The organism is Pseudomonas extremorientalis, assembly GCF_001870465.1.
GTDB lineage: Bacteria > Pseudomonadota > Gammaproteobacteria > Pseudomonadales > Pseudomonadaceae > Aquipseudomonas > Aquipseudomonas extremorientalis.
The window spans coordinates 1-42,165 of record NZ_MDGK01000057.1 but is presented as its reverse complement, the minus strand read 5'-3'; the positions used below and the strand labels follow the sequence as shown (position 1 = coordinate 42,165).

At 61.5% G+C, this 42,165-nt stretch carries 36 protein-coding genes; 26 read left to right on the top strand and 10 right to left on the bottom strand.

Translation table 11 applies throughout. From position 1 onward, the window contains the following. Nucleotides 1–50: 50 nt before the first annotated feature. Nucleotides 51–1,186, bottom strand: a protein-coding gene (locus BFN10_RS23570) for an IS3 family transposase (RefSeq protein ID WP_428842196.1) whose coding sequence is annotated in 2 segments (ribosomal slippage) — nt 51–940 and nt 940–1,186 — 1,137 coding nt in all. Because the reading frame shifts where the segments join, the coding sequence is not laid out codon by codon here. 126 nt (nt 1,187–1,312) lie between these two features. On the opposite strand from BFN10_RS23570, the gene cytX reads away from it, so the two are divergent. After that, the gene (gene cytX, locus BFN10_RS23560) at nt 1,313–2,605 is read left to right on the top strand and encodes a putative hydroxymethylpyrimidine transporter CytX (protein WP_071491697.1); all 1,293 of its coding nucleotides are present in this window, start codon (nt 1,313–1,315) and stop codon (nt 2,603–2,605) included. Here the strand turns inward: cytX and BFN10_RS23555 are convergent. Beyond that, the gene (locus BFN10_RS23555; protein WP_071491696.1) at nt 2,571–3,308 is read right to left on the bottom strand and encodes an RsiV family protein; all 738 of its coding nucleotides are present in this window, start codon (nt 3,306–3,308) and stop codon (nt 2,571–2,573) included. The genes cytX and BFN10_RS23555 overlap by 35 nt on opposite strands. Nucleotides 3,309–3,501: 193 nt before the next feature. Between BFN10_RS23555 and BFN10_RS23550 the strand changes: the two genes are divergently transcribed. The 8 genes from BFN10_RS23550 (at nt 3,502) to BFN10_RS23515 (ending at nt 12,437) form a co-directional block, all read left to right on the top strand. After that, nucleotides 3,502–4,119 (top strand): NUDIX domain-containing protein, encoded by a 618-nt coding sequence (locus tag BFN10_RS23550; RefSeq protein ID WP_058423483.1) that lies wholly within the window; start codon nt 3,502–3,504, stop codon nt 4,117–4,119. Continuing rightward, on the top strand, nt 4,110–4,559 hold the full coding sequence (locus BFN10_RS23545; protein ID WP_012721893.1) for a DUF1249 domain-containing protein: 450 nt from the start codon (nt 4,110–4,112) through the stop codon (nt 4,557–4,559). The genes BFN10_RS23550 and BFN10_RS23545 overlap by 10 nt, the downstream gene beginning before the upstream one ends. Before the next feature lie 97 nt (nt 4,560–4,656). After that, nucleotides 4,657–5,472: a 3',5'-cyclic-AMP phosphodiesterase gene (gene cpdA / locus BFN10_RS23540; protein ID WP_071491695.1), complete on the top strand. Its 816-nt coding sequence runs from the start codon at nt 4,657–4,659 to the stop codon at nt 5,470–5,472. A 184-nt stretch (nt 5,473–5,656) separates the two neighbouring features. Then, complete coding sequence (locus BFN10_RS23535) at nt 5,657–6,265, top strand: YqiA/YcfP family alpha/beta fold hydrolase (protein WP_071491694.1); 609 nt, start codon at nt 5,657–5,659, stop codon at nt 6,263–6,265. 44 nt (nt 6,266–6,309) lie between these two features. Further along, nucleotides 6,310–8,217, top strand: coding sequence for a DNA topoisomerase IV subunit B (gene parE, locus BFN10_RS23530; RefSeq protein ID WP_071491693.1), 1,908 nt, complete (start codon nt 6,310–6,312; stop codon nt 8,215–8,217). Further along, nucleotides 8,217–9,212 carry an esterase-like activity of phytase family protein gene (locus BFN10_RS23525; protein ID WP_071491692.1) on the top strand — a complete coding sequence of 332 codons (996 nt, stop codon included), beginning with the start codon at nt 8,217–8,219 and terminating at the stop codon, nt 9,210–9,212. Before parE ends, BFN10_RS23525 begins: the two co-directional genes overlap by 1 nt. 73 nt (nt 9,213–9,285) lie before the next feature. Then, nucleotides 9,286–11,550 carry a DNA topoisomerase IV subunit A gene (gene parC / locus BFN10_RS23520; protein WP_058423478.1) on the top strand — a complete coding sequence of 755 codons (2,265 nt, stop codon included), beginning with the start codon at nt 9,286–9,288 and terminating at the stop codon, nt 11,548–11,550. Between the two features lie 176 nt (nt 11,551–11,726). After that, nucleotides 11,727–12,437, top strand: a complete 711-nt coding sequence (locus BFN10_RS23515) for a PqiC family protein (RefSeq protein ID WP_071491691.1) — start codon at nt 11,727–11,729, stop codon at nt 12,435–12,437. A gap of 187 nt (nt 12,438–12,624) precedes the next feature. On the opposite strand, the gene BFN10_RS23510 is transcribed toward BFN10_RS23515, so the two are convergent. Continuing rightward, nucleotides 12,625–14,112, bottom strand: coding sequence for an AhpA/YtjB family protein (locus BFN10_RS23510; RefSeq protein ID WP_071491690.1), 1,488 nt, complete (start codon nt 14,110–14,112; stop codon nt 12,625–12,627). A 133-nt stretch (nt 14,113–14,245) separates the two neighbouring features. Here BFN10_RS23510 and serB point away from each other — a divergent pair, with 133 nt between their 5' ends. Beyond that, nucleotides 14,246–15,460: a phosphoserine phosphatase SerB gene (gene serB, locus BFN10_RS23505; protein WP_071491689.1), complete on the top strand. Its 1,215-nt coding sequence runs from the start codon at nt 14,246–14,248 to the stop codon at nt 15,458–15,460. Nucleotides 15,461–15,603: 143 nt separating this feature from the next. Here serB and asd read toward each other — a convergent pair whose 3' ends face one another. Genes asd through BFN10_RS23490 form a run of 3 tightly spaced genes read right to left on the bottom strand, consistent with a single transcriptional unit; the run spans nt 15,604 to nt 18,888 of the window. Beyond that, a complete protein-coding gene (gene asd, locus BFN10_RS23500; RefSeq protein ID WP_071491688.1) occupies nt 15,604–16,464 on the bottom strand; it encodes an archaetidylserine decarboxylase in 861 nt (286 codons plus the stop codon). 15 nt (nt 16,465–16,479) lie between these two features. Beyond that, complete coding sequence (locus BFN10_RS23495) at nt 16,480–17,295, bottom strand: rhodanese-like domain-containing protein (RefSeq protein ID WP_071491687.1); 816 nt, start codon at nt 17,293–17,295, stop codon at nt 16,480–16,482. A gap of 57 nt (nt 17,296–17,352) precedes the next feature. Continuing rightward, nucleotides 17,353–18,888, bottom strand: a complete 1,536-nt coding sequence (locus BFN10_RS23490; protein ID WP_071491686.1) for an HDOD domain-containing protein — start codon at nt 18,886–18,888, stop codon at nt 17,353–17,355. Between the two features lie 166 nt (nt 18,889–19,054). On the opposite strand from BFN10_RS23490, the gene motA reads away from it, so the two are divergent. Together motA and motB are read left to right on the top strand one after the other, a co-directional pair. Continuing rightward, nucleotides 19,055–19,906 carry a flagellar motor stator protein MotA gene (motA, locus tag BFN10_RS23485; protein ID WP_058423471.1) on the top strand — a complete coding sequence of 284 codons (852 nt, stop codon included), beginning with the start codon at nt 19,055–19,057 and terminating at the stop codon, nt 19,904–19,906. Between the two features lie 3 nt (nt 19,907–19,909). Beyond that, on the top strand, nt 19,910–20,929 hold the full coding sequence (gene motB / locus BFN10_RS23480) for a flagellar motor protein MotB (protein WP_071491685.1): 1,020 nt from the start codon (nt 19,910–19,912) through the stop codon (nt 20,927–20,929). Between the two features lie 396 nt (nt 20,930–21,325). On the opposite strand, the gene rsgA is transcribed toward motB, so the two are convergent. After that, nucleotides 21,326–22,357 carry a small ribosomal subunit biogenesis GTPase RsgA gene (gene rsgA / locus BFN10_RS23475; RefSeq protein WP_071491684.1) on the bottom strand — a complete coding sequence of 344 codons (1,032 nt, stop codon included), beginning with the start codon at nt 22,355–22,357 and terminating at the stop codon, nt 21,326–21,328. 108 nt (nt 22,358–22,465) lie between these two features. Here rsgA and orn point away from each other — a divergent pair, with 108 nt between their 5' ends. Both orn and BFN10_RS23465 read left to right on the top strand, forming a co-directional pair. Beyond that, complete coding sequence (gene orn / locus BFN10_RS23470) at nt 22,466–23,008, top strand: oligoribonuclease (RefSeq protein ID WP_071491683.1); 543 nt, start codon at nt 22,466–22,468, stop codon at nt 23,006–23,008. A gap of 179 nt (nt 23,009–23,187) precedes the next feature. After that, nucleotides 23,188–23,802: a trimeric intracellular cation channel family protein gene (locus tag BFN10_RS23465; RefSeq protein ID WP_058423469.1), complete on the top strand. Its 615-nt coding sequence runs from the start codon at nt 23,188–23,190 to the stop codon at nt 23,800–23,802. Here BFN10_RS23465 and queG read toward each other — a convergent pair. After that, the gene (queG, locus tag BFN10_RS23460) at nt 23,799–24,863 is read right to left on the bottom strand and encodes a tRNA epoxyqueuosine(34) reductase QueG (protein WP_071491682.1); all 1,065 of its coding nucleotides are present in this window, start codon (nt 24,861–24,863) and stop codon (nt 23,799–23,801) included. The genes BFN10_RS23465 and queG overlap by 4 nt on opposite strands. Before the next feature lie 63 nt (nt 24,864–24,926). Between queG and BFN10_RS23455 the strand changes: the two genes are divergently transcribed. The 12 genes from BFN10_RS23455 (at nt 24,927) to BFN10_RS23400 (ending at nt 39,274) form a co-directional block, all read left to right on the top strand. Beyond that, a complete protein-coding gene (locus tag BFN10_RS23455; RefSeq protein WP_071491681.1) occupies nt 24,927–25,787 on the top strand; it encodes an NAD(P)H-hydrate dehydratase in 861 nt (286 codons plus the stop codon). Then, complete coding sequence (tsaE, locus tag BFN10_RS23450; protein ID WP_071491680.1) at nt 25,775–26,245, top strand: tRNA (adenosine(37)-N6)-threonylcarbamoyltransferase complex ATPase subunit type 1 TsaE; 471 nt, start codon at nt 25,775–25,777, stop codon at nt 26,243–26,245. The genes BFN10_RS23455 and tsaE overlap by 13 nt, the downstream gene beginning before the upstream one ends. 15 nt (nt 26,246–26,260) lie before the next feature. After that, nucleotides 26,261–27,682, top strand: a complete 1,422-nt coding sequence (locus BFN10_RS23445) for an N-acetylmuramoyl-L-alanine amidase (RefSeq protein ID WP_025857370.1) — start codon at nt 26,261–26,263, stop codon at nt 27,680–27,682. Continuing rightward, the gene (gene mutL / locus BFN10_RS23440; protein WP_071491679.1) at nt 27,682–29,598 is read left to right on the top strand and encodes a DNA mismatch repair endonuclease MutL; all 1,917 of its coding nucleotides are present in this window, start codon (nt 27,682–27,684) and stop codon (nt 29,596–29,598) included. Before BFN10_RS23445 ends, mutL begins: the two co-directional genes overlap by 1 nt. Beyond that, nucleotides 29,598–30,569: a tRNA (adenosine(37)-N6)-dimethylallyltransferase MiaA gene (miaA, locus tag BFN10_RS23435; protein WP_071491678.1), complete on the top strand. Its 972-nt coding sequence runs from the start codon at nt 29,598–29,600 to the stop codon at nt 30,567–30,569. The genes mutL and miaA overlap by 1 nt, the downstream gene beginning before the upstream one ends. A gap of 93 nt (nt 30,570–30,662) precedes the next feature. Then, entirely contained in the window at nt 30,663–30,923 is a 261-nt protein-coding gene (gene hfq / locus BFN10_RS23430) for an RNA chaperone Hfq (protein WP_058423463.1), read from the top strand. A 12-nt stretch (nt 30,924–30,935) separates the two neighbouring features. Then, nucleotides 30,936–32,237 carry a ribosome rescue GTPase HflX gene (gene hflX, locus BFN10_RS23425; protein WP_071491677.1) on the top strand — a complete coding sequence of 434 codons (1,302 nt, stop codon included), beginning with the start codon at nt 30,936–30,938 and terminating at the stop codon, nt 32,235–32,237. 96 nt (nt 32,238–32,333) lie between these two features. Beyond that, complete coding sequence (gene hflK / locus BFN10_RS23420; RefSeq protein WP_028615515.1) at nt 32,334–33,509, top strand: FtsH protease activity modulator HflK; 1,176 nt, start codon at nt 32,334–32,336, stop codon at nt 33,507–33,509. Then, nucleotides 33,509–34,375, top strand: a complete 867-nt coding sequence (gene hflC, locus BFN10_RS23415) for a protease modulator HflC (protein WP_025857365.1) — start codon at nt 33,509–33,511, stop codon at nt 34,373–34,375. The genes hflK and hflC overlap by 1 nt, the downstream gene beginning before the upstream one ends. A 293-nt stretch (nt 34,376–34,668) precedes the next feature. Continuing rightward, complete coding sequence (locus BFN10_RS23410) at nt 34,669–35,856, top strand: ATP phosphoribosyltransferase regulatory subunit (protein WP_016972601.1); 1,188 nt, start codon at nt 34,669–34,671, stop codon at nt 35,854–35,856. Nucleotides 35,857–35,910: 54 nt separating this feature from the next. Then, a complete protein-coding gene (locus tag BFN10_RS23405) occupies nt 35,911–37,200 on the top strand; it encodes an adenylosuccinate synthase (RefSeq protein WP_071491676.1) in 1,290 nt (429 codons plus the stop codon). A gap of 139 nt (nt 37,201–37,339) precedes the next feature. Continuing rightward, the gene (locus tag BFN10_RS23400) at nt 37,340–39,274 is read left to right on the top strand and encodes a methyl-accepting chemotaxis protein (RefSeq protein ID WP_071491675.1); all 1,935 of its coding nucleotides are present in this window, start codon (nt 37,340–37,342) and stop codon (nt 39,272–39,274) included. 108 nt (nt 39,275–39,382) lie between these two features. Here BFN10_RS23400 and BFN10_RS23395 read toward each other — a convergent pair whose 3' ends face one another. After that, entirely contained in the window at nt 39,383–40,942 is a 1,560-nt protein-coding gene (locus BFN10_RS23395) for an ABC transporter permease (RefSeq protein WP_071491674.1), read from the bottom strand. Continuing rightward, nucleotides 40,942–41,967, bottom strand: coding sequence for an extracellular solute-binding protein (locus BFN10_RS23390; protein WP_071491673.1), 1,026 nt, complete (start codon nt 41,965–41,967; stop codon nt 40,942–40,944). Before BFN10_RS23390 ends, BFN10_RS23395 begins: the two co-directional genes overlap by 1 nt. Between the last annotated feature and the right edge of the window lie 198 nt (nt 41,968–42,165).

Below are 42,165 nucleotides of genomic sequence, written 5' to 3'. Positions count from 1 at the left end.
TGTGGGAGGGGGCTTGAACTGGTCAAGTAATCTTGGACACCGATTAAGGTTCATGCCGCCAACCTTTCCTTCGCGACCGGCGACCGGTAGTCGTTGTAGCTGTGAGGCCTGCTGATGTTGTAGCGCGAGACATAGCGCTGCACATCTGCCCGGGCCTCATGCTCCAGTTTGTAGCCCGTTTCAGGAACCCACTCGGATTTCAAACTACCAAAGAAACGCTCCATCGGGGCGTTGTCCCAGCACTCGCCTTTACGGCTCATACTTTGCCTAAACCCATGCTTCACAAGCGCGTTTCGGAATTTATGGCTGGTGTACTGGCAACCTTGGTCAGAGTGAAACAACACATCCTCGGGATGGCCGCGTAGCTCAACTGCCATGCGTAGTGCCTCGCAGGTCAGGTTGGCATCCGAAATCATCGAGAACGACCAGCCTACGATCCTGCGAGCGTACAGATCCAGAACGGCGGCGAAGTACATCCAACGCTTGCCGACCTTGATGTACGTTACGTCGCCACACCACACCTGATTAACCGCCGTCACATCAAATTTCCGCTTGAGCACATGCGGCGCCACCAAGGCCTCCACGCCCGGCGACTTGTACTTATGGCGCCTGCGCTGACGACTAGCGATGCCAGCCTCGCGCATCAAATTGCGAGCCATGTAACGTCCGACACGATGTCCTTTGGCTTGCAGCTCCTTGGACAAGGTACGTGCGCCCGCCGACTCTCTCGACGCCTTGTGGTGCCTGACCAGCGCGGCTTTGAGCTTTTCCCGCTCAGGATTTGCTCTGCCCTGGCGCTGGCGCCAGGCATAGAAGCTGCTGCGGTTAACCCCGAACGCCCGGCAACACCTTTTAACGCCGTACTGCTCGTCCAGCTCATCGATCAGCGTGAATGATCTTTGGCGTCCAAAAGCAGGAGAGCACTGGCCTTTTTTAAGATTTCAATGTCCAGGTCTTTCTCCCTGAGCAGGGCTTTGAGTCTCTGGATCTCTCGTTGATCAGCGGTAATTGCCTTGGCTCCCACCGGAGTCGAGCCCAAGCGTTCTTTTTGCACTTGATCGACCCAACGGCGCAGAGCAGTAGGACCAATATCCAGGCTGGCACAGACCTCGGTAACCGGCTGACCTTCATCCAGCACCATGCTGGCAGCCTTGAGCTTGAACTCACTCGAATAAGATTTACGCATATCCAAACACCTCAGATTTGGGCGCTATCATAGCGCCCGATTGAAGTGTCCAAAATCATTAGGCCAGTTCAGCTTGCCCCCGATAGCGATCCAGCAAACAACAAATGCCCCTCAGAGATAACCCCCTTGAGCATTCAACCGAGTACTTACTCCCCCGATATCGCAGTGCCGAGCGACAAAAGAGTCTTCGGCGCCCGCGACCTGTTCTCCCTGTGGTTCTCCCTCGGCATCGGCCTGATGGTTCTGCAGACCGGCGCCTTGCTGGCGCCGGGCCTGGGCTTGTCCGGTTCGTTGCTGGCGATTTTCCTCGGCACCCTGGTCGGCGTCCTGCTGCTGGCCGCCGTCGGCGTCATCGGCAGCGATACCGGCCTGTCCGCCATGGCCGCGCTCAAGCTCAGCCTGGGTGCCAAGGGCGCCAGCCTGCCGGCGTTGCTCAACCTGCTGCAACTGATCGGCTGGGGCTCGTTCGAAATCATCGTGATGCGTGACGCCGCGAGCCTGTTGGGCGCGCGGGCATTCAGCGACGGCAGCCTGTTGGCCAGCCCATTGCTGTGGACGCTGTTCTTCGGCGGTCTGGCGACCTTGCTGGCGGTCAGCGGTCCACTGACGTTTGTGCGTCAGATCCTGCGCAAATGGGGCATCTGGCTGCTGCTCGCCGCCTGCCTGTGGCTGACCTGGAACCTGTTCGCCAAAGCCGACCTCACCGCACTCTGGGCCAACGCCGGTGACAGTTCGATGCCGTTCGCGGTGGGCGTTGATATCGCGATTGCCATGCCGCTGTCATGGCTGCCGCTGATTGCCGATTACTCACGCTTCGGCAAGCGCGCCAAAAACGTGTTCGGCGGCACGGCGCTGGGTTTCTTTATCGGTAATTTCTGGCTGATGAGCCTGGGCGTGGCCTACACCCTGGCGTTTGCGCCGAGCGGTGAGGTGAATGCGCTGTTGCTGGCGCTGGCCGGGGCTGGCCTGGGGATTCCGCTGCTGCTGATCCTGCTGGATGAGTCGGAAAATGCCTTTGCCGATATTCACTCGGCGGCGGTTTCCAGCGGCATGCTGTTGCGTTTGAAGGTGGAGCACCTGGCGTTGGCCATCGGCATGATCTGCACGCTTATCGCCTGCTTTGCACCGTTGGCGCAATACCAGAACTTCCTGTTGCTGATCGGCTCGGTGTTCGCGCCGCTGTTCGGCGTGGTGCTGGTGGATCACTTTATCCTGCGTCGTCGTGGCCAGGGCGCTGTCGCCAACCTGCGTTGGCCGGCGCTGCTGGCTTGGCTGGGCGGCGTCGCGACGTATCACCTGTTGGCCAATCTGTATCCGGACATCGGCGCGACCCTGCCGGCGCTGGTGCTGGCAGGGCTGTTGCAGTTAATTCTGGCTAAAGCCTTCAGCGGCGTGCAGGCACCAGCTCAGGCTGGATGATGCCGTCCAGGCGTGAGTAGGGAATCTGCAATTCGACGTGGCCCAGGGCGTACGGCGCGATGGTGTTGGTAGGGTACTTGAGGATCACGCCCCCATAGGTCAGTGCCACGTTCGGGGTTTTCTGGAAGGGGTAGGTCTTCACATACTCCGGCTCCAGGCTCAGGCGGGTGCTGATCAGCCAGCTGTTGTGGGCCACCTGGGCGGCTTTCCAGAACGCATCTTCCTTGCCGGGCAGCAGCATGTCGGTCAGGGTCAGGGCCTTTTGCCGCTGGCGCGAATAGTTGATGAACGCGCGGCCGGGCTCGCCGTGGGTGGCGCCCTGGTCCAGGTAGCTGGACAATTCGATGATCACCAAGCCGTCATGCTGTTCACGTACCTTGGCCTGCAAGTACATGCTGTTGCGTGGAGCGGCGGTTTTCAGGAATTGCTCGCGATAGGTCTCCAGGCTCGTCGGCAGGGGATCGCTTTGGGTCATTTCCAGCAGGCGCTGTTCAATCAATGCGTCCAGCTTGGGTTCCTTGGCAAAGTGCACGGTGTCGATATTCACCAGCGGGCAATCGGCGCTGGCGCAGCCCGGCTTGCTTTGCTCGGTGGCGTCGCGGGTGGCTTCCACCGGGGCTTTGTAACTCGGCTGGAACAGGCTCTGGCACGCGCCGAGGGTCATTGCGATGCAGGCCACGGAGGCGATTTTTAAAAGCGACATGTAAGTCCTTCGTCTATCGATAAGAGCGAAATTTGTGGAGCTTCGACTGCCAGCACGGCAGTCAGTTCGCCACTAAGCTGATTAGAGTGTGTTTGACGCCCGCCGTCTATCCCAGCAACTGGAAAGGGGCTGCATCCAGAGGCATGAGCGCGTTAGGATGGCGCCAATTGCGCAGGCTCAACGAGGAAGGGATATGACGGATTTTGCAAAATCGACGCCGAGCACAATCGAGATTGTTCAGCGCGACAATGCCTACCAGGGCTTCTACAAGCTTGATCGCGTGCAACTGCGCCACGAGAAGTTCGATGGCGGCATGAGCCGGGTGATCAACCGCGAAGTCTTTGTTCGTCATGATGCCGTGTGCGTGCTGCCCTACGACCCGCAGCGTGATGAAGTGGTGCTGATCGAGCAGTTCCGCGTCGGCGCCATGGGGCGTACCGACAACCCGTGGCTGGTAGAGATGGTCGCCGGCCTGATCGACAAGGATGAAGAGCCGGAGGAGGTTGCACACCGCGAAGCCGAGGAGGAAGCTGGGCTGACATTCTCCGCGCTGTGGCCGATCACCAAATATTTCCCGTCGCCCGGTGGCAGTACCGAATTTGTCCACTTGTACCTGGGCCGTTGCGACAGCTCGGGTGCGGGGGGCGTCCATGGATTGGAAGAAGAAGCTGAAGATATCCGCGTCACCGTGTGGGCCTTCGAAGATGCCCTGCAAGCGGTGCGCGACGGCAAAATTTCCAACGCAGCCAGCATTATCGCCCTGCAGTGGCTTGCGCTTAATCGCGCGGAAGTGAGGGGGTTATGGCAGTAAAGGCACGGGAACGTTATCGAGTCGACCTGATCGGGCTGCAAGCCGCCTGCGAGGCCAACTATGCGCGGCTGATGCGCCTGCTCCCCGACATGCGCCACGCCCCCGAGGCGCGGCGTATCGGCGTGACCCATGGCGACCAGATGCTCGGCGTGCTGGCCTTGGAAGTGATCGTCAACTGCCCGTACACCACCACCCTGCGCGTGCGCCAGGAACACAGCCTGCCTTGGCTGCCGGTGCCGCAGCTGGAAGTGCAGGTGTACCACGACGCACGCATGGCCGAAGTGATCAGCGCCGAACATGCGCGGCGCTTTCGCAGCATCTATCCTTACCCCAACGTGTTCATGCACCAGCCCGACGAGAAAGCACAACTGAATGTGTTCCTCGGTGAATGGTTGAGTCACTGCCTGGCCCTGGGCCATGAGTTCGAAGCCGTTCGGTAGATGTGAACTGCGTCCGCTTCCTGGGTTTCCTCTTTGTGTCCTGCCCCAGCATAATCACGCCAAACGTCCATTCCTGTGATTGCCTTGGGAGAGCGCCTTGCCGAGCGTATCCACCGTGAGCCCCGATGCACCGGCCTTGCTGGTGCAACTGTCCGACAGCCACCTGTTTGCCGAGGCCGATGGCACGCTGTTGGGCATGAACACCCGTGACAGCCTGCAAAGGGTGATCGAGCTGGTGCGTGCGCAGCAGCCCCGGATCGACCTGTTATTGGCTACGGGGGATATTTCCCAGGACGGCACATTGGAGTCGTATCAGCAGTTTCGCGATATGACTGCGCTCATTGGCGCCCCGACGCGCTGGATTCCTGGCAATCACGACGAGCCGCAGATCATGGCCCACGCCGCCGTGCACAGCGACTTGCTGGAACCGGTGGTCGATATCGGCCATTGGCGTGTCACCCTGCTGGACTCCGCCGTACCCGGCTCTGTGCCCGGTTACTTGCAGGACAGCCAATTGCAACTGCTCGCCCAGGCCCTGAGCGAAGCGCCGAACCGTCACCATCTGGTGTGCTTCCACCATCATCCGGTGTCCATCGGTTGTGCCTGGATGGAACCCATTGGCCTGCGCAACCCGGAGGCCCTGTTTGCGGTGCTCGACCGTTTCCCGCAGGTGAGGGCGGTACTGTGGGGGCATGTGCACCAGGAAATCGACCACGAGCGCAACGGCGTGCGCCTGCTGGCGTCGCCGTCCACCTGCATCCAGTTCGCGCCGGATAGCGAGGATTTCAAGGTCAGTGAACAGGCACCGGGCTACCGCTGGCTGCGCCTGCACGCCGACGGACGGTTGGAGACCGGGGTGGAGCGTGTCCAGGGCTTCGAATTTACCGTGGACTACGGCAGCAACGGCTATTGACTGTGGGAGGGCGCTTGCCCCCGATGGCGGTGGATCAGTCACATCTAACAGTGCCTGACACTCCGCTATCGGGGGCAAGCCCCCTCCCACATTGTATCTTCGGTGTATTGAGGGCTGAGGTCATCACACACGGCTTCGATCCCTGTAAACTGCGCCTCTTTGGCTGAGTCATGGAGAGCCCGGCATGTCCGCTTCGATCCTGTATATCCACGGTTTCAACAGCGCGCCGGCGTCCAACAAGGCCAGCCAGCTGATCACCGTGATGGACAACCTTGGCCTGGCCGGGCAACTGCGTGTACCGGCCCTGCATCACCATCCCCGTCAGGCGATTCCTCAACTGGAAGCCGCGATTGCCGAACTGGGTCGGCCACTGCTGGTCGGCAGCTCACTCGGCGGCTACTATGCAACCCATCTTGCCGAACGCCATGGCCTCAAGGCATTGCTGGTGAACCCGGCGGTCAGCCCCCATCGGATGTTCGACGGTTACCTGGGCACCCAGAAGAACCTCTACACCGATGAAACCTGGGAGCTGACCCACGACCACGTGACGGCCCTGGCCGAACTGGAAGTGCCGGCGCCCCAGGACGCCGCGCGGTATCAGGTGTGGTTGCAGACCGGGGATGAAACCCTGGATTATCGCCTCGCCCAGCAGTATTACCGGGCCTGTGCCTTGCGCATCCAGGCCGGCGGCGACCATGGTTACCAGGGTTTCGCCCGGCAATTACCGGCGATCTTGAGCTTTGCCGGTATTGGCGCAGATCAGTATCAATCCTTCGACTTTGCTGCACTGTAAAGTCGCAGGTCATTTTTTAATCGAACGACTCACGACGAGACCCCATGGCCACTCCCAGCGCTAGCTCTTATAACGCCGACGCCATCGAAGTCCTCTCGGGCCTCGACCCGGTGCGCAAACGCCCCGGCATGTACACCGACACCAGTCGGCCGAACCACCTTGCCCAGGAAGTCATCGACAACAGCGTCGACGAAGCCTTGGCCGGGCACGCCAAGTCGGTGCATGTCATTCTCCACGCTGACCACTCCCTGGAAGTGTCCGACGATGGTCGCGGCATGCCGGTGGACATCCACCCGGAAGAGGGAGTGCCGGGCGTCGAGCTGATCCTCACCAAGCTCCACGCGGGTGGCAAGTTCTCCAACAAGAACTACCAGTTCTCCGGTGGCCTGCACGGTGTGGGTATTTCCGTGGTCAACGCCCTGTCCACGCTGGTGCGGGTCAAGGTCAAGCGCGACGGCAACGAGTACCAGATGACCTTTGCCGATGGCTACAAAGCCACCGACCTGGAAGTGATCGGCACCGTTGGCAAGCGCAACACCGGCACCAGCGTGTACTTCGCGCCGGACCCGAAATACTTCGATTCGCCGAAATTCTCCATCAGCCGCCTCAAGCATGTGCTCAAGGCCAAGGCCGTGCTGTGCCCGGGCCTGCTGGTGACCTTTGAAGACAAAGGCACCGGCGAGAAGGTCGAGTGGCATTACGAAGACGGCCTGCGTTCGTACCTGGAAGACTCCGTCAGCGACTTCGAGCGCCTGCCCAACGAGCCGTTCTGCGGCAGCCTGGCCGGTAATAAAGAAGCCGTGGACTGGGCGCTGTTGTGGTTGCCCGAGGGCGGCGATAGCGTGCAGGAAAGCTACGTCAACCTGATCCCCACGGCCCAGGGCGGCACTCACGTCAACGGCTTGCGCCAGGGCCTGCTCGATGCCATGCGCGAATTCTGCGAATACCGCAGCCTGCTGCCACGCGGGGTGAAGCTGGCGCCGGAAGACGTGTGGGAGCGCATTGCGTTCGTGCTGTCGATGAAGATGCAGGAGCCGCAATTCTCCGGCCAGACCAAAGAGCGCCTGTCGTCCCGTGAAGCGGCGGCGTTTGTCTCTGGGGTGGTCAAGGATGCGTTCAGCCTGTGGCTCAATGAGCACCCTGAACTGGGCCTGGCCCTGGCTGAGCTGGCAATCAACAACGCCGGCCGTCGCTTGAAGGCCAGCAAGAAGGTCGAGCGCAAACGCATCACCCAGGGCCCGGCATTGCCCGGCAAACTGGCCGATTGCGCCGGGCAGGACCCGATGCGCTCCGAGCTGTTCCTGGTGGAAGGTGACTCCGCCGGCGGTTCCGCCAAGCAAGCGCGGGACAAGGAGTTCCAGGCGATCCTGCCGTTGCGCGGCAAGATCCTCAACACCTGGGAAGTCGATGGCAGCGAAGTCCTGGCCAGCCAGGAAGTGCACAACATCGCCGTGGCCATTGGGGTAGACCCGGGCGCGGCGGACATGAGCCAGTTGCGCTACGGCAAGATCTGCATCCTCGCCGACGCCGACTCCGACGGCCTGCACATCGCCACGCTGTTGTGCGCGCTGTTCGTCCAGCACTTCCGCCCGCTGGTGGATGCCGGCCACGTCTACGTCGCCATGCCGCCGCTGTACCGCATCGACCTGGGCAAAGAGATTTACTATGCCCTGGATGAAGCCGAGCGCGATGGCATCCTCGACCGCCTGGTGGCCGAGAAGAAGCGCGGCAAGCCACAGGTCACGCGATTCAAAGGCCTGGGTGAAATGAACCCGCCGCAACTGCGCGAAACCACCATGGACCCGAACACCCGGCGCCTGGTGCAGTTGACGCTGGGCGACGATTTCGCCGCCACCTCGGAAATGATGGACATGCTGCTGGCGAAGAAACGCGCGCCGGACCGCAAGTCCTGGCTGGAATCCAAAGGCAACCTGGCCGAGGTTCTGGGCTGATGCGCACAGGTTTCGCCCTGGCGATCCTGATGTTGAGCAGTTTGGCGGCCGCCCAGGTGGCTGCCGCGCCTGCGGCCGAGCTAAAGCTGGTGTCCGAACACCCGGTAGACGGCATGCGCGGCGGCAACCTGTCGGGCCTGGCGTTGTGCGGTAACGAGTTGTGGACGGTTTCCGATCGTGATGACGACCAGATCTACCGCCTGGATACAAGCGAGACGACTTGGAAGGCCGAAACCGTGAATATCGACGTGCCGCCGGTGCCCGAGTCCGGCTTGCCCTGGGGGTTGCGTTCGCGCACCAAGGCAGCCTCGCTCATTCGCGGTGGTGACCTGGATTTTGAAGGTATCACCTGCGATGCCGCCGGTAACCGCTACATTGTCAGCGAAGCCCATGCGGCGGTGCTGCAAGTGCCGGTAACGGGGGCGCCGGACTGGTTGAGGATCGCGCCGGGCATGGTGCGTGAGGCCCGGGCCAGCGGCCTGTTGCTGCACTTCAATGCATTGTTTGAAGGCCTGGCGATCAACCCTGAAGGCAATCAGATCTGGCTGGCGGCTGAGCGTGAACGGCGTGGCCTGATTTCAATCAAGCGTCCGCAAAGCCTGTGGGACTGCGATGGCCCGTGCGTGTTATTGAGTGAGGCGGGCACCGAGATGCAGCCTGCCCAAGTGCCCAAGGCCAAGGCGGTCGCCAGGAATTTTTCGGATGTGGCGCTGTTTCAGGGCAAATTGTTCACGCTCGAAAGCAGCCAATACCAGCTGTGCCGCCGCGATGCCGTCACGGGGGCTGTCGAGCAATGCTGGTCATTTGCTTCCGAGATGCTCACGCCGCAACGCCGATACGATCAGCCCTACGGCCTGGCCGAAGCGTTGGTGGTGGACGCCGATGGCGCCTGGATCGGTCTGGACAACAATTTCGGCCCACGTGCCGATGGTGAAAAACGCCCCATGGTCTATCGTTTTGCCGCCCCTGTCGGTGGCTGGAGCGCCAAGCCATGAGCCAACACTTTTTTGAATTGACCCGGTGCCGTGGCATTTCCGCTGCGCCATACCCAAGCATGATGAGGCCCGCATGAGTGACATCCTCGCAGACAGCTTAGACGGCGTAGAACGCCGGTCGCTGGCTGACTTCACCGAAAATGCCTACCTCAACTACTCCATGTACGTGATCATGGACCGTGCCTTGCCGCATATCGGCGACGGCCTGAAGCCCGTACAACGGCGCATCATCTACGCCATGAGTGAGTTGGGCCTGGACGCTGATTCCAAGCACAAGAAATCGGCGCGTACCGTCGGTGACGTACTCGGTAAGTTCCATCCCCACGGCGACTCGGCGTGCTACGAAGCCATGGTGCTGATGGCCCAACCGTTCAGCTATCGCTACACGCTGGTGGACGGCCAGGGTAACTGGGGTGCGCCGGATGATCCCAAGTCCTTCGCTGCCATGCGATACACCGAAGCGCGCCTGTCGCGTTACTCGGAAGTCTTGCTGAGCGAACTGGGGCAGGGCACCGCCGACTGGGGCCCCAACTTCGACGGCACGCTCGACGAGCCACTGGTGTTACCGGCACGTTTGCCGAATATCCTGCTCAATGGCACCACCGGCATTGCGGTGGGGATGGCCACTGACGTACCGCCGCACAACCTGCGTGAGGTCGCCACGGCCTGCGTGCGTTTGCTGGATGAGCCCAAAGCCACGGTTGAACAGCTCTGCGAGCACATCCAGGGCCCGGACTATCCGACCGAAGCGGAAATCATCACACCGCGCGCCGACCTGCTGAAAATGTACGAAACCGGCAAGGGCTCGGTGCGCATGCGCGCCGTTTACCACATCGAGGATGGCGACATTATCGTCACCGCACTGCCGCACCAGGTGTCGGGCGCCAAGGTGCTGGAGCAGATCGCCGCGCTGATGCAGGCCAAACCGTCGAAACTGCCGCAGGTGGCCGACCTGCGTGACGAGTCCGACCACGAGAACCCATGCCGCATCGTGATCATCCCGACCAACAGCCGGGTCGACCACGAAGTGTTGATGCAGCATCTGTTCGCCAGCACGGACCTGGAGTCCAGTTACCGGGTCAACGTCAACATCATCGGCCTGGACGGCAAGCCGCAGTTGAAGAACCTGCGCAACCTGCTGGTGGAGTGGCTGGAATTCCGGGTGCAGACCGTGCGTCGCCGCCTGCAGTTCCGCCTCGACAAGGTCGAGCGCCGCCTGCACCTGTTGGACGGCTTGCTGATTGCCTACCTCAACCTGGATGAAGTGATCCACATCATCCGTACCGCCGAGCACCCGAAAGCCGAGTTGATCGCGCGTTTCGAGCTGAGCGAGATCCAGGCTGACTACATCCTCGACACCCGCTTGCGTCAATTGGCGCGACTGGAAGAGATGAAGCTGCGCGACGAACAGGACGCGCTGCTCAAGGAGCAAGCCAAGCTGCAAGCCCTGCTGGGCAGTGAGGCCAAGCTGAAGAAACTGGTGCGCAGCGAGCTGATCAAAGACGCCGAAACCTACGGTGACGACCGTCGTTCGCCAATTGTGCAGCGTGCCGAGGCGAAAGCCCTGACAGAAACCGAGCTGCTGCCAAACGAGAAAATTACTGTCGTTCTGTCGGAAAAGGGTTGGGTTCGATCCGCCAAGGGGCATGATATTGACGCCACTGGTCTGTCGTACAAGGCCGGTGACGGGTTCAAGACCGCTGCGGCCGGGCGTTCCAACCAGTTTGCGGTGTTTATCGATTCCACCGGGCGCAGTTATTCGGTGCCGGCTCACACCTTGCCATCCGCACGGGGACAGGGCGAGCCGTTGACCGGGCGTCTGACGCCGCCGCCAGGGGCGAATTTCGAATGTGTGCTGCTGCCGGACGACGATGCGCTGTATGTGATCGCGTCCGACGCGGGTTACGGTTTCGTGGTCAAGGGTGAAGACCTGCAGGCCAAGAACAAGGCGGGCAAGGCGTTGCTGAGCTTGCCCAACAACGCCAAGGTGATCCTGCCGCGGCCGGTGGATGATCGTGAGAGCAACTGGCTGGCGTCGGTGACCACCGAAGGGCGTTTGCTGGTGTTCAAGATCAGCGACCTGCCGCAGTTGGGCAAAGGTAAAGGCAACAAGATCATCGGTATTCCCGGCGAGCGGGTGGCCAGTCGCGAAGAGTACGTGACCGACATCGCGGTGATCCCGGAAGGCGCGACCCTGGTGCTCCAGGCCGGCAAGCGTACGCTGTCGCTACGCCCTGACGACCTTGAACATTACAAGGGCGAACGTGGTCGGCGTGGTAACAAACTGCCTCGAGGCTTCCAGCGAGTGGATGCCTTGCTGGTAGAAGCGCCGGTTTAACGCGTTTTAGAGCTCTCGATCTACGATTTAACGCGTAGATCGATGCTTTGGCGCTGGAGTCATGGCGCATATTCACGGATGATATGGCCTTTCCAGCGCCGGCGTGGCCGAGCGTATTTAGGTTATTTTTAGTATTACATTGTGGTTCGCCTTGTGGCAGCCACCTGGATGGGATGATGACTGCTCCACGCCTTCCTTTTATTTTCATGCTCGCTGGCCTTTTGGGGCTGGCGGGTTGCAGCACACACCAACCGGTGTCGCTGTATCAGCTGGACAGCGGAAGTCCGGCTCAACCTGCACAGTCCGCCGGCATGGCCGTCCTGCTCGGCCCGGTGGTCGTAGCCGACTACCTGCAACGCGAAACCCTCCTGCAACGTCAGAACGATGGAAGCCTGCAAGGTTCCACCGATGGCCGTTGGGCGGGGAGTTTGTCCTCTGATATCAATCAGTTGATGTTGCGCCAGGTGGCGGGTCAGTTGGACAGCCAGCGGGTGGTCCTGGCACCAGGGCCCTCCGGGTTCACGCCTGATGTACAGGTGTTGCTGACCATTACCCGGCTTGACTCCGGCACGTCGCAACCGGCCATCCTCGATGCGCAATGGCGCTTGATCGACCGTCGTGGGCAGGTGCGTGATAACCGTATCGTGCACTTGCAGGAACAGCACACCGGTTCCACTGCGTCCCAGGTCCAGGCCCAGGGCGTGTTGTTGCAGCATTTGGCGCAGCAGTTGTCGGTGGCGCTCAAGCCATTGGCCAACCAACCGCCGATTGCCGAAGCGCCGCGCAAGCAAAGCGCGCCGGCGCAGGCCAGGCCGGCAGAGCCGCAGAAGCCGAAGATGCCGATGGCTACGCCGATCCGTACGGATATGGAAGTGTTCAGGTTCTGACCTGAATCGCAGACAAACAAAAAGGCCCGCTGATTCAGCGGGCCTTTTTGTTTGTGCGCAATTTGAGCCAGGCTGCGGACCCAATGTGGGAGGGGGCTTGCCCCCGATAGCGGTAGTTCAGTTAATGATGTGTTAACAGATACTCGGCTATCGGGGGCAAGCCCCCTCCCACATGAGTCCTACCGTTTTATTTGGCGCGGGTTTCATGCATCCGCGCCAACTGCCGCTCCAGCATCGACGGATACGGCTCCATCAATCGCTCCACACAACTGGCCCCTTCAGGGCTGGCAATCGGGCGGATACGCGCGCGTTGGCGGATCAGCGTGTCTTCACTGATCTTGCGCTCCACCAGCAGCAGGTTGCGGCTGTGTTGGGACAGGGCCAGGGCGTCCTGGGCGATTTCGGTGAGCAGCAGGTCGATCTGGCTTATGCCGAACAGATCGTCGCCCACTGTCAGGCCAAGCTGCAGTTGCAGGGTAATGCCGCTGTCCGCCACTTCGATCTGCAATTCATGACCCAGGGCGCGCAGCAACTCGCCGCAGCAGATGGCGTTGGTCAGGTAGTCTTCACCGCTGTCTTCACTGTGGAACAGCATCAGCGTGCTGCCATCGTTCAGGGTGTGCAATTCGCTCTGGTACAGCGAAGCGGCCTGGTCGAGGCAGTCACGGTAGCGTTCCAGCAACTCGGTCAGGCGTGCGCGTGGCAGGCGACGGAGTTGATCCTGTGCTCCCAGTTGCACCGCCAGAACGGCGCTGTACTGGGGTTCTGCACTCTTTACCGGAGCTGGTTTGGCGGCGACGGCCGGGGCGCTGGCCGAGGTGTCGCGCAGATCGGCGAACGGGTCTTCGTCGTCCAGCTCGTCCTCTTCGGCTTTGAACGCCTGGCGAGTGGCAGGTTTGAGGCCTGCGACCGGGGCGTCTTCCACTTCAAACTCAGGCTCATCGTCGAACTCAGGCTCGGGCTCAATCTCGCGCACCACCGGTTCCGGGGCGAAGCTGGCGTGCAGCTGGCGAGCGAGGTCGCCTATTTCGTCCTGGCGATCAGTGGCCGGAGTATGTTCGTCGATGTCCCGCAGCCAGATGCGCAGTTGCATCAAGGGCGTAGAGATATGCCGTCCCAGGCGCAGGCTCAGAGCCAGGGCCAGGGCCAGCAGGATCGCGCTGAGAATGCCCATGCTTTGCAGGCTGATGGTCATCGGCTGCTGGAATTGCTGCATGTCGAGGCTGATGCGCAGTTGGCCGGCCTTCACATCCTGAAACGTAATATTGCTCGAATACAGGCCTTCGGCTTCACCCAGCAGGCCGTTTTTCGGGCGTTGCCCGGCTTCGGCCATGATCCGGTTGTCCACGCTGTAGATGGCGGCGTGGGCCACCAGCGGGTTCTTGGTCAGGTTGTTGAGCAGTACGTTGAGGCTGAGGATGTCGTTGGACACCAGCAACTCAGTCGCCGAGGTGGCGGTCTGGGTCGTCAGGCTCTCGCCCAGGGCGTCGGCTTGTTCGTGCATGGCCTGCTTGAACTGCAATCCCATCACGCAGGCGTAGATCACCAGGGCCAGGGCGACCAGGATCACGTTATGGCTGGCGATGCGTAATGCGATCGGTACACGGCGGTGGCGCAGTGCCCGGAAGATCAGCAGGAAGAAGTTATCGGTTTTTACTGGCGTGGGCCGGTTCACTTGCGCTCGGCTCTTGGTCCGTGAAGTTGACGCGCAGTATAGCGACAGCCCCATGACCGGCAAAGCGCTGGCTGTGCCCGATGGTCACTGAAAGTGGGTAGAATGCGGTTTTTTTCCAGCCTGGGGGTGCGCCTTGCGCGAAATTGTCCTGATTAACATCACTGGGGAAGACCGCCCGGGTCTGACTGCAGCCATTACCGGCGTTCTGGCCCAGGGTGGTGTGAACATTCTCGACATCGGCCAGGCGGTGATCCACGACACCCTGTCGTTCGGCATCCTGGTCGAGATTCCGAGCACCGAGCAGGCGTCTTCGGTGCTCAAGGACATCCTGTTTACGGCCTACAAGCTGGACCAACAGGTGCGTTTCACTCCGGTGTCCGAAGAGGATTACCGGCAATGGGTTGCCGGCCAGGGCAAGAAACGCCACATCGTGACGCTGCTGACCCGCAAGGTCACCGCCGAGCAACTGCAGCGCGTCAGCTCCATCACCGCGCAATATGGCCTGAATATCGACCATATCGACCGTTTGTCGGGTCGTATGCCATTGGACACGCCGGCCGACAAGGGCAAGGGCTGCATCGAGTTCTCCGTGCGCGGTGAACCGGCCGACCCGCAAGCCCTGCGTGCCGAGTTCCTCAGCGTGGCCCAGGAGCTGAACGTCGATATCGCCTTCCAGGAGGACTCGCTGTTCCGCCGCAACCGCCGCCTGGCAGTGTTCGACATGGACTCGACTCTCATCGAGGCTGAGGTCATCGACGAGCTGGCCAAGGCCGCGGGTGTTGGCGAGCAGGTGTCGCAAATCACCGAGCGCGCCATGGCCGGTGAACTCGACTTCCGCGCCAGCTTCAAGGAACGCCTGGCGCTGCTCAAGGGCCTGGACGTGAGCGTGCTGGACTCCATCGGCGCTTCCCTGCGCCTGACCGAGGGCGCCGAAACCCTGTTCGCCGAACTCAAGCGCCTGGGCTACAAGACCGCCATTCTGTCCGGCGGCTTCACCTACTTCGCCAAGCAATTGCAGGCCAGGCTGGGTATCGACTATGTGTTCGCCAACGAGCTGGAAGTGGTGGATGGCAAGGTGACCGGCGTGGCGGTGGAGCCGATTGTCGACGCACAGCGCAAAGCGGATCTGCTCAAGGAATTGGCTCACAAGGAAGGGTTGCGTCTGGAGCAGACCATTGCAGTCGGCGACGGGGCGAATGACTTGCCGATGCTGGCGATTGCCGGGTTGGGTGTGGCGTTCCGGGCCAAGCCGTTGGTAAAGCAATCGGCCAAGCAGGCGATTTCGACGCTGGGGCTGGACGGTGTGTTGTATCTGCTGGGCTTTCGCGATCGGGACGGTCAGCTGTAACTCGATCTCACAGTAGGAATACAGTTAAAAATGTGGGAGGGGGCTTGCCCCCGATAGCAGAGTGTCAGCAAGCACATGTTTCAGCTGATACACCGCAATCGGGGGCAAGCCCCCTCCCACATTTGCTCTGTACTGAATTCAAATCAGGCTTTTGGCAGTGCAATACCCTGGCCCATCTGCACTGGCGTACCCGCCGCCAATTCTTCAGCCCACTTCACCTGATCCGGCCCGAACAGCACAATCGCCGTCGATCCCAGCTTGAAGCGCCCCAGCTCGGCACCTTTTTCCAGGTGGATCGGCGCACGTGCAGCTTCGTCGTAGCGGAAGGTTTTCAGCTCGCGCTTTGGCGGTGTCACCAAGCCGGCCCATACGGTTTCAATCGACGCCACAATCATCGCGCCCACCAATACCACGGCCATCGGGCCGCGTTCGGTGTCGAAGATGCAGGCAACGCGCTCGTTACGTGCGAACAACTCGGGTACGTTTTCAGCGGTGGTCTGGTTGACCGAAAAGATGCGTCCAGGAATGTAGACCATCTCGCGCAGCGTGCCGGCCAACGGCATGTGCACGCGGTGGTAGTCCTTCGGCGAGAGGTAGATGGTGGCGAAGTCGCCGCCCATGAACGGTGCAGCTACGGCCGCATCGCCACCCAGCAGTTCCAGCACGCTGAAGCTGTGGCCCTTGGCCTGGAATACGCGGCCATGTTCGATCGGGCCCAGTTGGCTGACCGCGCCATCGGCAGGGCTCAGCACCGCGCCTGGGGTTTGATCCAGCGGGCGGGCGCCGTCTTTCAGGGCGCGGGTGAAGAAGGCGTTGAAGTGCTCGTAGGCGCTCAGGTCTTCAACCAGGGCCTGGGACATGTCCACTTGATAGCGCTTGGCAAACCAGGCGGTGAAGGCATTCTTGAACCAGCGCACGCGGCACTCGGCGACACAACCTGCCAGGCGCGACAGCAAGTGGTGCGGCAGCAAGTATTGGCTGAGGATAAACAACTGCTTTTTCATAACTGTCCTTAAACCTTAAATCTCGACGGGGGTGTCGGGGTGGTTGCCCCATTCGCCCCAGGAACCGGCATAACCTTTGACTCGCGGATAACCGAGCGCCTTGGCCACCAGGTAGGTGAAGCCAGAGCGGTGGTGAGTCTGGCAGTGAGTGATGATTTCTTTATCTTTGGTCAATCCGAGGTCTTCGAGAATCTGCGGCATGTCACGGCGGATACGCAGGTTGCGTGCCTTGTCCATGCCCGCGGTCCATTCGAAGTTGACCGCGCCGGGGATATGCCCGCCTTTGGCAGCGAGGACCTTCTCGCCTGAGTATTCCAGCGGCCCGCGAGCATCCCAGATGCCCAGGTCGGCAGCACCCAGGCGGCTTTGCAGGTATTCACGCGTGGCGGTGGGGCCTTCGTGCAGCGTGAGGCTGACCGGGCCACCGACAGGCGCGGGCACGTCGGTGGAGACCGGGTGGTGTTCTTCCAGCCAGGCCAGCAGGCCGCCATCCAGGTAGTGGTATTTCTGGTGGCCGATCACGTCGAGCATCCAGATAAAGCGCCCGGCCCAGCCGCCGCCTTCGTCGTCATAGACCACGTAGGTTGCATCCGGGGTGTGGCCCAGTTCGCCGAACAGTTTTTCCAGGTCCGCCTTGCTGGGCAGCAGGCCGGGCGCCGGCGGCTGGCCCAGTTGGGTGCGCTTGGGGTCAACGAAATGCGCGCCGGGGATATGCCCTTCGGCGTAGCGGGCAGCGCTGGTGAGGTCCACCAGAATCAGGTGTTCGGCACCGAGGCGACCAATCAGGTCGCTGGACTCGATCACCAGCGGCAAGCCAGAGAAGTCAGGCATGTGAGGTCTCCTGGGCACAAATGTTGGCGATAAAAGAGGGCGATTGTAGCGCAAGCATCAGGCGCTGCGGTTGGTAAAGCAGTGCAGGGCTTTTTCGATGCATTGGGCGGTTTTGCCGAAGGCCTGCACGGTGGTTTCCGAGAACGGCCCCCCACCCTGGTCGGCCACCATCAGCATCACCACCTTGCCATTGCAGCTCAGGGAACGCAGCAGCAGGTGTTCGCCGGTGAACAGGCGGCGCAGGATCGGCGGCAGCAAGGCTGAGAACTGGGCATGGTTTTCGGGGTTGAGGCGCACCTGGGCGGACTTTTCCAGCAGACGTTGCAGCAAGGTGCTGTTGACCACGTCCAGGCTCAAGTTGGCGGCGTCCTTGGGCAGGCCATCGACCTGGTGCACGCGCAAGGTGCTCATGGCGCGATCGGCCATCAACAGCATGACCCGTTGCATGCCGCTGGCGACCAAGGCCTCCTTGGCGCAGGTGGTCAGGTGCATCGCGTTGGCAAAGCGGCTCGGTTCCACCAACAGTTCAGTGCAGCGCTTGCGCCACACGGCCAGGGCCTCGGCGGTGGGCGGTGGCGCCGGCAGCAGGCCGCGATGGATCTTCGCCACATGCCACGGCCAGATCAGCGATAGCGCCGGGTGCCAGAGGTCGGGCATCAGGGTGGTACGGGCACTGGTGACGGCTTGTTGGTGGACCAGTTGCTGCACCTCATCCAACGGTTGTTGCAGGTACAGCGCTGTGAGCAACTGCCAGCGTTCGGTGTGCGGGCAGGTCCAGGATTCCTGGGCCGACATCGCCAGGCCGTTGGCCAGCAACACGGTATTGGCCGGCTGGTTCAGCCAGCGCCGCAGATTGGGTTCAGCGTCGAGCAATTGCTGATGGCGCAGCGGGTCGTCTTCACGAGCGATATGCAGGGCCTTGACCAGCAGGCGCTGCTCGCTCATCAGCAACTTATAGCCCTGGGACACCCAGATCGGCAGGTGCCAGGCTTCGGTCAGGCCGACGCAAAGGTCCAGCAGGCGTACGCCGAACAGTTCCTGCTCGACCGTGCGGGCTGATTGGCCCTTGTGGATAACCCGCAGCTCCCACTCCTCCAGAAGCTTGGGGTAGGCCACCGCCATCGGCCACAGTGGCGACAGGAACAACAGGCTGCCCCAGTGGATGTCTTGCCACAGCCGCGCCAGGCGGCTGCCGAACAGACCGTTGGCCTGCTGCGACGCGTGCTGGCTGACCAGCAACAGTTGGCGCAACGCCACGGGGATCTCGTTGGCCGGCACCGAGGGCAGGCGTGCCAGCAGTTCTTCGGCGCGCTTGAGGCCCAGGCGGTTGAGCGCCACTTCCAGGTTTTCCGCCGGTTCCGCCAGGCTGCCATGGGTGTGGCTGTTGGCCTCGCGCATCACGCTGAGCACCAGGGCCGGGCTGCTTTGCATCAGTTCGGCAATATCCCGCAATGAACTGCGGTTATCGCGGATGCCTTTGCACACACGGTCGTGACTGGCCTGGGGAACGGGCAGCAGCACTTCGTCCAGGCGCTTGATCCAAGCGGCGAGAGAGTTGGGTTTTGCAGTTGGGACTGTCGTTTCATTAGCCATGATTGGGGCGCGATCATCACTTGCGGTCTACACGCCCGGAGCGGGCCGAACTGGCTTTTCGCCTTAACGGGCTATAGTCTGGCGCAGTTTTGCCGATAAGTAGAACAAGAGTTTTCTGCTACACCCAATATGTCCATGAACCCGACGGCGCAAGTACTCATCTCCTATGGCTAAAATTATCGGCATCATCGTCGTCTTCGCAAGCGTGCTCGGCGGGTACGTCCTGTCCCACGGTAAAATCGCTGCGCTGATCCAGCCTTTCGAGGTGATGATCATCGGCGGTGCGGCGCTGGGTGCATTCCTGCAGGCCAACCCCGGCTACATGACCATGCACGTGATCAAGAAGTCGCTGGGCATGTTCGGTTCACGCTTTACCCATACCTTCTACCTGGAGGTGTTGGGCCTGGTCTACGAGATCCTCAACAAGAGCCGCCGTGAAGGCATGATGGCCATCGAAGCCGATATCGAAGACGCTGCCGCCAGCCCGATTTTCGCCAAGTACCCGGCCGTGCTCAAAGACGAGCGCATGACCGCCTACATCTGTGACTACCTGCGCATCATGTCCTCCGGCAACATGGCCCCCCATGAGCTGGAAGGCCTGTTCGACATGGAATTGTTCAGCCTTAAAGAAGAGCTGGAGCACCCCTCCCACGCTGTGACCGGCATCGCCGATGGTATGCCGGGTTTCGGTATCGTCGCGGCGGTACTCGGTATCGTGGTGACCATGGCGTCCCTGGGTGAGGGCGACCAGGCCGCTATTGGCATGCACGTGGGTGCAGCGCTGGTCGGTACCTTCTTCGGTATTCTGGCGGCCTATGGTTTCTTCGGCCCGCTGGCGACTTCCCTGGCCCATGACGCCAAGGAAGAAGTGAACCTGTACGAATCGATCAAGGCCAGCCTGGTTGCTTCCGCTTCCGGCATGCCACCGTCGCTGGCGGTGGAGTTCGGTCGCAAAGTGCTTTACCCCAAGCATCGCCCAAGCTTCGCCGAGCTGGAACAAGCGGTTCGCGGTCGCTAAGCCATGGAAAACAACCAGCCGATAATCATCAAGCGCGTCAAGCGCTTCGCTGCGGGGCACCATGGTGGCGCCTGGAAAATCGCCTTCGCCGACTTTGCGACGGCGATGATGGCGTTCTTCCTGGTGCTGTGGCTGATGTCCACCGCCACGCCTGAACAGAAGATCGCCATTGCCGGTTACTTCAAGGACCCGATTGGCTTTTCGGAAAGCGGCACGCCCTTTGTGATCGACCTGGGCGGTTCGCCGCAGTTGGCGCCTGAGCGCACCATCAACCCCGAAGTCAAGACTGAAGCGCCTCAGGAAAAAATCCCGATCGAGCGCGATACTGTCGAGTCGATGGCTGAACAGGTCGAGCAGGAGCGCCTTGAGCTGTTGCTGCAGGAGCTGCAGAACAAGGTCGAGGAAAACCCGCAACTGCTGAAGTTCAAGGACCAGATCTCCTTCGAAATCACGCCTGAAGGCCTGCGCATCCAGATCACCGACGCCGCCAACCGGCCGATGTTCGACTCCGGCAGCGCACGCTTGAAGCCGTACTTCGAAGACATCCTGCTGGCCATGGCCGATACCATCAAAGCGGTACCCAACAAAATCAGCATCAGCGGCCACACCGACGCCAAGCCTTACGCGGGCCAGGGGGATTTCGGCAACTGGGAACTCTCGGCCAACCGCGCCAACGCCGCACGCCGTGCGCTGGTGGCCGGCAGCTATCCGGATGCGCAGGTGGCGCGGGTGGTGGGTTTTGCTTCGTCGCAGCTGTTTGATCATCAAGACCCGTTCAACCCGGTCAACCGCCGGATCGACATCGTGGTGCTGACCAAAAAGGCCCAGCGTGCGATTGAAGGTGACCAGCCGCCAGCGCCGCAACCTACTCCGGGGGCCGGCGCACCGGGTGAAGTACCGGCCGACCCGAACGCGATTCCGCCAGGGCAGGAGCCGTTGCCGGCGCATGAGTTGCGCCAGAAGCTGAACCTGTTTGATGACGGTGGGGTGAAGGATCCTACGGTGCCCAAGACGGGTTCTTAAGCTGCCGAAGCTGCTTCACTCATGAAAACGCCCCGATACTGATCGGGGCGTTTTCTTTTGCAGTCATAGCGGGAGGTAGGCTTTGACGCCTTTGATCACGCCTCGCATGTCATCGGTGCACAGGCGCGGTACGAAGTACTCCCGCCCTGTGGCTCGCGTCTTTCTATGGAGCTTGCTTCGCCCCATCTGCGCCGCTGGATCAGCCCCGAAGAGGATCCAGACTCCTGCCAGCTTGCGCTGGTGACGGAGCAATTATGCGCAGCAGGAATTCCGAATTCAGGCTGGCTCGTGTCGGTGGGCCGCCCAGTTGTCCTGAATTCTTAATGCCAGACCCCGTTAAATCAATGGACCAGGCCATGCTGTGCCGTGCTTTATGTGTATCAAGGCAGGGCGGTTTTAGTAACTGCTCTCCGGCAAGCTCGCAATAATCGATCGATAGCTGTTCATCCGCTGCTGCTGCACGCGCCCATCCTCAAGCGCCTTGAGCAACGCACAGCCCGGTTCGCGGTCGTGTTTGCAGTCGCGGAAGCGGCAGGTGCCGATCAGGTCGTTGAACTCGATGAAGCCCGCTTCCACATCACTGCGGCTGACGTGGCCGAGGCCGAATTCGCGGATGCCGGGGGAGTCGATCAGTTCGCCGCCGCCGGGGAAGTGGAATAACCGCGCGGTGGTGGTGGTGTGGGTGCCCTGGCCGGACAGTTCCGACAGCGGACCTACGCGGGTGTCGACTTCCGGCAGCAGGCTGTTGACCAGCGAGGACTTACCCACGCCGGACTGGCCCACAAACACGCTGATGCGCCCGTCCAGCTGCTGTTGCAGCTGTTCCATGCCATTACCGTGATGCGCCGAAACCTCCAGCACCGGGTAACCCAGGGTACGATAGACCGCCAGCAGGGCGTTGAGTGCCGGGGCATTCTGCTCGTCGATCAGGTCGAATTTGTTCAGCAGCAACAGCGGGCGGATGCCGGCGTGTTCGGCCGCCACCAGGTAGCGGTCGATCAGGTTGGCATGGGGCTCGGGCAGCGGCGCGAACACGATCACGATCATGTCGACGTTGGCCGCGACCGGCTTGAGCTGGCCGCGGCTATCGGGGCGGCGCAGTTCGGTGGTGCGCGGCAGTTGGGCGACGATTACGCCGATACCCTGGTTGCCAGCACGCCACACAACCCGGTCACCAGTGACCAGCGCCGGCAGGTTGGCGCGCAAGTGGCAGCGGAACACCTGGCCGGCGAGTTCGCCTTCGAGCGCCTCGACTTCGACCTGCACGCCGAAGTGCGCGATCACCAGGCCTGTTTGTTCAGGGCCGAGGTCGCCTCCCTCGAGCGCTTCCACGGCGGAGGATTCACGTTTGGCGGCGCGCGCGGCGCGTTCGCCCTGAATCTTTTCGATGCGCCAGTTTTGGCGACGGTTGAGCTGGCGTTTGGCCATTGGTGTTCCGTGTCGATAATGCAAAGGTTGGGTAAAACGGTCGCGAGTCTAGCACGGCCCCGCCTGCTAAACTGCGCAGCTACGCCAAGGTGCCAAGAGAATCAACCCATGCAAAACCCACAGAACCTGATTTGGATCGATCTGGAAATGACCGGTCTGAACCCCGACACCGACGTCATCATCGAGATGGCGACCATTGTCACCGACAGCAACCTCAACACCTTGGCCGAAGGTCCGGTGATCGCCATCCACCACAGCGATGCCGTACTCGCCACCATGGACGAGTGGAACACCCGCACCCACGGTAACTCCGGCCTGACCCAGCGCGTGCGTGACAGCCGCATCAGCATGGCCGAAGCCGAAGCCGAAACCATCGCCTTCCTGGAAAAATGGGTGCCCAGGGGCAAGTCGCCGATCTGCGGCAACAGCATCTGCCAGGATCGCCGCTTCCTTTATACGCATATGAAAGCGCTGGAAAGCTACTTCCACTACCGCAACCTGGATGTGTCCACGCTTAAAGAGCTGGCGGCGCGCTGGGCGCCGGAAGTGAAGGACAGCTTCCACAAAGGCAGCACGCACCTGGCGCTGGATGATATTCGCGAGTCGATTGCCGAGTTGCAGCATTACCGCAAGCATTTCATCAAGGCTTGAATTCCTTCAAGGGTGAGCCGGTTTTTTGTGGCGAGCGGGCTAGCCCCGCGTTGGGCTGCGAAGCAGCCCTAATACTGCCAACACATCTCTCCAAACAGATATCATTGCCGGCTTTGGGGCTGCTGCGCAGCCCAACGCGGGGCTAGCCCGCTCGCCACAGTTTTGCAAGGATCGCCCTCATGCTGCTGATGCTCTACCTCATCGCCATCACTGCCGAAGCCATGACCGGTGCGCTGTCGGCTGGGCGGCGGGGCATGGACTGGTTTGGCGTCGTGCTGATCGCCTGCGTGACGGCACTGGGTGGTGGTTCGGTGCGCGATGTGTTGCTGGGGCATTACCCGCTGACTTGGGTCAAGCACCCGGAATACCTGGTGCTGACCTCCGTCGCCGCGCTGGTGACGATCTTTATCGCCCCGCTGATGCGCCGCCTGCGTTCGTTGTTCCTGGCATTGGACGCCCTGGGCCTGGTGGCCTTCACCCTGATCGGTTGCATGACCGCCCTGGAGATGGGCCACGGCATGCTGGTGGCCTCGGTCAGCGGCGTGATCACCGGCGTTTTCGGTGGCATCCTGCGGGATATCTTCTGCAACGATATCCCGCTGATCTTCCGCCGTGAGCTGTACGCCAGCGTGTCGTTCCTGGCCGCCTGGTTCTACATGCTGTGCCTGTATCTGGAACTGCCCAGTGAGCAGTCGATCCTGCTGACGCTGTTCAGCGGCTTTCTACTGCGCTTGCTGGCGATCCGTTTCCATTGGGAAATGCCCAAGTTCGTCTACAACGACGACGTGCATTAGCGGTTGGCGTGCTGGTTCAGCGCCCATTCCACATGTTCGCGCACCAGTTCGGAGGGATATTCGCGCCGCGCCTTCAAGGCTTCCAGCACCGGAATGCTCGACGGTGCGTTGCCCAGGCCTACCGCCAGGTTGCGCAACCAACGCTCATAGCCGGCGCGACGCAGGGGTGAACCTTCGGTGCTGCTGAGGAATTTATCCTCATCCCACATAAACAACTCGGCCAGTTCGGCGTTATCCAGGTTGTGGCGTGGCTTGAAGTCGACTTCGGCCGTGGCGCGGGCGAAACGATTCCACGGGCAAACGATCTGACAGTCATCACAACCGAACACGCGGTTGCCGATCAACGGGCGCAGGTCTTCGGGGATTGCGGTCTTGAGCTCGATGGTCAGGTAGGAAATGCAGCGACGGGCGTCCAGCACGTAGGGGCCGACAAAGGCATTGGTGGGGCAGATGTCCAGGCAGGCGGTGCAGCGCCCGCAATGTTCAGTGCTATGAGGTGCGTCGATCGGCAGCGGCAGGTCGACAAACAGCTCGCTGAGGAAGAAGTAGCTGCCGGCCTTGCGATTGAGCACCAGGGTGTTCTTGCCGATCCAGCCCAGCCCGGCTTTTTCGGCGATGGCTTTTTCCAGCACGGGTGCGCTGTCGACGAAGGCACGGAAGCCGAAGGGGCCGATTTGCGCCTGGATACGGTCGGCCAGTTGCTGCACGCGCTTGCGGATCAGCTTGTGGTAGTCGCGGCCCAGGGCGTAGCGCGAGATATAGGCTTTTTCCGGCTTGGCCAGCAGTTGCGCCATCTGTGTGTCGCCGGGCAGGTAATCCATGCGCAGCGACACCACGCGCAAGGTGCCGGGCACCAGCTCATCCGGATGGGAGCGTTTGCTGCCATGGGCGCCCATGTAGTCCATCTCGCCGTGGTAACCCGCGTCGAGCCAGCGTTGCAGGTGCTGTTCATGCTCGGCCAGGTCCAGGCCGCTGATGCCGACTTGCTGAAAGCCCAGCTCGCGGCCCCAGTCTTTGATCGATTGGGCGAGGGCAGGCAGATCGGTGGTGATGGCAGGCATGAGACAAGGGAAACCGCAGGTTAGATAGGTATAATTCTGCCAGACATCGGAGCTTGAAGACGCATGCCGCAGACAAAACACGCAATAACCGACGTACAACCGCTGCTGCACGGCCATTTGCCGCAACTTGCTGCGCGTTCCCCGGACGCCCATAAAGGCCGGTTCGGCCATTTGCTGGTCATCGGTGGTGACCGCGGCTTTGGCGGCGCAGCGCTGCTGAGTGCCGAAAGCGCCTTGCGCAGCGGCGCGGGCATGGTGTCCCTGGCGACGCGCCTGGAGCATGTGCCCGCGGCCCTGGCGCGACTGCCGGAAGTCATGACCGTCGGCGTCGCCTCGGCCAACCAACTGATGGGCCTGCTGGAAAAGATCTCGGTCATTGTGATCGGGCCTGGGCTCGGTGACGCGTCTTGGGGCAAAAGCCTGCTTTCGGTCGCCGCCAACGCCAGCCAGCCGCAGGTGTGGGACGCCGACGCCTTGAATCAACTCGCCACCGGCAGCGTCAGCTTGCCGGCCAACTGCGTGATCACACCGCATCCCGGGGAGGCGGCTCGGTTGTTGGGTCTGTCGACAGCCGAGGTTCAGGCCGATCGTCTTAAGGTGGCGCGCGCGTTGAGCCAGAAATTCAACGCAGTGGCTATTCTCAAGGGCGCAGGCAGTTTGATTGCCAGCCCGGACGGGCGTGTTTCACGCTGTGACCAAGGCCACCCGGCGATGGCCACGGCAGGGCTGGGTGACGTGTTGGCCGGCCTGGTGGGTGCACTGCTGGCCCAGGGCATGCCAGCCTATGAGGCAAGCTGCCTGGCCGTGTGGTTGCACGCAACGGCGGGAGATCGCCAGGGCACGTTCGGTCGCGGGTTGGCCGCCAGTGACTTGATCCCTGCCATTCGTCAATTGCTGGAGGAGCAGTCACCGTGTCTGAAGTAATTCTTTTCCTGGTCGATGAAGAGGCCATGGTTGCCTTCGGCCAGCGCATCGCCCAGGTCACGGCGGGAGCGGGGCTGATCTTTCTGGAAGGCGACCTGGGGGCGGGCAAGACCACGCTGTCCCGGGGGATCATTCGCGGGTTGGGCCACACGGGGGCGGTAAAAAGCCCGACGTTCACCCTGGTAGAGCCCTACGAAATCGGCGACGTGCGAGCGTTCCATTTCGACCTCTATCGCCTGGTCGATCCCGAAGAACTGGAATACATGGGTATCCGGGATTACTTCGACGAAGATGCGCTGTGCCTGATCGAGTGGCCAGATAAAGGCACAGGCTTTTTGCCAAAGCCTGACCTGACCATTACCATTACGCCGCATGAGCATGGACGTCAGTTGAAGTTGTTGCCCCAAAGCGTGCGCGGCCAGTCGTGGTGCGCGGCTTTGGCATTGGAATTCAAATAATTGGTGGGGTTAGGTATGCGCTTTCGCGCGTTGGTTGCTGTCGTGGGGGTGTTGCTTGCGGCAATGACTGTCAATGCTCTGGCTGCTTCACAGGTGAAGAGTGTTCGCCTGTGGCGAGCGCCGGATAACACGCGACTGGTGTTCGACCTGTCTGGCCCGGTCCAGCACAGCGTCTTTACCCTGACGGCGCCTGATCGTCTGGTGATCGACATCAACGGGGCGACCCTGGCCGCGCCGTTGAAAGTCTCCACCGCCAACACCCCGATTACCGCCATGCGCTCGGCCCAGCGTACGCCGACCGATTTGCGCGTGGTCATCGACCTGAAAAAGGTCGTGACCCCGAAAAGCTTCTCCCTGGCGCCCAACGCCCAGTACGGCAACCGGCTGGTGGTCGATCTGTTCGACAACGCCGCCGATGCCGCGCCGCCGCCTGCGCCGACCCCGAGCGTAGCAACGGTGCCGGCGGTGCCGGTGAACCCGTCGCAACCGCAGGTCAAGCTGCCACCGCCACCACCGGCCCCGGCCGGCAAGCGTGACATTATCGTGGTGATTGACGCCGGTCACGGGGGGGAAGACCCGGGTGCTTCCGGCTCACGCGGCCAGCATGAGAAAGACGTGGTACTCGCCATCGCCCGCGAACTGCAGCGCCAGGTCAATGGCATGAAGGGCTACCGCGCCGAGCTGACGCGTACCGGCGACTACTTCATTCCGCTGCGCGGCCGTACCGAAATCGCCCGCAAGAAAGGCGCCGACCTGTTTGTGTCGATCCACGCCGACGCCGCGCCTTCGGCCGCCGCGTTTGGCGCCTCGGTGTTTGCCCTGTCGGATCGAGGTGCTACGTCCGAGACCGCCCGTTGGCTGGCCGACAGTGAAAACCGTTCCGACCTGATCGGCGGGGCCGGCAACGTGTCCCTCGATGACAAGGACAAAATGCTCGCCGGCGTGCTGCTGGACCTGTCGATGACCGCTTCGCTGACGTCCAGCTTGAACGTGGGCCAGAAGGTCCTGAGCAACATCGGCCGGGTCACCTCGCTGCACAAGCAGCGTGTGGAACAGGCCGGGTTCATGGTGCTGAAATCGCCGGATATCCCCTCGATCCTGGTGGAAACCGGGTTTATCTCCAACTCCAACGAAGCCTCGAAGCTGGCAAGCGCCAGTCACCAGCAGGCACTGGCGCGTTCGATCAGTGCAGGTATCCGCCAGTTCTTCCAGCAGAACCCGCCGCCGGGCACCTACATCGCCTGGCTGCGTGACTCGGGGAAAATCGCCCAGGGCCCGCGTGACCATCGCGTGCAGCCGGGCGACACCCTGGCCATGCTGGCGGTGCGTTTCCAGGTATCGGCCGCTACCTTGCGCAGCGCCAACAACCTGAAAACCGATGAACTGAAGGTCGGCCAGGTGCTGACCATCCCTGGCACTGAATTGGCGGCGCAGTAATGAGTGAATCACTCCTGAACAGCGGGTCGCGCATTGAACTGCTGAGCCCGCGCCTCGCCAACCAGATTGCGGCAGGCGAGGTGGTCGAGCGCCCCGCATCGGTGATCAAGGAGCTGCTGGAAAACAGCATCGACTCCGGCGCCAAGCGCATCGACGTCGATGTGGAGCAGGGCGGCGTCAAGCTGTTGCGCGTGCGCGACGATGGCAGCGGCATTTCCGCCGATGACCTGCCGCTGGCTCTGGCGCGTCACGCCACCAGCAAGATTCGCGACCTGGAAGACCTTGAGCGGGTGATGAGCCTGGGCTTTCGCGGCGAGGCCCTGGCGTCCATCAGCTCTGTGGCGCGCCTGACGCTGACGTCCCGCACCCGCAGCGCCGAGCAGGCCTGGCAAGTGGAAACCGAAGGCCGCGACATGGCGCCTCGGGTCCAGCCGGCGGCGCACCCTGTCGGGACGTCGGTGGAAGTGCGCGACCTGTTCTTCAACACCCCGGCGCGACGCAAATTTCTCAAGGCCGAGAAAACCGAATTCGATCACCTGCAGGAAGTCATCAAGCGCTTGGCCCTGGCCCGCTTCGACGTGGCCTTCCACCTGCGCCACAACGGCAAGACCATCCTTAGCCTGCATGAAGCCAACGATGACGCTGCGCGAGCGCGCCGGGTGTCGGCTATTTGCGGCGCGGGCTTCCTGGAGCAGGCGCTGCCGATTGAAATCGAGCGCAATGGCTTGCGGTTGTGGGGCTGGGTCGGGTTGCCGACGTTCTCTCGCAGCCAGGCGGACTTGCAGTATTTCTTCGTGAACGGCCGCGCGGTGCGCGACAAGCTGGTGGCCCATGCGGTGCGCCAGGCGTATCGCGACGTGCTGTTCAACGGGCGTCACCCGACGTTTGTGCTGTTCTTTGAGGTCGACCCGTCGGTGGTGGACGTCAACGTGCACCCCACCAAGCACGAAGTGCGCTTCCGTGATGGACGCATGGTGCATGACTTCCTCTATGGCACCTTGCACCGCACCCTTGGGGATGTGCGCCCGGATGATCAGTTGTCCGCACCGATTGTGACGGCAGTGGTCCGGCCGAGTGGCCCGCAAGCCGGTGAGTTCGGCCCTCAAGGCGAAATGAGCCTGGCGGCAAACCTGCTGCAATCGCCACAGCCGCAACCTTCGTATACCGCGCCGAATGCCGGCTCCGGCTCGGGTTATCAGTACCAATACACCCCGCGCCCGCAATCGGCGGTGCCGGTGGCCGAAGCCCAGGCTGCGTATCGCGAGTTTTTTGCACCGCTGCCGGGGGCTGAGCCGGGGGCGCCGGTCGCCTTGCCGGAAGGCGGTGGTGATATTCCGCCGCTGGGTTACGCGTTGGCGCAGCTCAAGGGCATCTACATCCTGGCGGAGAACGCCCACGGCCTGGTGCTGGTTGACATGCACGCCGCCCACGAGCGGATCATGTACGAACGCCTCAAGATTGCCATGGCCAGCGAAGGCCTCAGTGGGCAGCCGCTGCTGGTGCCGGAATCCCTGGCAGTCAGCCAGCGTGAGGCCGACTGCGCCGAAGAGCACCACAGCGTGTTCCAGAAACTGGGCTTTGAATTGCAACGCCTTGGCCCGGAAACCCTGGCCATCCGCCAGATTCCCGCGCTGCTCAAGCAGGCCGAGGCTAACCGGCTGGTGGCTGACGTGCTGGCTGACCTGATGGAGTACGGCACCAGTGACCGCATCCAGGCGCACATCAACGAGCTGCTCGGCACCATGGCCTGCCACGGCGCCATCCGCGCCAACCGCCGCCTGGCCCTGCCGGAAATGAACGGCTTGCTGCGCGACATGGAAAACACCGAGCGCAGCGGGCAATGCAACCATGGCCGACCGACCTGGACCCAGATGGGCCTGGACGATCTGGACAAACTATTCCTGCGCGGCCGTTGATGAGCGCCTTGCCCCCCGCGATCTTCCTGATGGGCCCCACGGCCGCCGGCAAGACCGACCTGGCCATCGAGCTGACCAAGGTGTTGCCGTGCGAGCTGATCAGTGTCGACTCTGCCCTGGTTTACCGGGACATGGACATCGGCACCGCCAAGCCTTCGAAAGAGCTTCTGGCCCAGTATCCGCACCGGTTGATCGACATCATCGACCCGTCCGAGAGCTATTCGGCTGCAGATTTTCGCACCGATGCACTCGCCGCCATGGCCGACATCACCGCTCGGGGCAATATTCCGCTGCTGGTGGGGGGGACGATGCTCTACTACAAGGCTTTGCAGGAAGGTCTGGCGGATATGCCCCCGGCCGACGCCCAGGTGCGCGCCGAGCTCGAAGAAGAAGCGGCACGCCTTGGCTGGCAAGCCCTGCACGACCAGTTGGCGGCAGTCGACCCGGTCTCCGCCGCACGCATTCACCCCAATGATCCCCAGCGCCTCACCCGCGCCCTGGAAGTCTGGCGTGTGAGCGGGCAGACCATGACTGAACACCGGCGCAAACAAAGTGCGCAAAGTGCTGACGCAGGCGCTTCGGGACAGTCACAATTGCCCTATACTGTGGCGAATCTGGCCATCGCTCCGGCAAATCGCCAGGTGCTGCATGAACGAATTGCACAAAGATTCACAATTATGTTGGAACAGGGGTTTGTGGACGAGGTCGTAGCTCTGCGTTCCAGAGGTGACCTGCATCCAGGGTTACCTTCGATACGTGCCGTAGGCTACCGCCAAGTCTGGGATCATCTGGATGGCAAGCTGACGTCAGCCGAAATGCAGGAGCGCGGCATCATTGCCACGCGCCAATTGGCGAAACGCCAGTTCACCTGGTTGCGCAGCTGGAGCGATTTGCACTGGCTGGACAGCCTGGACAGCGACAATCTGTCACGCGCCTTGAAATACTTGGGAACGGTCTCCATATTGAGCTGAGTCCTTGCAATTGCCGTCTATCCTTGGGGGTGTGACGGCCATAAGCTATCTATTTTCCGATTTTTATTATTGATCCTTAAAGGAGTGCGGCACATGTCAAAAGGGCATTCGCTACAAGACCCTTACTTGAATACTTTACGTAAAGAGAAAGTGGGGGTTTCCATTTATCTGGTCAACGGTATCAAGCTGCAAGGTACGATCGAGTCGTTCGACCAGTTCGTGATCCTGCTGAAAAACACCGTCAGCCAGATGGTCTACAAGCACGCTATCTCGACAGTCGTTCCAGTTCGTCCAATCCGTCTGCCTAGCGCAGCGGGTGATGAACAGGGTGATGTTGAGGCAGGTAACGCCTGATAGGAGTCTCCTTTGTTCTTTGAGCGCCACGGTGGTGGTGAGCGAGTGATCCTCGTTCACTTGGATGGACAGGACCCTGAGGCGCGCGAAGATCCGCAGGAGTTTCAGGAGTTGGCAAATTCGGCCGGCGCCGAGACCGTTGCGTTTTTTAACGTGCCGCGTCATCGGCCAACCGCCAAATTCCTGATTGGCAGCGGCAAGGTCGAGGAACTGCGCGACCTGGTCCACGCCGAAGAAGCCGATCTGGTGATCTTCAACCACATCCTCACGCCCAGTCAGGAACGTAACCTCGAACGTGTCTTCGAGTGTCGCGTGATCGACCGTACCGGTCTGATTCTCGATATTTTCGCCCAGCGCGCCCGTACCCATGAAGGCAAGCTCCAGGTCGAACTGGCCCAGCTTGACCACATGAGCACCCGGCTGGTCCGCGGCTGGACTCACCTCGAGCGCCAGGGTGGCGGTATCGGTATGCGCGGTCCGGGTGAAACCCAGCTCGAAACCGACCGACGCCTGCTGCGGGTTCGCCTGCGCCAGATCAAGGGCCGCCTCGAGAAGGTGCGCAGCCAGCGCGAGCAATCGCGGCGTGGCCGTTCCCGTGCGGATATCCCGACCGTGTCCCTGGTGGGTTATACCAACGCCGGCAAATCCACACTGTTCAACAACGTGACGAAGTCGGACGTGTACGCGGCCGACCAACTGTTCGCCACCCTCGACCCGACCCTGCGCCGTCTGGACCTTGACGACCTGGGGCCGATTGTCCTGGCCGATACCGTGGGTTTCATTCGTCACTTGCCGCACAAGCTGGTCGAGGCATTTCGGTCTACGCTCGAAGAGTCGAGCAATTCCGACTTGCTGTTGCACGTGATCGATGCGGCGGAACCGGATCGCATGTTGCAGATTGAACAGGTGATGCTGGTGCTGGGCGAGATTGGCGCCCAGGACTTGCCGATCCTCGAGGTCTATAACAAACTCGATTTGCTTGAGGGCGTTGAGCCACAAATCCAGCGCGATGAGAACGGCAAGCCCCAGCGGGTCTGGCTGTCGGCGCGTGATGGCAGCGGTCTTGAGTTGCTTGAACAAGCCATTGCCGAGTTGCTCGGCAGCGATTTGTTCGTTGGCACCTTGCGCTTGCCCCAGCGTTTTGCTCGACTGCGTGCACAGTTTTTCGAGTTGGGCGCGGTACAGAAAGAAGAACACGACGAAGAGGGTGTCAGCTTGCTGGCCGTTCGATTGCCGCGCTCGGAGCTGAATCGGCTGGTCAGCCGTGAAGGCGTGGTACCGACAGAGTTCATCGAACAACACACTTTGCAATAAAAGCCTCCTAAAGCGGTTGTGCCGCAGTGGCAGGCATTCTGTAGCATTGGTCGGCGCGCCGTGGGTGCGTCTTTGCTTTATCAGATGGAGAGCGCTATGGCTTGGAATGAGCCGGGTGGCAACTCGAATAATCAGGATCCCTGGGGTGGTAAACGCCGCAATAATGGCGACCGCAAGGGGCCACCAGATCTCGACGAGGCCTTCCGAAAGCTGCAGGAAAGCCTGAATGGGTTGTTCGGTGGTGGGAAAAAACGTGGTGGTGACGACGGCGGTCGCACAAGCAAGGGCGGTGGCTATGGCCTGCTGGGCCTGGGTCTTGTCGTGCTGGCGGCCGTTTGGCTGTACAGCGCCGTTTACGTGGTGGACGAGCAGGAGCAGGCCGTGGTGCTGCGCTTCGGCAAGTACTACGAAACCGTCGGACCGGGCCTGAACATCTATTTCCCGCCGATCGACAAGAAGTACATGGAGAACGTCACGCGTGAGCGTGCCTACACCAAGCAGGGCCAGATGCTGACCGAAGACGAGAACATCGTCGAAGTGCCGCTGACCGTGCAGTACAAGATCAGCAACCTGCAGGACTTCGTGCTGAACGTTGACCAGCCGGAAATCAGCTTGCAACACGCCACCGAAAGTGCACTGCGCCACGTCGTGGGTTCGACCGCGATGGACCAGGTGCTGACCGAAGGTCGTGAATTGATGGCCAGCGAGATCAAGGAGCGCTTGCAACGGTTCCTCGACACCTACCGCACCGGTATCACCGTCACCCAGGTGAACGTACAGAGCGCAGCCGCACCGCGTGAAGTACAAGAAGCCTTCGACGATGTGATCCGCGCCCGTGAAGACGAGCAGCGTTCGCGCAACCAGGCTGAAACCTACGCCAACGGCGTCGTGCCGGAAGCCCGTGGTCAGGCCCAGCGCATCCTCGAGGATGCCAACGGTTACCGCGACGAAGTGGTCTCCCGCGCCAAGGGTGAGGCGGATCGCTTTACCAAGCTGGTTGCCGAGTACCGCAAGGCGCCGGAAGTCACGCGTGAGCGTCTGTACCTGGACACCATGCAGGAAGTCTTCAGCAACACCAGCAAGGTTCTCGTGACCGGCAGCAAGGGTGGGCAGAACAACCTGCTGTACCTGCCGCTGGACAAGATGATCGAAGGTGGTCGTAGCAGCACCAGCGCACCGTCCACCGGTTCCAATGCCGCTGCCAACGAAGCGAGCGCCCGTGCGGCCGCCGACTTGCTGCAACAGCAAACACGTACCAGGGAGAGTCGTTGATGAGCAATAAATCGCTGACCGCCCTGATTGTGGGCGTCGTCGTGGTCATCGCTGCCTGGAACTGCTTCTACATCGTGGCTCAGACCGAGCGTGCGGTGCTGCTGCAATTCGGTCGCGTGGTCCAGGCGGATGTCCAGCCGGGCCTGCATGTGAAAGTCCCCTACGTCAACCAGGTGCGCAAGTTCGACGCCCGCCTGATGACCCTGGATGCACCGACACAGCGCTTCCTGACCCTGGAAAAGAAAGCCGTGATGGTTGACGCCTACGCCAAGTGGCGCGTCAAGGATGCCGAGCGCTTCTACACCGCGACCTCCGGCCTCAAGCAGATTGCCGACGAGCGTTTGTCGCGTCGTCTGGAATCGGGCCTGCGTGACCAGTTTGGTAAGCGCACCCTGCACGAGGTGGTATCCGGTGAGCGTGACGCGCTGATGGCTGACATCACCCGTTCGCTGAACACCATGGCGGAAAAAGAGCTGGGCATCGAAGTGGTCGATGTCCGGGTCAAGGCTATCGACCTGCCGAAGGAAGTGAACCGCAGCGTGTTCGAGCGCATGAGCACCGAGCGTGAACGTGAAGCCCGTGAGCACCGCGCCAAGGGTAACGAGTTGGCCGAGGGTATCCGTGCGGATGCCGACCGTCAGCGTCGTGTACTGCTGGCTGAAGCCTATCGCGAGTCTGAAGAGGCCCGTGGTGATGGCGACGCTCAAGCCGCAGCGATCTACGCCAAGGCCTACGGTCAGGACCAGGAGTTCTACGCGTTCTACCGTAGCCTGCGTGCTTACCGTGAAAGCTTCGCGAACAAAACCGACGTCATGGTGCTGGACCCAAGTAGCGATTTCTTCCGCTACCTGGAAAAAGCCAAGTAATCAGCTCGTCACTGTGTAGGAAGCACTCCGTCGGGCGGCTAAAACGCCAGGCGGGGTGATCCTTTCAGAAAACGGGTGTATGATGCGGCAGCCGGGAAATTCCCGGCTTTTTTGCGTCTGCATGTTTGATTCGGCAGGCGTGACAGGTTTTTCGAGGAAAGTGCCCGACGAGGCCGATTGCAGGCCGTTCGTCACGTCGCTCTTGCGCGTGGTTTATGCAGGGGGCGGGTGTTTTCTGCTTCACTCAAGGCTCGGCCGAGGGCTGGCCGCCCGGATCAAAGGGGAATGGCGTAATGGCAACGGTAGACCGCTGGCTGCTGCCAGATGGCATCGAAGAAGTACTGCCACCAGAAGCTGCGCGCATTGAAGTAGCGCGCCGCCAGGTGTTGGATCTGTTCCAGAGCTGGGGTTACGAGTTTGTCGTGACTCCCCATATCGAGTACCTGGAATCCCTGCTGACCGGCGCGGGCCAGGACTTGGATCTGCGCACCTTCAAGGTCATCGACCCGCAGTCGGGCCGTCAGATGGGCTTCCGTGCCGATATCACGCCGCAAGTGGCGCGCATCGATGCGCACACCCTGCGCCGAGAAGGCCCGAGCCGCCTGTGTTACGCCGGTAGCGTGCTGCATGCTCAGCCACGTGCGTTGTCGTCGTCCCGCAGCCCGATCCAGTTGGGCGCCGAGTTGTACGGCGATGCCAGCCCAAGCAGCGACGTTGAAGTGATCAGCTTGATGCTGGCCATGCTGCAATTGGCCGACGTACCGGATGTCCACATGGACCTGGGTCACGTAGGTATCTACCGTGGCCTGGCCCGTGCGGCCGGTTTGTCTGGTGAAGTTGAACAACAGCTGTTCGATGCCCTGCAACGCAAGGCCATCGATGAAGTGATCGCCCTCACGGCTGGCGTGCCTGCCGATCTGGCCGACATGCTGCGCGCACTGGTGAATCTGTGTGGCGGCCGTGAAGTGCTGGTGGCAGCCCGTGAGCGCCTGGCCAATGCGCCGGCGCCGGTACTGGCGGCACTGGATGACGTGCTGGCAATTGCCGAGCAGCTATCGGCGCGTTTCCCGGAGCTGCCGCTGTACTTTGATCTGGGTGAGTTGCGCGGTTACCACTACCACACCGGTGTGGTGTTCGCCGTATTTGTACCGGGTGTTGGCCAGGCCATCGCCCAAGGCGGTCGTTATGACGATATCGGCGCTGACTTCGGTCGTGCGCGTCCGGCCACTGGTTTTTCCACTGATTTGAAAACCCTGGTGACCCTGGGGCGTGCTGAGGTCGAGCTGCCGTCTGGTGGCATCTGGATGCCCGACAGTACGGACGCAGCACTCTGGCAGCAGGTTTGCCAGTTGCGCAGTGAGGGTCAGCGTGTTGTCCAGGCCTTGCCTGGTCAGCCATTGGCCGCCGCCCGTGAAGCGGACTGCGACCGGCAATTGATTCTGCAGAACGGGCTTTGGCAAGTATCGCCACTGGCTTCTTGAGTTTTCCTGCCGGCCATCGCCGGCACCAAGTTTGCGCGAATGAGGACAAGTGTTATGGGTAAGAATGTCGTAGTCCTGGGCACCCAATGGGGTGATGAGGGCAAAGGCAAGATCGTTGATCTGCTGACCGAACATGCTGCCGCCGTAGTGCGCTACCAAGGTGGCCACAACGCTGGCCACACCCTGGTCATCGATGGCGAAAAAACTGTCTTGCACCTGATCCCGTCGGGCGTATTGCGCGAAGGCGTGCAGTGCCTGATCGGCAACGGTGTAGTAGTTGCACCGGATGCCCTGCTGCGTGAGATCACCAAGCTGGAAGAAAAAGGCGTACCGGTGCGCGAGCGCCTGCGTATCAGCCCGTCCTGCCCGCTGATCCTGTCCTTCCACGTCGCGCTGGACCAGGCCCGTGAAAAAGCCCGTGGCGAGCTGAAGATCGGCACCACCGGTCGCGGCATCGGCCCGGCCTACGAAGACAAGGTCGCACGTCGTGGCCTGCGTGTGGGCGACCTGCTCAACATGCCACGCTTCGAAGACAAGCTGCGTGAACTGGTGGATTACCACAACTTCATGCTGGTCGGTTACTACAAAGAGCCGGCCATCGAGTTCGAAAAGACCCTGGCCGAGTGCAAGGAATACGCTGAGCTGCTCAAGCCGCTGATGCTGGACGTGACCGCCGAGCTGCACGACCTGCGTCGCGCCGGCAAGGACATCATGTTCGAAGGCGCCCAAGGCTCCCTGCTGGACATCGACCACGGCACCTACCCGTACGTGACCAGCTCCAACACCACCGCAGGTGGCGTGGCGACGGGTTCCGGCGTTGGCCCGATGTTCCTGGACTACATTCTGGGCATCACCAAGGCCTACACCACCCGTGTCGGTTCGGGTCCGTTCCCGACTGAGCTGTTCGACGAAGTCGGCGCGCACCTGGCCAAGCAAGGTCACGAGTTTGGTGCGACCACCGGCCGTGCCCGTCGTTGCGGCTGGTTTGACGCCGTTATCCTGCGTCGCGCTATCGACGTGAACAGCATTTCGGGCATCTGCCTGACCAAGCTGGATGTGCTCGACGGCCTGGAAACCATCAATATCTGCACTGGTTATAAAGATGCGGAAGGTAAAGATGTCGCCCCGACTGACGCTGACAGCTACGTAGGTCTGCAGCCTGTGTACGAAGAAGTGCCGGGCTGGACCGAATCGACCGTGGGCGCCAAGACCCTGGAAGAGCTGCCGGCGAATGCCCGTGCGTACATCAAGCGTGTTGAAGCGCTGATTGGCGCGCCGATCGACATTATTTCGACGGGGCCGGACCGCAACGAAACCATCGTTCTGCGTCATCCGTTCGCTTAATAAGCTGTTGATGTAAAAAGCAAAGGGTTCCTTCGGGAGCCCTTTGTCGTTTCTGTCGCCCGAGCGGCACGACCCTTGCTTTGGTTCTTTCTTTCGCGGTGCTATCAAATTAATGGCACCCGTGATGGAGGGATTCCCGATGTCTGCCGTTCTCTCATTGTTACAAAGCCGTCTGTTGCGGCCGGTGTTCGTTACCCTAGGTATCGCTCTTTTGGTGCAAGTACTGGTGGCGGTCGCCCTGACGCGAAGCACGGTCACAGCACTGGAGGCTGATCTGGGCAATCGCCTGGGTGTCGACAGCCAGAAGCTGTCCGGCGAATTGGCCCAGGCTGGCAAGGAAGTCACGTCCAGTCTCGATAGCTTGTCGACAAGTACTCGCCAACGTCTGACCGCTGGGCTCTCGGCTCGCCTGCAGGAAGAGCAGAAGCAACTGCGTGCGACCCTGGAAAAAGACCTGAAAGACTCCGCCAATGACATGGCACAGCTGCTCGCCTCAGTGGCGCCCCGCGCCATGTGGGACAGTGACGTGCCGACGTTGTCGGAGTTCGCCCGACGCGCCCAGCGCAATCCCAACGTGCTGTTTGTGGTGTATGACGACGCGGCAGGTGAGCACCTGACTCGCTACCTGAACCGTGAAAACCCGATCAACCAGGCGTTGTTGGAAAAGGGCAAGGGTGATCGTGCCCTGGATAAAGTGCTGGATGCGGCCAAGGATGATCCTTCTGTGTTCTACGTGGAAGCGTCCATCAGCCCGAATGGTGTAGAGATCGGCAAGGTGCGCATGGGGGTTTCGACAGCTGCGGTTGAAGCTGACTTGCAAGCGCTCGACAAGCGTTTCGCGGCGCTGATCGCCAGTGGTGATCAACTGGTCGGCGACAGCCTCAAGGGTGCAGCGGCCGACAGTGCTGCGGCCATGGGCGCCCGTCTGCAATCTGCGCAAGCCACAGCCACCCAAATGACGGCCAACACCACCAGTGCCGTCCAGGACGCTGCCGGCACCCTGCGCTGGCGCATTGGCATGGGGCTCGCGCTGGTCGGTCTTGGCGTATTGCTGCTGATCGCTGTTGTGCTGGGTCGTCGCGTGGTCAACCGCTTGAAGCTGTTGATCGCGGCCATGGATGATCTGGCGGCGGGCGAGGGCGACCTCACCAAGCGCGTACAAATCAGCAGCAAGGACGAAATCGGCGACATGGCCTCGGCGGTCAATCGCTTTGTGGATAAGTTGCAGCCCATCGTGCGTGAGGCGGGGGATGTAGCCCAGCGAACGGGTGTGGAAATCGGCGCCATGACCTTGCGCAACGCCGGTGCCGATGCGGCCGCGGGCTTGCAGCGTGATGAAGTGGCTGAAAGTCTGCGTGCGCTGTCGCAGATGGCAGATGAAGCTCAGGCTGAAAGCCACGCCATGCAGGCGGCGTTGCAACAGGTGGTGGATATTCGTCAGGCCACGGACGAGAACTCGCGCACCTCGGCTGAAGTCGGCAGTTTGATCGAGGCGCTGGCGGGGCAGGTGCAGGCCGGTTCCACGGTTATCGAGCGCCTGGCCCAGCAAAGCGAGCAGATCGAGGTGGTGCTGACCGTGATTCACGGTATTGCCGAGCAAACCAACCTGCTGGCACTCAACGCGGCGATTGAGGCGGCACGTGCGGGTGAAACCGGGCGCGGCTTCGCGGTGGTGGCGGATGAGGTGCGCGCACTGGCGAGCAAGACCCAAAGCTCCACCGGCGATATCCAGGCGCATATCGTGGCGTTGCAGCAAGGCGCGCGGGAGGCGGTGGAAACCATCGGCAAGGCTGGGCGCCAGGCCAACGAAGGCTTGTTGGTGCTGCGTGACAGCGTGCGTTTGCAGCAGACGGTGCAGGCCTCGGTGGAGCAGGTACATGCCGCGATTGGTTTGGCAACACGTGCAGCCGAGCATCAGGCCCAGGGTGCCCATGCGGTGCGTGGTCGGGTGGAGGTGATCCATGCCCAGGCCGAGCGTGCCGCGCAGGCGGTGGTGGAGACCACCGCCAGTGGCAAGGTGCTGGATGGGTTGGCGGCGCAGTTGAAGGCGAGCCTGGGGCAGTTCAGGGCGTAGTGTTGCCTGTGCCGGCCTCATCGGGGGCAAGCCCCCTCCCACATTTGTCAGCATTCCATAGCTGGAACTCGGTCAACTGTGGGAGGGGGCTTGCCCCCGATAGCGGTCTCAACGGCTCAGATACATCCGCGTCGTGAGCAGATAAACCGGCAACCCCGACACTACTATCAACAACGCCGCATAAGGCGCCGCCGCCGCAAATTCCACATTCGAAGTATGCGCCCACACCGCCGTCGCCAAAGTATTCAGGCCGGTCGGGCTGAGCAGCAGCGTCGCCGTCAATTCCTTCATCGCATCCAGGAACACCAGCGCAAATGCTGCGCCAAGGGCCGGGAAGATAATCGGCAGCGTCACCCGACAAAATGCACTGAACGACGAAGCGCCCAGCGTGCGTGCAGCCTCTTCAAGCTGTGGCGCCGCCTTGTTCAGTGCGGTGCGAATCGGTGCCTGGGCCAGTGGCAGAAACAGTAGCGCATAGGCAATCAGCAACAGTGCCGAGGTCTGGTACAGCGCCGGCACGTAATGCAGGGCGAAATACACCAGGCTCAGTGCGATCACCAGGCCGGGCAAGGCGTGCAGCAGGTAGGGCAGGCGCTCGGCCCAGATCGCCAGCTGACCTTTGTAGCGCACTACCAGAAGCCCCACCGGCACCGCCAGTACCAGGCAAAGCGCGGCGCCGCCGAGAGACAGTGCGAGGGAGGACAGCAACGCCTCACTGATCTCGGCCAGCGGAAATGCAGCCGACGAACCCACCGCTAGCCAATAACCGAGCATTCCCAGGGGAATGCCGCTACCGATGATCGCCAACGCCAGGCAATACACCTGGCCCAATGGCGCCCACTTACCCAATCGCACCTGCTCCGCATGTCGCGCTGCGCCCTGGCCAATGCGCACGTGCCGGCCCTTGCCACGCACGCGCAGCTCCAGCCACAGCAGCGTCAGGCACATCACCAGCAGCACGGCGGACAGCATTGCAGCATTCGCATTGCTGAATTCCAGCTCGAACTGCTGGTAGATCGCGGTGGTGAAGGTCTGCAACCCAATGATCGATAGCGCGCCGAACTCCACCAGCATATGCAGCGCGATCAGCAATGCCCCCGCCAGCAGCGAGGGCCACAACAGCGGCAAGGTGACGCGAAAAAAGATGCCCCAGCGATTCAGTCCCAGGGTGCGGGCCGACTCTTCCAGTGCGGGATCAAGATTGCGCAGCGTTGCCGCCACCGGCAAGAACACCAGCGGATATTTGGACAGGCTCATCACCAGGATGGCGCCACCGAGCCCTTCGAAACTGGCGCTCAGCGACACCCAGGTAAAGCTGCTGACAAACGCCGGTACCGCAAACGGCAGGCACAGGATCACGCCCCAGATACGTCGCCCCGGCAGGTTGCTGCGCTCCAGCAGCCAGGCGAGGGACAGGCCGATCACTGCGCAGCCCGCCGTAACGCCCACCATCAGCGCCAGCGTGTTGCGCAGCAACCCAAACACATAAGGTCGCCACAGCAGATGCACCGCTTCCGCCCAGCCCGCTTGCCAGGCCTTGGTACCAACGTACGCCAGCGGCAACAGGCTCAAGCCAACCAGAAACAGCACCGGTAGCAACAGCCAGATCGACGGACGTTTGCGCCTTGGGCTGAGCCCTGTGCGCAGGGCGGGTAGCGATGGGTTCATCAGTTCAAGCCAACGTCACGTTCCAGGTCGAGGGCTTCTTCGGCGTTGCCCAGGTCGGCCGGGGTGACTTTCGGCGGTTGCAGTTCGCTGAAAGGCTTGAGACCGCGATTGGATTCCATACCCTTGCGCAGCGGGTATTCGGCCGAGGTGTTGGTGATCACGCGCTGGCCTTCTTCACTGGCCATGAACGCCAACAGTTGCTGGGCTTCCTTGGGGTGCTTGCTGGATTTCAGCGCGGCAGCGGAAGACACGGTGATCAAGCCGCCGGCGTCGCCATTGGTGAAGTAGTGCAGTTGGGAATCCAGATTGGTCTTTTCTTTCTTCAGGGCGAACCAGTAGTAGTTGTTCACCAGCACGGTGGCCACTTCGCCGTTTTCGACGGCTTTCAGCGCAACCATGTTGTTGCTGTACACCTTGCCGAAGGCGCGCAGGCCGGTCAGCCATTCTTCAGCCGCTTCGCGACCGTGCAGCTTGATGATCGCAACGGCTTGTTCCTGGAACGCGCCGCTGGTTGGCACGAAGCCGACTTTGCCTTGCCACTCGGGGCCGGCAAAGTCGAGTACCGATTCGGGAAGGTCTTTTTCAGCAATCAGCTTCGGGTTGAAAGCCACAACGCGGGTGCGCGCGGTCACGCCCATCCAGTCGCCATTGGCGCCAACATAATCCTTGGGCAATACGTCGAGGGTGCTGGCGTCGATCCTGGCCAGCAGGCCTTGCTCGCCGAGTTTGTTCAGCGGAGGCGATTCTTCGGTGTAGATCACATCGGCGGGCGAGCGGTCGCCTTCTTCGACGACTTGGCTGGCCAACTGGTTGCTGCTGCCTTTGCGCACGTTGACGTGGATGCCGGTCTTGGCTTCGAAGGCCTTGGCGAGTTCATCGCCGACTTCTTTGTGCTGGCCGTTGTACAGGGTCAGGGAGACCTTGTCGGCGGAATAGGCGGTGGGCGAGAGCAAGGTCAGGCCGAGCAGGGTGAGGGTCAGGCCACGCAGAAGGGATGTCTTGAGACGGGTATCGCGGATGGTCATCCGAAGTTTTCCTCGCTTGTGTGCAACAAATCATTGCAAGGATAAACGATAAAGTTTCTCAGGTGCGGACGCAGACGGAAATCGACTGGGAAGTTTTCAAACCCCGGAAACGAAAAAACCCGCTTTCGCGGGTTTGATCTGAATTTGGTGCCCAGGAGAAGACTCGAACTTCCACGACCGTAAGGTCACCAGCACCTG

Coding starts and splice junctions, on each gene's coding strand:
- BFN10_RS23390 (WP_071491673.1), bottom strand. CDS start 41,967: ATGACCATCCGCGATACCCGTCTCAAGACATCCCTTCTGCGTGGCCTG.
- BFN10_RS23535 (WP_071491694.1), top strand. CDS start 5,657: ATGTCCGCTTCGATCCTGTATATCCACGGTTTCAACAGCGCGCCGGCG.
- BFN10_RS23550 (WP_058423483.1), top strand. CDS start 3,502: ATGACGGATTTTGCAAAATCGACGCCGAGCACAATCGAGATTGTTCAG.
- motB (WP_071491685.1), top strand. CDS start 19,910: ATGGAAAACAACCAGCCGATAATCATCAAGCGCGTCAAGCGCTTCGCT.
- BFN10_RS23465 (WP_058423469.1), top strand. CDS start 23,188: ATGCTGCTGATGCTCTACCTCATCGCCATCACTGCCGAAGCCATGACC.
- BFN10_RS23525 (WP_071491692.1), top strand. CDS start 8,217: ATGCGCACAGGTTTCGCCCTGGCGATCCTGATGTTGAGCAGTTTGGCG.
- parE (WP_071491693.1), top strand. CDS start 6,310: ATGGCCACTCCCAGCGCTAGCTCTTATAACGCCGACGCCATCGAAGTC.
- BFN10_RS23555 (WP_071491696.1), bottom strand. CDS start 3,308: ATGTCGCTTTTAAAAATCGCCTCCGTGGCCTGCATCGCAATGACCCTC.
- asd (WP_071491688.1), bottom strand. CDS start 16,464: ATGAAAAAGCAGTTGTTTATCCTCAGCCAATACTTGCTGCCGCACCAC.
- BFN10_RS23545 (WP_012721893.1), top strand. CDS start 4,110: ATGGCAGTAAAGGCACGGGAACGTTATCGAGTCGACCTGATCGGGCTG.
- BFN10_RS23490 (WP_071491686.1), bottom strand. CDS start 18,888: ATGGCTAATGAAACGACAGTCCCAACTGCAAAACCCAACTCTCTCGCC.
- BFN10_RS23405 (WP_071491676.1), top strand. CDS start 35,911: ATGGGTAAGAATGTCGTAGTCCTGGGCACCCAATGGGGTGATGAGGGC.
- BFN10_RS23445 (WP_025857370.1), top strand. CDS start 26,261: ATGCGCTTTCGCGCGTTGGTTGCTGTCGTGGGGGTGTTGCTTGCGGCA.
- orn (WP_071491683.1), top strand. CDS start 22,466: ATGCAAAACCCACAGAACCTGATTTGGATCGATCTGGAAATGACCGGT.
- BFN10_RS23455 (WP_071491681.1), top strand. CDS start 24,927: ATGCCGCAGACAAAACACGCAATAACCGACGTACAACCGCTGCTGCAC.
- BFN10_RS23400 (WP_071491675.1), top strand. CDS start 37,340: ATGTCTGCCGTTCTCTCATTGTTACAAAGCCGTCTGTTGCGGCCGGTG.
- hflC (WP_025857365.1), top strand. CDS start 33,509: ATGAGCAATAAATCGCTGACCGCCCTGATTGTGGGCGTCGTCGTGGTC.
- BFN10_RS23410 (WP_016972601.1), top strand. CDS start 34,669: ATGGCAACGGTAGACCGCTGGCTGCTGCCAGATGGCATCGAAGAAGTA.
- hflK (WP_028615515.1), top strand. CDS start 32,334: ATGGCTTGGAATGAGCCGGGTGGCAACTCGAATAATCAGGATCCCTGG.
- miaA (WP_071491678.1), top strand. CDS start 29,598: ATGAGCGCCTTGCCCCCCGCGATCTTCCTGATGGGCCCCACGGCCGCC.
- hfq (WP_058423463.1), top strand. CDS start 30,663: ATGTCAAAAGGGCATTCGCTACAAGACCCTTACTTGAATACTTTACGT.
- rsgA (WP_071491684.1), bottom strand. CDS start 22,357: ATGGCCAAACGCCAGCTCAACCGTCGCCAAAACTGGCGCATCGAAAAG.
- BFN10_RS23495 (WP_071491687.1), bottom strand. CDS start 17,295: ATGCCTGACTTCTCTGGCTTGCCGCTGGTGATCGAGTCCAGCGACCTG.
- parC (WP_058423478.1), top strand. CDS start 9,286: ATGAGTGACATCCTCGCAGACAGCTTAGACGGCGTAGAACGCCGGTCG.
- motA (WP_058423471.1), top strand. CDS start 19,055: ATGGCTAAAATTATCGGCATCATCGTCGTCTTCGCAAGCGTGCTCGGC.
- BFN10_RS23515 (WP_071491691.1), top strand. CDS start 11,727: ATGACTGCTCCACGCCTTCCTTTTATTTTCATGCTCGCTGGCCTTTTG.
- BFN10_RS23395 (WP_071491674.1), bottom strand. CDS start 40,942: ATGAACCCATCGCTACCCGCCCTGCGCACAGGGCTCAGCCCAAGGCGC.
- mutL (WP_071491679.1), top strand. CDS start 27,682: ATGAGTGAATCACTCCTGAACAGCGGGTCGCGCATTGAACTGCTGAGC.
- queG (WP_071491682.1), bottom strand. CDS start 24,863: ATGCCTGCCATCACCACCGATCTGCCTGCCCTCGCCCAATCGATCAAA.